At 71.4% G+C, this 46,482-nt stretch carries 44 protein-coding genes and 1 tRNA gene; 12 read left to right on the forward strand and 33 right to left on the reverse strand.

Translation table 11 applies throughout. The features are described from left to right. A partial coding sequence (locus PLL68_RS00835; RefSeq protein ID WP_324530736.1) for a PhzF family phenazine biosynthesis protein occupies positions 1 to 831 on the reverse strand: 831 nt, incomplete at its 3' end. Positions 832 to 936: 105 nt separating this feature from the next. Here PLL68_RS00835 and PLL68_RS00840 point away from each other — a divergent pair. Next, the gene (locus tag PLL68_RS00840) at positions 937 to 1,302 is read left to right on the forward strand and encodes a DUF2200 domain-containing protein (protein ID WP_324530738.1); all 366 of its coding nucleotides are present in this window, start codon (positions 937 to 939) and stop codon (positions 1,300 to 1,302) included. 26 nt (positions 1,303 to 1,328) lie between these two features. Here the strand turns inward: PLL68_RS00840 and PLL68_RS00845 are convergent, their stop codons facing one another. The 4 genes from PLL68_RS00845 to PLL68_RS00860 all read right to left on the reverse strand — a co-directional run bounded on the left by PLL68_RS00845 (position 1,329) and on the right by PLL68_RS00860 (position 5,854). Beyond that, positions 1,329 to 2,213, reverse strand: coding sequence for an ABC transporter permease (locus tag PLL68_RS00845; protein WP_324530740.1), 885 nt, complete (start codon positions 2,211 to 2,213; stop codon positions 1,329 to 1,331). Beyond that, positions 2,210 to 3,205: an ATP-binding cassette domain-containing protein gene (locus PLL68_RS00850; RefSeq protein WP_324530741.1), complete on the reverse strand. Its 996-nt coding sequence runs from the start codon at positions 3,203 to 3,205 to the stop codon at positions 2,210 to 2,212. The genes PLL68_RS00845 and PLL68_RS00850 overlap by 4 nt, the downstream gene beginning before the upstream one ends. Positions 3,206 to 3,312: 107 nt before the next feature. Beyond that, positions 3,313 to 4,668: a glutamate mutase L gene (locus PLL68_RS00855; RefSeq protein WP_324530742.1), complete on the reverse strand. Its 1,356-nt coding sequence runs from the start codon at positions 4,666 to 4,668 to the stop codon at positions 3,313 to 3,315. Positions 4,669 to 4,675: 7 nt separating this feature from the next. Then, entirely contained in the window at positions 4,676 to 5,854 is a 1,179-nt protein-coding gene (locus PLL68_RS00860; RefSeq protein ID WP_324530745.1) for a cystathionine gamma-synthase, read from the reverse strand. 167 nt (positions 5,855 to 6,021) lie between these two features. Here PLL68_RS00860 and msrA point away from each other — a divergent pair, with 167 nt between their 5' ends. Further along, the gene (gene msrA / locus PLL68_RS00865; RefSeq protein ID WP_324530747.1) at positions 6,022 to 6,717 is read left to right on the forward strand and encodes a peptide-methionine (S)-S-oxide reductase MsrA; all 696 of its coding nucleotides are present in this window, start codon (positions 6,022 to 6,024) and stop codon (positions 6,715 to 6,717) included. Between the two features lie 122 nt (positions 6,718 to 6,839). After that, positions 6,840 to 7,214 carry a hypothetical protein gene (locus PLL68_RS00870; RefSeq protein ID WP_324530749.1) on the forward strand — a complete coding sequence of 125 codons (375 nt, stop codon included), beginning with the start codon at positions 6,840 to 6,842 and terminating at the stop codon, positions 7,212 to 7,214. A gap of 64 nt (positions 7,215 to 7,278) precedes the next feature. Here the strand turns inward: PLL68_RS00870 and PLL68_RS00875 are convergent, their stop codons facing one another. From PLL68_RS00875 to PLL68_RS00890, 4 genes are read right to left on the reverse strand one after another with little or no spacing between them, the layout of a single operon-like run. Then, positions 7,279 to 8,046, reverse strand: coding sequence for a class I SAM-dependent methyltransferase (locus PLL68_RS00875; RefSeq protein ID WP_324530751.1), 768 nt, complete (start codon positions 8,044 to 8,046; stop codon positions 7,279 to 7,281). A 60-nt stretch (positions 8,047 to 8,106) separates the two neighbouring features. Beyond that, positions 8,107 to 10,146, reverse strand: coding sequence for an oxidoreductase (locus PLL68_RS00880; RefSeq protein WP_324530753.1), 2,040 nt, complete (start codon positions 10,144 to 10,146; stop codon positions 8,107 to 8,109). Between the two features lie 15 nt (positions 10,147 to 10,161). Further along, positions 10,162 to 10,653 (reverse strand): DnaJ family domain-containing protein, encoded by a 492-nt coding sequence (locus PLL68_RS00885; RefSeq protein ID WP_324530755.1) that lies wholly within the window; start codon positions 10,651 to 10,653, stop codon positions 10,162 to 10,164. A 17-nt stretch (positions 10,654 to 10,670) separates the two neighbouring features. After that, positions 10,671 to 12,047, reverse strand: a complete 1,377-nt coding sequence (locus PLL68_RS00890) for a cystathionine beta-synthase (RefSeq protein ID WP_324530757.1) — start codon at positions 12,045 to 12,047, stop codon at positions 10,671 to 10,673. 171 nt (positions 12,048 to 12,218) lie between these two features. On the opposite strand from PLL68_RS00890, the gene PLL68_RS00895 reads away from it, so the two are divergent. Continuing rightward, positions 12,219 to 13,043, forward strand: a complete 825-nt coding sequence (locus PLL68_RS00895; RefSeq protein WP_324530758.1) for a class I SAM-dependent methyltransferase — start codon at positions 12,219 to 12,221, stop codon at positions 13,041 to 13,043. A 45-nt stretch (positions 13,044 to 13,088) separates the two neighbouring features. Continuing rightward, a complete protein-coding gene (locus tag PLL68_RS00900) occupies positions 13,089 to 14,225 on the forward strand; it encodes an SGNH/GDSL hydrolase family protein (RefSeq protein WP_324530760.1) in 1,137 nt (378 codons plus the stop codon). Positions 14,226 to 14,245: 20 nt separating this feature from the next. On the opposite strand, the gene PLL68_RS00905 is transcribed toward PLL68_RS00900, so the two are convergent. Further along, the gene (locus tag PLL68_RS00905) at positions 14,246 to 14,641 is read right to left on the reverse strand and encodes a RidA family protein (RefSeq protein WP_324530762.1); all 396 of its coding nucleotides are present in this window, start codon (positions 14,639 to 14,641) and stop codon (positions 14,246 to 14,248) included. Positions 14,642 to 14,827: 186 nt separating this feature from the next. Between PLL68_RS00905 and PLL68_RS00910 the strand changes: the two genes are divergently transcribed. After that, positions 14,828 to 16,051 carry an acetyl-CoA C-acetyltransferase gene (locus PLL68_RS00910; protein ID WP_324530764.1) on the forward strand — a complete coding sequence of 408 codons (1,224 nt, stop codon included), beginning with the start codon at positions 14,828 to 14,830 and terminating at the stop codon, positions 16,049 to 16,051. A gap of 82 nt (positions 16,052 to 16,133) precedes the next feature. Here the strand turns inward: PLL68_RS00910 and PLL68_RS00915 are convergent, their stop codons facing one another. From PLL68_RS00915 to PLL68_RS00965, 11 genes are all read right to left on the reverse strand, one after another. Continuing rightward, positions 16,134 to 16,535, reverse strand: a complete 402-nt coding sequence (locus PLL68_RS00915) for a hypothetical protein (protein WP_324530766.1) — start codon at positions 16,533 to 16,535, stop codon at positions 16,134 to 16,136. 50 nt (positions 16,536 to 16,585) lie between these two features. Next, positions 16,586 to 17,431 (reverse strand): Bax inhibitor-1/YccA family protein, encoded by an 846-nt coding sequence (locus tag PLL68_RS00920; RefSeq protein ID WP_502910580.1) that lies wholly within the window; start codon positions 17,429 to 17,431, stop codon positions 16,586 to 16,588. Positions 17,432 to 17,556: 125 nt separating this feature from the next. Continuing rightward, a tRNA-Leu gene (locus PLL68_RS00925) sits at positions 17,557 to 17,634 on the reverse strand. 47 nt (positions 17,635 to 17,681) lie between these two features. Next, positions 17,682 to 18,779, reverse strand: a complete 1,098-nt coding sequence (locus tag PLL68_RS00930) for an HAAS signaling domain-containing protein (protein ID WP_324530770.1) — start codon at positions 18,777 to 18,779, stop codon at positions 17,682 to 17,684. Beyond that, on the reverse strand, positions 18,776 to 19,108 hold the full coding sequence (locus PLL68_RS00935) for a PadR family transcriptional regulator (protein ID WP_324530772.1): 333 nt from the start codon (positions 19,106 to 19,108) through the stop codon (positions 18,776 to 18,778). The genes PLL68_RS00930 and PLL68_RS00935 overlap by 4 nt, the downstream gene beginning before the upstream one ends. A 204-nt stretch (positions 19,109 to 19,312) precedes the next feature. Then, positions 19,313 to 20,272 (reverse strand): Ppx/GppA phosphatase family protein, encoded by a 960-nt coding sequence (locus PLL68_RS00940; protein WP_324530774.1) that lies wholly within the window; start codon positions 20,270 to 20,272, stop codon positions 19,313 to 19,315. Then, positions 20,269 to 20,817, reverse strand: coding sequence for a DUF501 domain-containing protein (locus tag PLL68_RS00945; RefSeq protein WP_324530775.1), 549 nt, complete (start codon positions 20,815 to 20,817; stop codon positions 20,269 to 20,271). Before PLL68_RS00945 ends, PLL68_RS00940 begins: the two co-directional genes overlap by 4 nt. Beyond that, entirely contained in the window at positions 20,814 to 21,245 is a 432-nt protein-coding gene (locus tag PLL68_RS00950; protein ID WP_324530776.1) for an FtsB family cell division protein, read from the reverse strand. Before PLL68_RS00950 ends, PLL68_RS00945 begins: the two co-directional genes overlap by 4 nt. Before the next feature lie 119 nt (positions 21,246 to 21,364). Then, on the reverse strand, positions 21,365 to 22,657 hold the full coding sequence (gene eno / locus PLL68_RS00955; protein ID WP_324530778.1) for a phosphopyruvate hydratase: 1,293 nt from the start codon (positions 22,655 to 22,657) through the stop codon (positions 21,365 to 21,367). A 114-nt stretch (positions 22,658 to 22,771) separates the two neighbouring features. After that, a complete protein-coding gene (locus PLL68_RS00960; protein ID WP_324530780.1) occupies positions 22,772 to 23,707 on the reverse strand; it encodes a pseudouridine-5'-phosphate glycosidase in 936 nt (311 codons plus the stop codon). Beyond that, positions 23,704 to 24,852 (reverse strand): PfkB family carbohydrate kinase, encoded by a 1,149-nt coding sequence (locus PLL68_RS00965; RefSeq protein ID WP_324530782.1) that lies wholly within the window; start codon positions 24,850 to 24,852, stop codon positions 23,704 to 23,706. Before PLL68_RS00965 ends, PLL68_RS00960 begins: the two co-directional genes overlap by 4 nt. A 203-nt stretch (positions 24,853 to 25,055) precedes the next feature. Between PLL68_RS00965 and PLL68_RS00970 the strand changes: the two genes are divergently transcribed. Beyond that, the gene (locus PLL68_RS00970) at positions 25,056 to 25,982 is read left to right on the forward strand and encodes a hypothetical protein (RefSeq protein WP_324530784.1); all 927 of its coding nucleotides are present in this window, start codon (positions 25,056 to 25,058) and stop codon (positions 25,980 to 25,982) included. A gap of 89 nt (positions 25,983 to 26,071) precedes the next feature. Here the strand turns inward: PLL68_RS00970 and PLL68_RS00975 are convergent, their stop codons facing one another. From PLL68_RS00975 to PLL68_RS00990, 4 genes are read right to left on the reverse strand one after another with little or no spacing between them, the layout of a single operon-like run. After that, positions 26,072 to 27,028: a MazG family protein gene (locus PLL68_RS00975; protein ID WP_324530786.1), complete on the reverse strand. Its 957-nt coding sequence runs from the start codon at positions 27,026 to 27,028 to the stop codon at positions 26,072 to 26,074. Next, positions 27,025 to 27,561: a hypothetical protein gene (locus PLL68_RS00980; RefSeq protein WP_324530787.1), complete on the reverse strand. Its 537-nt coding sequence runs from the start codon at positions 27,559 to 27,561 to the stop codon at positions 27,025 to 27,027. Before PLL68_RS00980 ends, PLL68_RS00975 begins: the two co-directional genes overlap by 4 nt. A gap of 27 nt (positions 27,562 to 27,588) precedes the next feature. Beyond that, positions 27,589 to 31,197 carry a transcription-repair coupling factor gene (gene mfd, locus PLL68_RS00985; protein ID WP_324530789.1) on the reverse strand — a complete coding sequence of 1,203 codons (3,609 nt, stop codon included), beginning with the start codon at positions 31,195 to 31,197 and terminating at the stop codon, positions 27,589 to 27,591. Positions 31,198 to 31,230: 33 nt separating this feature from the next. Beyond that, positions 31,231 to 31,779 carry a hypothetical protein gene (locus tag PLL68_RS00990; RefSeq protein WP_324530791.1) on the reverse strand — a complete coding sequence of 183 codons (549 nt, stop codon included), beginning with the start codon at positions 31,777 to 31,779 and terminating at the stop codon, positions 31,231 to 31,233. A 64-nt stretch (positions 31,780 to 31,843) separates the two neighbouring features. On the opposite strand from PLL68_RS00990, the gene PLL68_RS00995 reads away from it, so the two are divergent. Both PLL68_RS00995 and PLL68_RS01000 read left to right on the forward strand, forming a co-directional pair. Continuing rightward, entirely contained in the window at positions 31,844 to 32,764 is a 921-nt protein-coding gene (locus PLL68_RS00995; RefSeq protein ID WP_324530793.1) for a hypothetical protein, read from the forward strand. After that, positions 32,761 to 33,138 carry a GntR family transcriptional regulator gene (locus PLL68_RS01000; RefSeq protein WP_324530795.1) on the forward strand — a complete coding sequence of 126 codons (378 nt, stop codon included), beginning with the start codon at positions 32,761 to 32,763 and terminating at the stop codon, positions 33,136 to 33,138. Before PLL68_RS00995 ends, PLL68_RS01000 begins: the two co-directional genes overlap by 4 nt. A 21-nt stretch (positions 33,139 to 33,159) precedes the next feature. Here the strand turns inward: PLL68_RS01000 and pth are convergent, their stop codons facing one another. From pth to PLL68_RS01015, 3 genes are all read right to left on the reverse strand, one after another. Beyond that, positions 33,160 to 33,762, reverse strand: a complete 603-nt coding sequence (gene pth / locus PLL68_RS01005; RefSeq protein WP_324530797.1) for an aminoacyl-tRNA hydrolase — start codon at positions 33,760 to 33,762, stop codon at positions 33,160 to 33,162. 121 nt (positions 33,763 to 33,883) lie between these two features. Next, complete coding sequence (locus PLL68_RS01010) at positions 33,884 to 34,519, reverse strand: 50S ribosomal protein L25/general stress protein Ctc (RefSeq protein WP_324530799.1); 636 nt, start codon at positions 34,517 to 34,519, stop codon at positions 33,884 to 33,886. Positions 34,520 to 34,728: 209 nt separating this feature from the next. Then, positions 34,729 to 35,730, reverse strand: a complete 1,002-nt coding sequence (locus PLL68_RS01015) for an EamA family transporter (RefSeq protein WP_324530801.1) — start codon at positions 35,728 to 35,730, stop codon at positions 34,729 to 34,731. Positions 35,731 to 35,858: 128 nt separating this feature from the next. Here PLL68_RS01015 and PLL68_RS01020 point away from each other — a divergent pair, with 128 nt between their 5' ends. Next, complete coding sequence (locus PLL68_RS01020; protein ID WP_324530803.1) at positions 35,859 to 36,413, forward strand: CGNR zinc finger domain-containing protein; 555 nt, start codon at positions 35,859 to 35,861, stop codon at positions 36,411 to 36,413. A 10-nt stretch (positions 36,414 to 36,423) separates the two neighbouring features. On the opposite strand, the gene PLL68_RS01025 is transcribed toward PLL68_RS01020, so the two are convergent. Both PLL68_RS01025 and glmU read right to left on the reverse strand, forming a co-directional pair. After that, entirely contained in the window at positions 36,424 to 37,425 is a 1,002-nt protein-coding gene (locus PLL68_RS01025; protein WP_324530804.1) for a ribose-phosphate diphosphokinase, read from the reverse strand. Continuing rightward, complete coding sequence (gene glmU, locus PLL68_RS01030; RefSeq protein WP_324530806.1) at positions 37,422 to 38,903, reverse strand: bifunctional UDP-N-acetylglucosamine diphosphorylase/glucosamine-1-phosphate N-acetyltransferase GlmU; 1,482 nt, start codon at positions 38,901 to 38,903, stop codon at positions 37,422 to 37,424. Before glmU ends, PLL68_RS01025 begins: the two co-directional genes overlap by 4 nt. A 178-nt stretch (positions 38,904 to 39,081) precedes the next feature. Between glmU and PLL68_RS01035 the strand changes: the two genes are divergently transcribed. Together PLL68_RS01035 and PLL68_RS01040 are read left to right on the forward strand one after the other, a co-directional pair. Next, a complete protein-coding gene (locus PLL68_RS01035; protein ID WP_324530808.1) occupies positions 39,082 to 40,971 on the forward strand; it encodes a metallophosphoesterase in 1,890 nt (629 codons plus the stop codon). A gap of 130 nt (positions 40,972 to 41,101) precedes the next feature. Continuing rightward, entirely contained in the window at positions 41,102 to 42,508 is a 1,407-nt protein-coding gene (locus PLL68_RS01040) for an ATP-binding protein (RefSeq protein WP_324530811.1), read from the forward strand. A gap of 25 nt (positions 42,509 to 42,533) precedes the next feature. Here PLL68_RS01040 and ptsP read toward each other — a convergent pair whose 3' ends face one another. The 3 genes from ptsP to PLL68_RS01055 all read right to left on the reverse strand — a co-directional run. Continuing rightward, positions 42,534 to 44,216 (reverse strand): phosphoenolpyruvate--protein phosphotransferase, encoded by a 1,683-nt coding sequence (gene ptsP / locus PLL68_RS01045; protein WP_324530812.1) that lies wholly within the window; start codon positions 44,214 to 44,216, stop codon positions 42,534 to 42,536. A 5-nt stretch (positions 44,217 to 44,221) separates the two neighbouring features. Further along, positions 44,222 to 44,491 carry an HPr family phosphocarrier protein gene (locus PLL68_RS01050; protein ID WP_159903301.1) on the reverse strand — a complete coding sequence of 90 codons (270 nt, stop codon included), beginning with the start codon at positions 44,489 to 44,491 and terminating at the stop codon, positions 44,222 to 44,224. A 130-nt stretch (positions 44,492 to 44,621) separates the two neighbouring features. Beyond that, positions 44,622 to 46,482: fructose-specific PTS transporter subunit EIIC (locus PLL68_RS01055; RefSeq protein WP_324530816.1), on the reverse strand; the 1,861-nt coding region annotated here is incomplete at its 5' end.

Genomic DNA, 46,482 nt, shown 5'->3' on the forward strand with positions numbered 1-46,482 from the left:
GAGGTGCCCGGTGAAGATCGTGCGGGTGTCGCCGCCGACCCACACCTCACCGTCCGCGACGTCGACGTGCACCCGCCCCTCGCGATGGATGACGGTGCCCTGCGCGGCGACGTACGTCGGCGGCAGGTGGCCCGCCGGCACGAGCCACTGGGCGAGCCCGGCGTTCAGGCTGCCCGTCACCGGGTCCTCAGCGAACTCGCGCCCGTCGGAGTAGAACGCCCTGACCTCGGCGGCGACGCCGTCGGCACGTGACCCCTGCGGGTAGGTCGCCACCAGGCCGACCTTGATCCCGCGGCACCGACCGGCGTCGGGGTCCGCGGCGAGGACGGCGTCGGGAGATCGAAGCAGGATGCCGGCCCACCCGGGTCCGTTGTCGACCCACGCCATCTCCACGACGTCCTCGGGGTCCAGGCCCAGGGCGGAGACGAGGGCCTCCGCCTCGGTCTGTTCGACCGGCCCGGAGCGCATCAGTGGCGGGGCGGCGAAGGCCAGACGGTCGCCGCGCCGCACGGGCACGAGACCAGCGGCACACTGCTGCACCACGACTCCCTCGGTGGCGGGCACTCCCCCGGCTTCCAGCCAGGCGTGGGCGCTCCCGAGGGTGGGGTGCCCCGCAAAGGGCAGCTCACCCCCCGTGGTCCAGATCCGCACCGCGTAGTCGGCGGCCGGATCGGTGGGGGCCACGAGGAACGTGGTCTCCGACAGGTTGGTCCACCGCGCGATGTCGGCCATCTGCTCGTCGCTGAGGCCGTCCGCGTCGTGGAAGACGGCCAGGGCATTGCCCTTGAACGGCGCACCGGAGAAGACGTCGACGTAGCTCACGGAATCCATGGCGTCATGCAACCACGGCCCCGGGACGTCCGGCACTCTGGCTGCCAGAACGACCAAGTTGCCGGACGTAGCATGAAGGCTGGACGACAGCACAGGAGGGTGGACATGGCCGGTCATCGCATCTTCGCCACCCCGTTCTCGAGCATCTACCCCCACTACGTGGCCAAGGCCGAGCGCAAGGGGCAGCCGGTCGAGAACGTCGACACCGTGATCTGCTGGCTCACCGGGTACGACCGTGACGGGCTCAAGGCGGCACTGGCCGACGACCGTGACCTCGAGACCTTCTTCGCACAGGCCCCGGCGATGAACCCGAACGCCGAGCTCATCACCGGGACCATCTGCGGGTACAAGGTGCAGGAGATCGAGGACCCGCTGATGCAGCAGATCCGCTACATGGACCTGCTCGTCGACGAAGTGGGCCGCGGCAAGAAGATGAGCTCGATCCTGCGCGGGGGCCTAGCGACCCCCTAGGGCGGATCGACCGAACCCCTGGGCTCTCAGTCGGTCGTGCGCCGGTTGAAGGCCCGGATCGCCAGCGGTGCCAGGACCGCCGACAGGCCGACCGACCAGATGATCGTCGCGATAACGGGGTTCTGCATCGGCCAGGCGGCGTCCGCTGCGAGCGGGAGCCCGTCGTTGCCCCAGAGTTCACGCATCGCCTGGACGAGCGCGCTGATCGGGTTCCACTCGGCCAGGAAGCGCAGCCAGTCCGGCATCCCCTCGGGACGGGCGAAGGCGTTGCTGAGGAACGTGATCGGGAAGATCGTCGTGAACATCACGCCCTGCACGGCCTCGACCGACTTCAACGCCGAACCGGCGAGGATGCCGACCCAGATCATCGAGAACCCGAAGAGGATGAGCAGCAGGTAGCCGAGCAGACCCTTGGCGACACCGTTGTTGATGCCCCACCCGATGAACAGCCCCGTGACCGACATGACGACGATGCCGATCATCGAGTGGATGAGGCTGGACAGGCTGCGGGCGATGACCACCGAACCGCGCCCGATCGGAAGCGAACGGAAGCGGTCGACGATGCCCTTGGTGATGTCGGACGTCAGGCCGATGGCGACGATGAAGGAGCTGAAGGCCATCGTCTGCGCCATGATGCCGGGCAGCAGCCACTCCTTGTAGTCGACCCCCGGAATGTTGATCGACCCGCCGAAGACGAACGCGAAGAGCAGCACGAACATGACCGGCTGGATGGTCACGTCGGTGAGCATCTCGGGCTGGCGCTTGATGTGCGTGAGGTTGCGCCGGATGAGGGCGCTGATCTGCCGCCAGGCGGTGGCACCTCGCTCGTCGGGGTGCGTCGCCCGGAACTGGCCGGTGGGGCCGTTGCCCGTGGTGCCGCTCTGGGTGCCCGGGTTGGTGCTGGTGCTCATCGCTGCGCCTCCGTCGTGCTCTCGCCGACTGCGGCACCGTCGGTCTCGGTCTCGGTCTCGGCGCGGTGGCCGGTCAGGCTGAGGAAGACGTCGTCGAGGCTGGGCCGCTGGAGCCCGATGTCGTCGAGCTCGATGGCAGCCTCCTCCAGGCGTGCCGCGATGCGGGTCAGCGCGGACACCCCCTCGGCCGGGGCGGAGATGCGGCGCGAGTCGTGGTCGACGTGGATCTCACCGACGTACGCCCGCACCAGCTCAGCCGCGGCGTCGACCTCGGGGGCCCGGCTCACGGTGACGACGAGGCTGGCCTTGCCGGACTGGTCCTTCAGCTCCAGAGGGGTGCCCTCGGCGATGATCCGGCCGTGGTCGACGACGACGATGCGGTCGGCCAGCTGGTCGGCCTCGTCGAGGTACTGGGTGGTGAGGAACAGGGTCGTCCCGTCGCGCACGAGGTCGCGCAGCACACCCCAGAGCTCGACCCGGCTGCGCGGGTCGAGGCCGGTCGTCGGCTCGTCGAGGAAGAGCACCGGCGGGGTGGCGATGAGGCTGGCGGCGAGGTCGAGCCGGCGCCGCATGCCGCCCGAGTAGTCCTTGACGACCTTGTTGCCGGCCTCGGTCAGCGAGAACCGCTCGAGCAGCTCCTCGGTGGAGCGCTTCACGAGCGAGCGCTCCAGGCCGTAGAGGTCACCGATGAGGCGCAGGTTCTCGCGCCCGGTCAGCAGCTCGTCGACCGTGGCCGACTGGGCCGTCAGGCCCATCCGGTGCCGCACGGCATCCGGGTTCTTGGCGACGTCGAACCCGGCGACGTGTGCCGTGCCGCTGGTCGGGATCGAGAGCGTGGTCATCATCCGCACGGTCGTCGTCTTGCCTGCGCCGTTCGGCCCGAGCATGGAGAAGACCGTGCCCGCCGGCACGGAGAAGCTGACGCCGTCGACGGCGGTGAAGTCACCGAACTTCTTGACGAGGTCAACGGCCTCGATCGCCGGGGCGCTCACCGGTCACGCACCGGCTGAGAGGTGTGCAAAGTCATGTCACGGGAGGCTACGTGAGGCCACCGACACCCGTCACCAGGTTTTAGCGGAGACCGCCCCTCCGATCCCTCTTATCCCGGATGCCGTCCGGTCGCCACCGTCGCGGGCAGCACCTCCGCCGCGAGGACCGCAGCCGCCTCGGGGTGGTGGTCGGCGAGCAACCCCACCGCGAACAGCAGGTAGGCCGTGTCGACGCCCGCACGCGCTGCCACAGGCACCCGCCACCCCCCACCGTGGTCGCTCAGCACCTGCTCCAGCACCCGGTCCCCGACTCCCCCGGGCGCGTGCCGCAGCACCCCGCCGGACCCGACGAGCACGGTGACCTCCGCCAGCGGACGGGGCCGCTCCGACGGGTGGCCCGGCCGGCCGTGGCGCCGAACCGCCAGCACCGCGGCAGCGCTCGCGATCTCCTCCTCGGCCAGCCACTCCTGCGGCGAGCTCGCGAGGTGAGCGGTGTCGGCGGCCACGCGCGCGGCGTACTCGGCCGTTGCGCCATCGAGCGCCCGGCGTTCACGAGCGCAGGCCTCGACGACACCCTCGGCCGACCATCGCATGCCGAGGTCGGCCTCGACGGTGCGGGCGTGCCACAACGTGCCGACGACCTCGCGCTGGATGCTGGCGTCCTCGCCCTGCGGGGTGATCACCGAGTACACGTCGGTCGTCGCACCGCCGACGTCGACCACCAGGACGTCTCCCCCGACCACCTCGGCGAGCACCTCGACGCCGCGCAACACGGCATCCGGCGTCGGTGCCTGGACGAGCTCGGCGAAACCGCGACCACGGGACAGGCCCTTGCCGCCGATGACGTGGGTGAGGAAGGCCTCGCGGATGGCGGCGCGCGCCGACTCCGGCGCCACGACCCCGATGCGCGGCAACACGTTGTCTGCCACGACGAACCTCCGCCCCGTCGAGGTGAGCAGCGCCGCGACCTCGTCCGCGGCATCCGTGTTGCCCGCGACGACGACCGGCGCCGAGAGTCGGGCCTTGGCCAGCCGCTCCGCGTTGTGCAGCAGCACCCGGGCGTTGCCTCCGTCGGTGCCGCCGACGAGGAGGACGAGATCGGGGGATGCCGCCCGCAGCGCCTTGACGTCGTCGCCCGTCATCGCGCCGCTGGCGACGTGGACGACCTTGGCACCCGCGGAGAGCCCGACCCGCTGCCCGGCCTCGGCGGTCACCTCCCGCTCGTACCCCACGACGGCCAGCCGCAGGCCGCCCCCCGCGCTGGAGCAGGCGAGCACCTCGGTGGGCTCGCCGGACCCCGCCAAGTCGGCACGTACGGCATCCACCCCGTCCATGACGTCGGTGCTGACGGTGGTCGGGTGGCTGGCGGTGCCGAGGACGGCACCCGTCGTGGTGTCGACGAGCACCGCCTTGGTGAAGGTCGACCCGACGTCGACGCACAGGACGCGCGCGCTGGCGGAGGTCACAGCGGGCTCAGGTGAGGCGGTCGAGGGCCTGGCCGAGGTCGGCGATGAGGTCCTCGGCGTCCTCGATGCCGACGGAGAGCCGGATCAGGTCACCCGGCACCTCGAGCTCGGTGCCGGCGACCGAGGCGTGGGTCATCCGGCCCGGGTGCTCGATGAGCGACTCGACGCCACCGAGGGACTCGCCGAGGATCCACAGCTGGGTCTCGGCGCAGACCTTGGCCGCGACGTCCTCGCCACCCTTGACGCGGAAGGCGACCATGCCGCCGAAGCGGCGCATCTGGCGTGCAGCGACGTCGTGGTTGGGGTGGTCGGGCAGGCCCGGGTAGTGCACGGCGGTGACGCCGTCGTGGCCCTGGAGGAACGCCACGACCTTCTCGGCGTTGTCGCAGTGCCGCTCCATGCGCACGGCGAGGGTCTTCAGGCCGCGCAGCACGAGCCACGCGTCGAAGGGCCCGGCGACGGCGCCCATCGAGTTCTGGTGGAAGGCGATCCGCTCGCTGACCGACTCACTGTCGCGGGTCGTGGCGCCCGGGGCGACGACGACGGCGCCACCGACGACGTCGCTGTGGCCGCCGGCGTACTTGGTCGTGGAGTGCACGACGACGTCGGCGCCCAGGGCGATCGGGTTCTGCAGGTACGGGGAGGCGAAGGTGTTGTCGACGACGAGCAGTGCACCGGCCTCGTGGGCGACCGCCGCGATGGCCTCGATGTCGGCGATGCCGAGCAGCGGGTTGGTCGGCGTCTCGACCCACACCATGCGGGTCTGCGGGCGGATGGCGGCGCGCACCGACTCGACGTCGGCGACGGTCGCGATCGAGTGCTCGACACCCCACGGGCGGGCGACCTTGTTGAACAGGCGGTAGGTGCCGCCGTACGCGTCGGACGGCACGACGACGTGGTCGCCGGGGGCGAGGAGTGCGCGCAGCACGGTGTCCTCACCGGCGAGGCCGCTGGCGAAGGCGAACCCGCGCTCGCCACCTTCGAGGGCGGCGATGCACTCCTCGAGGGCGGTGCGGGTCGGGTTGGCGGAGCGGCTGTACTCGTAGCCGCCGCGCAGGCCGCCGACGCCGTCCTGCTTGTAGGTGCTCACCTGGTGGATGGGAGGGACGACGGCCCCGGTCGTGGGGTCGGGCTCCTGCCCGGCATGGATGGCGCGCGAGGAGAAGCCGAGGTGCTCGAAGGTCATGGCGCCCAGCGTATGCCGTTGCGTGGGCTTCCCCGGCCCACCCCGCCTTCTCCCGAATGTGGGTGAAGATCGTCGGCTGGGCGCCACTTTTCACCCACATTCGACCCGGTGATGACCCCGGGCGTGGCCCGGGGATGACTCGGGCCGGTTCGCGCGTTGGTAGGAGCATGATCTTCGGTTCACGCGCCAAGACGACCCTGCCCACCGCCGACGAGGCCCTTCCGGGCCGCGAGCACCGCACCTTCACGGTGCCGACGACCCATGAAGTGCTCGGAAGCCCGCTCGAGGGCCCTTGGCCTGACGGCACCGAGGTTCTGTACGTGGCGATGGGCTGCTTCTGGGGGGTCGAGCGGATCTTCTGGAAGCTGCCCGGGGTCGTGACGACCGCAGCCGGCTACATGGGTGGGTACACGCCGAATCCGACCTACGAGGAGACCTGCACCGGCCGCACCGGCCACGCCGAGGCCGTGCTCGTCGCCTACGACCCGACGGTGACGACGCCAGAGCTGCTGCTCAAGGCGTTCTGGGAGAACCACGACCCGACCCAGGGCAACCGTCAGGGCAACGACATCGGCACTGCGTACCGGTCAGCGATCTACTGGTCGACCCCCGGCCAGGAGGCAGCGGCGCGGGCGACCAAGGACGCGTTCCAGGACGTGCTGACCCGAGCAGGGCGAGGGCAGATCACGACGACGCTGGCGCCCGCCTCGGTGGCCGGCCCGTTCTGGTACGCCGAGGACTACCACCAGCAGTACCTGCACAAGAACCCGAACGGGTACTGCAACCACGGGCCCAACGGACTGACCTGCCCCGTGGGGATCGCCAACCTGCCGGCCCAGACGGACGTCCTGCCCCCGGCCTGAGCAGCCGGACGTCCGGCTCACGCTGCACGACGGGGCTCCCTCCCGGGGTCGGAGGTGTCGTGCACGTCACGTCCGTGGCCGACCCTGCGCGCGTACCGTGGAGGGTGAGGGAGGTGGTCACGATGTCCGCCACTTCGGTCACGACGCAGGATCGGCAGCATGCAGCCGACAGGTCCCGCGCCCGCTCTCTCACCCTCGCCGCCTACGTGGTCAACCTCGGCTACCTGGTGTGGTTCTGGGTGATGTTCATCGGCGGCTACTGGGTCGCCTCGTGGTTCGGCATCGACCCCGTCGAGGAGTCGATCACCGACCAGGGCGTCCTCGGCTGGCTGGCCGCGTTCGGACTGGGCGTGGTCTCCGCGGTGCCCAGCCTGGTCGGTGCGTTCCTGGCCGTCCGGGCCAAGCGCGCCGGCGCCGGGACAGCCGCCACCGTGGCACTGGTGATCAACATCCTGGTGCCGATCGGGTGGATCGCCCTCCAGATGCTCATGGCGTGACGAGGCACGGGTGCCGTGTCACGGCGCCCGTGGCCTGACGGGGCACACGAGGCATACGAGGCGGTCACCCGCGGGTGGCGACCCAGAGTTCCTCGGCCGGCCAGCGGCCAGCCCACCGCTGGGAGACGATCTCGTAGAACTCGTGGTCCGACCCGTCGTCGGGCGCGTAGATCTCGTGCAGTGCCTCGATGACGAAGCCCGACGCCCGCAGCAACCGCACCCAGTCGCCGTGCGAGGGGTGGAACTCGACCCCGCCTCCCTCCCAGTGCACCCGGTAGGCCTCGCGGTGACCGCGCAGGAGCGTCTCCCCAGCGACCCCCTCGTCGTCGGGCACGCACAGGGCTGACAGGTGGCTGTTGGTGAGGAAGACCAGTCGCCCTCCCGGGCGCAGCAGCCGAGCCGCCTCGGGGAGCCAGCGCTGCGGGTCGCACCAGGCGCCGACTCCGTGTTCGCTCACGACGACGTCTGCACAGCCGTCGGCCAGGGGCAGTCGCTCGCCATCAGCCTGAACGAGTGGGAACTCCGGGCCGAGGTCGACCTGCAACCTGCGGGCCGTCGCCAGCTGCTCGGACGACAGGTCGACAGCCACGGGGCGCGCCCCCGCCCGCGCCAACCATGCCGAGACGTACGCCGTGCCGCACCCGAGCTCGACGACGTCGAGGCCACGCACGTCCCCGAGCACCCCGAGCTCTCGCTCGGGCACCGCGAAGAGCCCCCACACGGGTTCCGGGCGCACCCACTGGTCGTGTGCCGCGGCATCCGTGAATCGCTCGTTCACCACCGCCCACACCGCACGATTCAGCGCGATCTCGGCGTCTCGGACCTCGCTCACGGGCACAGGCTAGACCCGCGCGCGCCGACCGAGGCCCCACTCACGGCGAAGCGTTCGCTCTCAGATGGCGGCGGCGACCTCAGTGCCCTGTCGGATGGCGCGCTTGGCGTCGAGCTCGGAGGCGACGTCCGCGCCACCGATGACGTGGGTGACCAGGCCGCGGGCGTGCAGGTCGTCGGCGATGGTGCGCACCGACTCCTGGCCCGCGCAGATGACGACGCTGTCGACGGCATACGTGCGACGTTCGGTGGCGCCCTCGGGGCCGGTGCCGACGCTCACGTGCAGCCCGTCGTCGTCGATGAGGTCGTAGGACACCACGCCCGTGACGTGCTCGACCCCCTTGGCCTTCAGCGCGGCGCGGTGCACCCACCCCGAGGTCTTGCCCAGGCCCTTGCCGATCGAGCTCGCCTTGCGCTGGAGCAGGACGACGTGACGAGGGCTGGCCTCCGGTCGGGGCTTGGTCAGGCCGCCGCGGGTCTGCGCCGGGTCACCCACGCCCCACTCGGCCCGCCACGCCTCGAGATCGAGCGTCGCCGACTCCGAGGTCGTGAGGTACTCGCTGACGTCGACCCCGATCCCTCCCGCACCGATGACCGCCACCCGCTGACCCGCGACGCGCTCGCCACGCACCAGTTCGGCATACGTCATGACCATCGGGTGGTCGATGCCGGGGATCGACGGCATCCGCGGCTCGACACCCGTCGCCACGACCACCTCGTCGAAACCGGCATCCGCCAGCTCGTCGGCGTCGACCTTGCGCCCGAGGTGCACCTTCACGCCGCCGAGGTCGAGCTGCCGGGTGAAGTAGCGGATCGTCTCGGCGAACTCCTCCTTGCCGGGGATGCGCATGGCGATGTCGAACTGCCCGCCGACGTGGTCACGGGCCTCGAAGAGCTCGACGGTGTGGCCACGGTCTGCCAACGTCGTCGCCGCGGCCAGACCGGCCGGGCCCGCCCCGACGACGGCGACCTTCTTGCGCGTCCGGGTCGGGCCGAGGACGAGCTCGGTCTCGTAGCCGGCCCGGGGGTTGACCAGGCAGGTGGCGCGCTTGTTGACGAAGGTGTGGTCCAGGCAGGCCTGGTTGCAGGCGATGCACGTGTTGATCTCGTCAGCCCGTGCCTCGGCAGCCTTGCGCACCCACTGCGGGTCGGCGAGGAAGGGCCGCGCGAGCGACACGAGGTCGGCGCCACCACCTGCGAGCACCGACTCGGCCACCTCGGGCATGTTGATCCGGTTGGTCGCAACCACCGGCACGCTCACGTGCTCCTTGAGGCGCCCGGCGTACTCGGCGAAGGCCGCGCGAGGCACCGACGTGACGATGGTCGGGACCCGGGCCTCGTGCCACCCGATACCGAGGTTGAGGATGCTCGCCCCGGCAGCCTCGACCTCGCGGGCCAGGGCAGTCACCTCGTCCCAGGTCTGGCCCTCCTCGACGAGGTCGAGCACGGAGATGCGGTAGATGACGATGAAGTCCGGCCCGGCGGCCTCGCGCACGGCGCGCACGGTCTCGACCGCGAACCGGCGGCGCTTCTCGGGGGTGCCTCCCCAGGCGTCCGTGCGGTGGTTGGTCCGGGGCGCGAGGAACTGGTTGATGAGGTAGCCCTCGGACCCCATGATCTCGACGCCGTCGTAACCGGCCTCACGCGCCAGGCGGGCCGCACGGGCGAACCCGCGGATCTGCCGCCGCACTCCGCGGTCGCTGAGCGCTCGGGGCTTGAACTTGCTGATGGGGCTCTTCACCGCCGACGGCGCGACGCACCACGGGGTGTAGGCGTAGCGGCCGGCGTGCAGGATCTGCAGGGCGATGCGGCCACCCTCCGCGTGCACGGCATCCGTCACCTGACGGTGCTGGCGGGCCTCACGGCGGGTCGTCATCTTCGAGGCGAGGGGGTAGAACGTGCCCTCGATGCTCGGGGCGAACCCCCCGGTGACGATGAGGGCGGCTCCCCCACGGGCGCGCTCGGCGAAGTAGGCGGCGAGCTTGGGGAAGTCGCGGGCGTGGTCCTCCAGACCGGTGTGCATCGAGCCCATGACGACCCGGTTGGGGAGCGTGACGTGCCCGAGGTCGAGGGGGGCCAACAGGTGGGGGTACTCGCTCATGTCACTGCTCTCGTCTCACTCGGGCCGGGGTCGGCGCCACCACCGGTGCCGGGGTCGAGCCGCTTGCGATGTTACCGGCGGGTCAACCTCTGCGGGTTGTGAGGCTGCTCGCAGGTCACGCCACTGCCGCACCAGGTCCTCGACATCCACCGTGGGGGCGAGCAGTTGGGGCATGCCGGGCTCGGGGGGCCGCAGCCGTTCGTGACGCACGCGCCGGTTGAAGTCCTCGAGCACCTCGCGCACCGAGTCCTCGGTGCGCAGCTCGACGAGCGACTGCGGGAAGGATGCGGCCTCCTTGCGCAGCTGGAGCGGCGCCGGCAGCGCCACGGAGAGGTCGAGCCCCTCCCGCTCGGCGTAGCGCCGCACCCACCACATCAAGTCGTCACGATCGCCGAAGTCCGGAAGCGGCTTGCCGGCACCGGGCAGGTTGTCGAACTCGCCGCGCTCCTGCGCCTCGCGGATCGCCTTCTCGACCGGGCTCTCCCACGCAGGGCGACCGGGCTCCATCGACGACCCTCGAAGCGTCAGTCGGACAGGAAGGAGAGCAGGTCAGCCCGGGTGAGCACACCGACGGGCTTGCCGTCCTCGACGACCAGCACGGCATCGGAGTTCTCGAGCTCGTGACGAGCTGTGGTGACCGGCTCACCGGCGCCGACGAGCGGCAGACCGGGGCTCATGTGCTTGGCGACCGGATCGGCCAGGTGCGCCTGACCGGTGAACAGCGCCTCGAGCAGGGCCCGCTCGGACACCGACCCCGCCACCTCACCGGACATCACCGGGGGCTCGGCGTTGACCACCGGCATCTGCGACACGTGGTACTCGCGCAGGATCTCGATGGCGTCGCGCAGGGTCTCGGTCGGGTGCGTGTGCACCAGGGCCGGCAGGTCGCGGCTCTTGCCCCGTAGGACGTCCCCGACGGTGCGCTCAGCACCCGTGCGCATGAACCCGTAGGAGGCCATCCAGTCGTCGTTGAAGATCTTGGACAGGTAGCCGCGGCCCGAGTCCGGCAGCAGGACGACGACGACGGCATCCGCCGGCAGGTCCTTCGCGACGCGCAGGGCGGCGACGACCGCCATCCCGCAGGAGCCGCCGACGAGCAGGCCCTCCTCGCGGGCCAGCCGGCGAGTCATCTCGAAGGACTCGGCGTCGGTGACCGCGACGACCTCGTCGACCTGGGCCGGGTCGTAGGCCGAGGGCCAGAAGTCCTCGCCGACACCTTCGACGAGATAGGGGCGACCGGTGCCACCGCTGTAGACCGACCCCTCCGGGTCGGCCGCCACGACGCGCACCCGCCCGCCCTCACGATCGGCCGAGACCTCACGCAGGTAGCGACCCGCACCCGAGATCGTTCCGCCCGTGCCCGCCCCGGTGACGAAGTGGGTGATGCGACCGTCGGTGTCGGCCCAGATCTCCGGGCCGGTGCTCGCGTAGTGCGAGAGCGGGCCGTTGGGGTTGGAGTACTGGTCAGGCTTCCAGGCCCCCGTCGTCTCACGGACGAGCCGGTCGGACGTGGAGTAGTAGGAGTCGGGGTGCTCCGGGGGCACCGAGGTGGGGCAGACGACTACCTGGGCGCCATAGGCCTTGAGCACGTTGCGCTTGTCCTCGGAGACCTTGTCCGGGCACACGAAGATGCAGGAGTACCCCTTGCGCTGCGCCACCAGTGCCAGCCCCACGCCGGTGTTGCCCGACGTCGGCTCGACGATGACCCCACCGGGCTTCAGGGCGCCGGAGGCCTCGGCCGCCTCGACCATCGCGAGCGCGATGCGGTCCTTCACGGACCCGCCCGGGTTGAGGTACTCGACCTTGCCCAGCACCGTGGCGGCGATGGCGTCGGTGACCGAGTTCAGCTTGACGAGGGGCGTGTTGCCCACGAGGTCCAGGATGTGCTCCGCATACTTCACCGGTTCATCCTCCCATGCGGCACGGGCGCCCTCGCGCATCCGGAGCGTGCCCGAACGTGGGTGAAGATCGTCGGCTGGGCAACAGTTTTCACCCACGTTCGCGGATGCCGTGCGGCGGGTTCGCGGATGCCGTGCGGCAGGTTCGCGGATGCCGTGAGCGACCATGGGGCCATGGACGACTACCTCGCCGTCAACCGCGCCAACTGGGACGAACGGGCTGCGGTGCACGCTGCCAGTGCCGACTACGGTTTCGAGCGGTTCATCAGCGACCCCACACACCTCAGCGACGTGGTGCGCTTCGACCAGGCCCTGCTCGGCGACGTGAGCGGGCTGCGCGGCATCCACCTGCAGTGCCACATCGGCACCGACACGTTGTCGCTGGCCCGGCTCGGGGCCGAGATGGCCGGCCTCGACCTCTCCCCCGCCTCGCTGGACCAGGCACGCCACCTCGCCTCGGCCTGCGGAGCCGAGATCGACTACGTCGAGGCCGACACCTACTCCGCACCTGCGGCGCTCGCCGGGCGGCGGTTCGACCTGGTCTACACGGGGATCGGGGCGCTGTGCTGGCTCCCGGACATCGACCGCTGGGCCGGGGTCGTCGACGACCTGCTGGAGCCGGGCGGGCAGCTCTTCGTGCGCGAAGGCCACCCGATGCTCTGGGCGTTCGACGACATGAACCCCGACGTCCTCACCCTCGGGTACGCGTACTTCGAGACGCCCGAGCCCTTCGACATCGAGGAGGAGGGAACCTATGTCGAGAGCGACCACCGGTTCGTCAACACCAAGCAGCTGTCCTGGAACCACGGCATCGGCGACACCATGACCGCCCTGCTGCGACGAGGGTTCGAGGTCACCGGCTTCGTCGAGCACCGCAGCGTGCCGTGGGAGGCCCTGCCCGGGCGGATGGTGCGCGATGCCCCCCACGACGAGTGGCGTCTCACGAACCACCCCGAGCGGATGCCGCTCACCTATACGCTGCAGGCCCGCAAGCGCTGAGCGTCAGACGCTCAGCACCGAGGACCAGAGAGGGGGTGACGTCGCATGGGACGAGCACGCAGAGCCCGCAAGATCGCCGCCACCGCGGCCTACGGCGGCGGTGGGATCGCCGCGGCAGGCGCCGCCCTCGGCGCGGCAGGCTGGGGGCTGATCAAGGCCGAGGCCGCGCTGGCCCGCCGGGTCATCGGCAGCCCCTTCGACTCCTCCCCCGATGACAACGGCGTGTACGGCTCCGGCGCGGGCCGCCCCTTCGAGATCGTCGTGCTCGGAGACAGCTCGGCAGCAGGTCTCGGTGCCGACGCCCCGCACGAGACCGTCGGTGCGATCATCGCCAACGGCGTCGCCGCCCTCACCGGGCGCCGGGTGCAGCTGACCAACCGCTCCGTCGTCGGGGCCGAGTCCAGCGACCTCGAGCGGCAGCTGGCCAACGCCCTCGAGGAGGTGCTGCGCCCGGACGTCGTCGTCATCATGATCGGCGCGAACGACGTGACCCATCGCATCGAGCGATCGGCCTCGGTGCGCGCCCTCGAGCAGACCGTTCGGCGCATCCGCGCCCTGGGGAGCGAGGTCGTCGTCGGCACCTGCCCCGACCTCGGCACCATCCAACCGATCGCCCAGCCACTGCGGGCCCTGATGAAGCACTGGTCGCGAGACCTCGCCGCCGCGCAGACCGTCGCGGTCGTCGAGGCCGGCGGTCGCACGGTGTCCCTCGCCGACCTGCTCGGCCCGGAGTTCGAGGGCTCCCCCCACGAGATGTTCAGCAAGGACCGCTTCCACCCCTCTCCCGCGGGCTACGCCCGCGTCGCCTCGGCGATGCTGCCGACGGTGTGCGCCGCCCTGGGCGTGTGGGGTGTCGACACGGTGGACCGCGCCCCCGAGCGACGGCGCGGGGAGGGGGTCGGGCCGGTCGCCGTGGCCGCCGGCCAGGCCGTCAAGGAGCCGGGCACCGAGGTCGCCCCCACCGAGATCGCCGGGCAGTCGCGCGGACCCCGAGGCCGCTGGGCGGTGCTGCTGCGCCGACGCCGCGACGCCGTCCCACCACCGCAGGACCCGGTCGAGGAGAGCCCGATCGAGGCGAGCGTCACCACCGACGGCAGTGACGCGGTGGCCGAGGGCGAGCCATCGGCATCCGACCTCGGTGCACCAACCTCGGACTCCCCGGCGAGTCCCGGCAGCGCCTGACGCCGGGACCCTGGATCAGCTCAGTCCGTGACGATGGCGTCGAGTTCGATCTCGACCTTCCAGCGGGGGTCGAGCAGCCCGGCCACGACGACCATCGTGCTGGCCGGGCGGATGTCGCCGAAGATCTCACCGTGGGCCGAGGAGATCGCCGCGACGACGTCCGCATCCGCATCGGTGATGTAGTGCCGGGTGCGCACGACGTGTTCCGGGCGCCCACCAAGCTCGGCGAGAGCCCCGAGGGCGATCTCCCAGCAGCGGCGGGCCTGCGAACCCGCGTCGACGCTGACGTGCCCGTCGGCGTTGATCGGTGCGGTGCCCGAGACCGCGATGTGCTGACCGACGCGGACGGCGCGGGAGAACCCGACGCTGCCCTCGTACGGCGACCCTGATGATGCTCGGCTACGCGTGGTGTCCATACCTGCATCATGGCCCTGCCGGCAGCCGTTCGCCGCGTGATGGTGACCACGGGGACACCTCGGGCGGGAACCTCCCGGCTACCCTTGCGGCATCCACTGAGCAAGCGCTTAGTGGATGCCGTTCGCCGGACGCCCCCGCGCGTCTCCCGTCCCGACGCCTGCGCGTCCCACCCCCAAGGAGCCCTCGTGACCGAGGCCGTCATCGTCGCCACCGCCCGCACCCCCATCGGCCGGGCGTTCAAGGGTTCGCTGAAGGACATCCGCCCCGACGACCTGTCGGCACAGGTGGTGCACGGTTTGCTGGCGAAGCTTCCGGGTCTCGACCCGAGCACCATCGACGACCTCTACTGGGGCTGCGCCGACCCGAGTGGACGGCACGGGTCGAACATGGCGCGGGTCATCGCGGTGCTCGCGGGCATGGACCACCTGCCGGCCGCGACGATCAACCGCTTCTGCGCGAGCTCGACCCAGACGATGCGGATGGCCTTCCACGCGATCAAGGCCGGCGAGGGCGACACGTTCTTGGTCGGCGGGGTCGAGTGCGTCTCGCAGTACACCTCGTTCGCGGGTGCGGGTGGCAGCGACGCCGACACCCAGAACCCCCTGTTCGCCGATTCTGCTGCGCGCTCGGCCGAGATGGCGGCGTCCAACGCGACCTGGACCGACCCGCGTGAGGCCGGGATGCTGCCCGACATCTACCTCTCAATGGGGCAGACGGCGGAGAACGTCGCGACCGCGCGCGGGGTGTCGCGGGCACGCCAGGACGAGTGGGGTGTGCTGAGCCAGAACCGGGCCGAGCAGGCGATCGCCGACGGGTTCTTCGCCCGCGAGATCCTGCCGGTGACGATGCCCGACGGCACGGTGGTCTCGACCGACGACGGGCCGCGGGCCGGGGTGACGCTGGAGGCCGTGTCGGGGCTGAAGCCGGTGTTCCGCGAGGAGGGCACCGTCACGGCGGGCAACTGCTGCCCGCTGAACGACGGGGCCTCCGGGGTTGTCGTGATGAGCGATGTCCGGGCGCGTGAGCTGGGGCTGACGCCGCTCGCGCGGATCGTGTCGACCGGGGTGTCGGGGCTCTCGCCGGAGATCATGGGCCTCGGACCGGTCGAGGCGTCGCGTCAGGCGCTGGCCCGGGCGGGCATGAGCATCGGTGACATGGACCTCTACGAGATCAACGAGGCGTTCGCGGCGCAGGTGCTGCCCAGCGCCGACGACCTGGGCATGGACCCCGAGCGGCTCAACGTGCACGGCGGCGCCATCGCCCTGGGTCACCCGTTCGGGTCGACCGGCACACGCATCATGACCACGCTCATCAACGGGTTGCAGACGCGCGACGGCCAGTTCGGCCTGGAGACGATGTGCGTCGGCGGCGGCCAGGGCATGGCGATCATCGTCGAGCGCCTGAGCTGACCCGGTATCTCCTCGCCGTGAGTGCGGAAGTGGCTGTCATGGCAACCACTTCCGCACTCATCGCGCGTCAGGCGAGGGCGCGTCAGGCGAGGGCGCGCCGGGCTGCGGTCAGCAGGTCGGGTATGCCGTCGCCGTTGCCCTGCGCGTAGGCGTCCCAGACGAGCACGCTGAGCTGGTCGACCACGACGGCCGGCCCGAGGTCCGGCACCTCCGCGACTTCTTGCGCTCCAGCCACCTCCGGCGGTGGGCGCTCAGGTGGCTGGAGTGCAAGAAGTCGCGGGAAGGTGCGGGGGGCGAGGTCGGCGAGAAGGTGGCGGAGCACCGGCATCCGCTGCTCTGCCGCGGCGATCGGGAGTTCGGCCCACCGTCGGCGGATGCGGTCGAGCTCGGTGCGCGCCTGCGGCGCGACGACGTCGCCGGATGCCGCCCGCCCGGCATCCGCTCCCGGGTCGCCTGACGTGCCGCCCGGGTGCACAGACGGCACCGCCGGGGCAGGTGAACCTGCCCCGGCGGGTGCGTGTGAGAGGTGCTCGGTCACTCGCGCAGGCGAGCGAACAGGCGCAGGAACTCGATGTAGAGCCACACCAGGGTGACGATCAGCCCGTGGGCCAGGAGCCACGAGTACTTCGCCGGTGCGCCGGTGCGGATGGCCTGCTCGATGGAGTCGAAGTCCAGGGCGAGGGTGAAGGAGGCCAGGCCGACGGCGAACAGCGAGATGCCGATGCCGAGGGGACCGGAGCCACCGAAACCAAACGCCGTGTTCGTGACCATCGCGAAGATGAAGTTCACGACGGCGAAGATCGCGTAGCCGAAGATCATCATCGTCATGATGCGGCGGAACTTGGCCGTCACCTTGATCAGGCCGAACTTGTAGGCCAGGAACATGCCGGCGAAGGTCGACAGGGTCGCGAGGACGGCTTGGCCGACGATGCCGGGGTAGGCCTCATTGAAGTACTGGCTCACAGCCCCCATGAACAGACCCTCGACCACGGCGTACGCCAGGATCAGCGGAACGCTGAGGGCCTTCTTGAAGGCGATGACGAGACCGAGCACGAGCGTGCCGATCATGCCGCCCAGCCACAGCATCATCCCCAGGCCGGGGTTCGCCGCAGCGACGGTCCAGCCGACGGCGCCGGTCACGAGGACGATGGCGAAGAGGCCGAGCGTCTTCATGATGACGTCGTCCATGGTGACGCGTCGGGTGTCGACCGGGCCTGCGGACGGCCCGTTGTACATGTCCTGAAGTTGCTGGGGAGTCATCTCCGCCATGTTCGGCTGGGCCGACATGGGTGACGGGGATGAGTAACCCTGGCCCCCGAAGCCGGCGTAGCCGCTCTGGGCATCCTTTTCGATGCGATTGAAGGCCGGATTGCTGGCCATCGTTCCTCCGTGATGGTCATGGCGGTGGCAGTCACCGCACGTGTCATCAGGATAAGCGTGCGGGAGTGGCCTCGTGTTCCCTCGCCACACGCCTGTGGACGACCGGGCAGCGGCGATGACAGTGCTGGTGCCCCCGACGGGGGTCGAACCCGCACCTGTGGCGATTTTAAGTCGCCTGCCTCTGCCAGTTGGGCCACGGGGGCGACGCCACTGTAGCCGCCACCCCGTTCCGACCAGGGTGGTGGCGAGGTCAGGGAGTTGGCGACGGCGTCACTGTCGGCGACGGGCTCGAGCTGGCGATCTGCGAGGTGGTCGGACTCGGAGTCGGTGAAGACGTCGGGCTGACCGCGGTGGAGGGCGCCACCCCGGGAACCGGCGCGAGGACGAGCGGCGGTGTCCACGGCATCCGGGGATCAGCCCAGGCATCGTGGCCCGCCCACCGCAACGGAAAGACGTCCCGGGCCACGTCCGGCATGCCGTCGTCCGGCCGTGTCGGGATGCCCTCGAAGGTTCCGTCGAACAGCAGGTTCGTGTCGATGACGACCGTTCGACCGGCTTGGTCGAACAGCCGCACGCCGTCGAGGCGGTTACCTGACGCGTCGTAGGCGAAGAGGTTGCGCACCTCCTCGCCGTTCGCGGTGATCGATTCCGGGTATGGCGCATAGCCCTCGCTCATGTACTCGTTGTCCGACCCGAGGTAGCTCTGTGTGTACGTCGACACCATCGGCAACACCGCAAGGGCTGCGATGACGTTGGCGACAGCGAGCGACGTCCACACTGCCGGGCGCAGGGGCTCACGACGCCGCAACGTCAGGCCCAACCAGAAGGAGAGGACTGCGCCGAGCATCGGCAGCAGAACCGTACGGCCGGTGCCTGTCCACATGGACAGCAACCAGCCCAGGGCGGCACCGCGCGCGAGCCACCACGTCGGGCGGAGCTCGCGCAGCCACGGCCAACGAACGAGGATGCCGTCGCCCCTGGCGCCAAGCGACGTCACCATGGTCTCGACGAGACCCGGACCGGTGGCGCCAGCGCCGACGACGGGCGCCCGGGGGGCGAGGCCGGCCGCTGCCCGCAACTCGGCGGCGTAGGCCTCGGGCTCCCCGAGCAGCACCCCGAGCCGCTCGCCAGTCTCGGCAGCGCGCTCGTCCAGGTCCGCCTCCATACCGGCAGTGAGATCCTCGACCTCATCGCTGGGCAGGTCCGAGAGCCAGCTGCGCACCGCGGTGACGTACGCGCGCACGTCGGCCGCGCGAGCCTGCGCCGACTCGGCACCGGCGGGCAGCACCTGAGTTGCTGCGGCGGAGCCCCCGTTGGTTGTCCCACCCATGGCTTCCGTGTCGTTCATGACTGCACTCCTGCCTGCTCGAGCAAACCGTCCATCGTCGCGGCGAACGCCGCCCAGGTCTTGCCCTCGGTCTCCAGCAGGTGCCGGCCCTGGGCGTTGATGCCGTAGTACTTGCGGTGCGGGCCCTCGTCGGAGGGCACGACGTACGAGGTCAGCGCGCCAGCCGAGTAGAGGCGGCGCAGCGTGCCGTAGACCGACGCGTCGCCCACCTCGTCGAGCCCTGCCGAGCGCAACCGGCGCACGACGTCGTAGCCGTAGCCGTCCTCCCGGGCGACGACCGCGAGCACGGCGAGGTCGAGCACCCCCTTGACCAGCTGTGTGCCCTCCATGGCACCCCTCCTTTGCGCACATCCCGATGATGCAGTTCGCACACTACCGCGGATTGCGTATTAGTGCGCACCGCGAACTACCACCGGCGCGTCGCCTTCCACGATGTGACCTATTGGTCGATTCGCGTACGGCGCCCGCCGGCGCCGGGTTAGACGTCACGGGCGCAGGGTTGGACGTCAGGGGCGGACGTCAGGGAGTTCGCGTCAGGAGGAGACGAGCGACAGGGTGACCCCGTCGAGGATGTCGTGCTCCGAGGTCACGACGACCGCCTCGGGCGAGCGCGCCAGCACCCGGTCGAGCACCTCGAGCCACACGAGGGCCCCTCCCCCGATGACGTCGACCCGCCCAGGGTGCATGAAGCCGAGCCCCGCCCGCTGCTCCCTGCTCATCGCGAGCAACGAGCGGCACGCCTCGCGGTGCACGTCCGCCGGGATGCGAGCCAGGTGGGAGGCCTCCGGGTCGTACCTCGTCAGACCGAGCGCGTGCGCGGTGATCGTCGTGATGCTCCCGGCCAGCCCGACGACGGCCCCGACCCCGTCGAGGCGCACCTCGCGTTCAGCGACGTCGAGCGCGGCACGCACGTCGGCCCGGGCGGCCGCCACCTGATCAGCCGTCGGCGGGTCGTCGTGCAGGTGACGCTCGGTCATCCGCACGCTGCCGATGTCCATCGAGTACGCCGCCTCGACGTGGGCCGTCCCTCGCACGAGCTCGGTCGAGCCGCCCCCGAGGTCGACGACCGCATAGGGCCCCGGCACGGCAGCGGCCCGAAGGCCACCGGTCGCGCCGGTGAACGACAACTCGGCCTCCACGATGCCCTCCACCACCTCCGGCACGACATCGAGATCACCGAACGCGGCCCGCACCCCCTCGACGAACACCCCTGCGTTGCGCGCGTCCCGCGAGGCCGACGTCGCGACGAAGCGCACCGCCGTGACCCCGTGCTCACGGCACAACGCGGCGTACTCGCGGGTCATCGCCAAGGTCCGCTCCATCGCGTCGGGCGCGATCACCCCCGTGCGATCGATGCCCTGCCCGAGCCGCACGACCTCCATCCGGCGCACCCGATCAACGAGCGCCCCACCGGCATCCACGTCGGCGATGAGCAACCTGATCGAGTTCGTCCCGCAGTCGATCCCCGCGACCCGAGTCGGGGCCCCGCTCACGCCGAGGCCTCCCCCTGGGCCGCGGCAGACCCGGGTGCGTCGGCCGAACACGGATGCCGTTGCCACCACTGCGGGAGCATCGCCAGCGCTTCGTCCCCCAGCGGGTTGACGCCCGGCCCCGCCCCGAGCGAGTGGGCGACCAGGACGTGCAGGCACTTGACCCGGGTCGGCATCCCACCGGCGGAGATGCCGGCGACCTCAGGCACGTCACCGAGCTGGGCCCGCCGCTCGAGGTAGTCGACATGGGCCGCGGCATACGCCGCGCGCAGGGCCTCGTCGTGCTCGAGCCGCTCCGACATCTCGCGCATGACCCCCTGGCTCTCCAGGGTCGACAGGGCACCGGTCAGCTTCGGGCAGGTGGCGTAGAACGACGTGGGGAACGGCGTGCCGTCGGGCAGTCGCGGCTCGGTGCGCACGACATCCGGCTCGCCACAGGGGCACCGGTGAGCGACCTCGGCGACGCCGCGGACCTCGCGCCCGAGCTGCCGGGTCACGGCTTCCAGGTCGGCCGGATCGACGGGCGGCAGGTCGTGGCCTGCGCTCATCGGCGGGCTCCCGGCGCGTCCGCGGTGCGTGCGGACTCCCAGACACCCTGGTACCAGGGCAGCTCCTCGTCCGACGAGGCAATGGCGGCCAACGGGTCACGGTTGCCGGCGTCGGGCTCCGGGTCGAGCACCGTGTACGACTTCTCGCCGGGCTTGACGAACTTCAGCCGTTGCCGGGCCTGCTGCTCGACGTAGGCGGGGTCACGCCAGCGCTCGCGCTCGGCCTGGAGCGCCGCGACGTCCTGCTCCTGGGCGGCAACCTTGTCGCGCAGCGCCGCGATGTCGCCGCGCTGCCCGATGTAGGCGGTGACCGTCGACCCGAGCAGGATGACGAGCAGGCCCAGCACGGCGGTCAGGGCCAGTGCACGACGGGCCCGGCGGTCACCCGTGACCCCGCCGAGCAGCCGACGCCACCCCGTGACGGGCACCGCCGCGGGAGGCGCCGACGAGCCCGCTGGACGGGTGGACGCCGACGGGCGCCCCCCGGCCGGACGTCGCGGTGGTCGCGACGCCGGACCGCGGGAGCGCCCGGTGGCCATACGAGTACTCAGCCCTGCTGGCGGCGGGCAAAGCGCGGGAAGGCCTCGGCGCCGGCGTAGACCGCGGCGTCGTCCAACTCTTCCTCGATGCGCAGGAGCTGGTTGTACTTGGCGACGCGCTCGGAACGGGCCGGCGCGCCGGTCTTGATCTGGCCGCAGTTGGTGGCGACGGCGAGGTCGGCGATCGTCGTGTCCTCGGTCTCGCCGGAGCGGTGGCTCATCATGCAGCGGTACCCGTTGCGCTGGGCCAGCGACACGGCATCCAACGTCTCCGTGAGCGAGCCGATCTGGTTGACCTTGACGAGCAGGGCGTTGGCGGTGCCGGTCTCGATGCCGCGGGCCAGGCGCTCGGGGTTGGTGACGAACAGGTCGTCGCCGACGAGCTGGACGTCGTTGCCCATGCGGTCGGTCATGGCCTTCCAGCCGTCCCAGTCGGACTCGTCCAGCGGGTCCTCGATGGACACGAGCGGGTAGTCGCGCACGAGCTCGGCGTAGTAGTCGATCATCTCGGCCGAGGTCTTCGAGCCGCCCTCGAAGGAGTAGACACCACCGTCGTGGAACTCCGAGGCGGCGACGTCGAGCGCCAGGGCGATCTGCTCGCCCGGGGTGTAGCCGGCCTTCTCGATGGCGACGAGGATGAGGTCGAGCGCGGCCCGGTTGGACGGCAGGTTGGGCGCGAAGCCACCCTCGTCGCCGAGGCCCGTGGCCAGGCCCTGCTCCTTGAGCACGCCCTTGAGCGCGTGGTAGACCTCGGCCCCCCAGCGCAGCGCCTCACGGAAGCTGTCGGCGCCGATCGGCGCGATCATGAACTCCTGGATGTCGACGTTGGAGTCGGCGTGGCTGCCACCGTTGAGGATGTTCATCATCGGCACGGGCAGGACGTGGGCGTTCGGCCCACCGACGTAGCGGAACAGCGGCAGGTCGGCGGAGTCGGCGGCCGCGCGGGCCACGGCCAGCGAGACACCGAGGATGGCGTTGGCGCCGAGCTTCTCCTTGTTGGCGCTGCCGTCGGCGGCGAGCATCTCGGCGTCGATGAGGCGCTGCTCGCTGGCCTCGAAGCCGAGCAGCTTGGGGCCGAGGTCGTCGATGACGGCGTCGACGGCCTTGAGCACACCCTTGCCGAGGTAGCGGTCCTTGTCCCCGTCACGGCGCTCGGAGGCCTCGAAGGCCCCCGTCGATGCGCCGCTGGGAACAGCCGCCCTCGCGAGGGTGCCGTCGTCGAGGGCAACCTCGACCTCAACCGTGGGGTTGCCGCGCGAGTCGAGGATCTCGCGGGCGCCTACTGCCTCGATGCTGGCCACGCCGGACTCCTGAAAGTTGTTCTGGATGGGATCGGGTCCGAGCCTAGTCCTCGTCACCGACCTGCGCTGGGCGCGACCCGCTTCGTGGGCAGACCCGTCCCCGGGCCCGGGCGGTCAGCGTGCCGCGTAGGCCACGGCGATGGCGGTGCCGACCACGGCGTTGTTGCGCACGAGGGCGAGGTTGGTCTCCAGGGAACGACCATCGGACAGCTCGACGAGCCGGCCCAGGAGGTAGGGCGTGATGTCCTTGCCGGTCACGCCCAGCGCGTCGGCGTCGGCCAGGGCCCGGGCGATGACGGAGTCGATGTCCTCGTGCGCCATCTCGCTCTCGGCGGGCACCGGGTTGGCGATCGAGATGCCACTGCCGAGGCCGAGGCCCCAGGTGGCCTCCATGAGGGCGGCGATCTCCTGCGGGGTGTCCAGGCGCATGGGCGTTCGCAGGCCGCTCGTGCGGGAGAAGAACGAGGGGAAGTCGTCCGTGCCGTAGCCGACGACGGGCACGCCGAGGGTCTCGAGCACCTCGAGGGTGCGGCCGATGTCGAGGATCGACTTGACCCCGGCCGAGATCACCGCGACCTCGGTGCGTGACAGCTCGGTGAGGTCGGCGGACACGTCCATCGAGCTCTCGGCCCCCTGGTGCACACCCCCGAGCCCACCGGTGACGAAGACCCGGATGCCGGCGAGCCCCGCGATCCGCATCGTGCTCGCCACCGTGGTCGCGCCGTGGGTTCCGGTGGCCACGACGTAGGGCAGGTCGCGCACGCTGACCTTGCGGATGTCGTCGCGCGAGCCGAGTATCTCGAGCTCGTCGGTGGACAGGCCCACGGTCGGGGTGCCGTTCAGCACGGCGATCGTGGCGGGCACGGCTCCACCGTCCCGAACGATCTGCTCGACCTCGCGCGCCATCGCGACGTTGGCCGGGTACGGCATCCCGTGGCTGATGATCGTCGACTCCAGCGCGACGACGGGGGTGCCGTCGGCGAGCGCCTGCGCGACCTCCGGGTCGAGCTTGAGCAGGGGGTGCGGGGTGGTCGACGTGCTGGTGGTCATCGGTGGAGCTCCTTGGTGGACGGCTGGGACGGGGTCAGGTGGGCCGCGACGAGCGCGGGAGTGAGGTCGTCGCGCACGGTGTCGGGCGAGGCGCAGGTGAGCGCGGCGAGCACCTGGCCGTGGCGGGCTGCCTCGACGACGTCGGCGCCGTCGAGCAGGGCGTTGACGAAGCCGGCGGTCATCGAGTCGCCCGCACCGGTGACGTCGGCGACGTCGGTCGGCGGGGCATCGACGAGGACGACGCGGGGGGTGGATGCCGTGGCGATCGAGAGCAGGCTGCCGGCGGTTCCGCGGCGCACCCACACGTGGCTCACCCCGCGCTCGTGGAGGAGGGCTGCCGCCACTCGCACGGCATCCACGTCCGGCTCGACGGGAGCACCGACGAGGGCGGAGAGCTCGTCGACGTTGGGCGTGACGGTGTGCACGGGGATCGTGCCGTCGAGCACGGGTGCGACCGCCGTGGCCTTGGCGACGCTCACCGGGTCGAGGATGCTGAGCACCCCCGCCTCGGCGGCCGCGTTGAGCAGCCACCGCACCACGGACTCGGACAGGTTGGCGTCGACGACGAGTGCGTCGGCACCGGTGAGCAGGCCCGGAACGGACGCGAGGTCGGCAACCGCGAGCTCGTCGGTGGCGCGCATGTCGGCCACCGCGATGTGCAGGTCCCCGCTGTCGGCGAGCACCGCGACGTAGGTGCCGGTGGGGTGGGGGGAGCGCACGAGGTGGCCGCAGTCGACACCGGCGGCGGTGGTGCGATCGGCGACGGCCTCACCGGCCGGGTCGTCGCCGACGGGGGCGACGAGCACGGTGGGACGGCCGAGGCGGGCGAGGTTCTCGGCGATGTTGCGACCCACCCCGCCGACCGTCGAGGACGACGTGCCCGGGTTGCTCGTGCCGAGGACCGGGGCACCGGCGGTGCGCACCTTGGTGTCGAGGACGGCTCCGCCGACGACGAGCACCGTGTCGGCCTCGGGGCGCAGCAGGTAGCCGCGGCCGCGGACGACCCCCTTCTTCATGAGGTTGGACAGGTGCACCGAGACCGCGGCCCGGGTGGAGCCGATGCGCTCGGCCAGGGCTGCGGCGTCGAGCATGGGGTCGGCACGCAGCAGGGTGACGATCTCGTGTTCGCGAACAGTCAGTTTCACGTTGGAACTCTAAAGGAACCTTGGGTCTCCAAGCAAGGGGTGCGCCCTGCTCGAGGTAGCCGGCCATCGAGTGAGCGCGACATGCCGTGTTCGGTGAACGCCGACGGCATGCTGCGCTCACTCGCCTTTGGATCTTCTGGGCCCGAACGGGCCCCTGTGGATAAGTTCCCGGGCTGGCGACGCGCACCATGCAGGGTGGGGCCATGGAGGGTCTGGGGCTGCCGTCGGAGTTGACCTCCCGCCCCTTCACCGTTGCCCAGGGGCGGGAGGCCGGACTGCGGCTGCGCACCCTGCGCTCGCCCCGGCTGCACGTCCCGACACACGGCGTGCGCATGATCTCGACGCCGGCCACGGTGCACGAACGGGCAGCGGCCTTCGCGCTCGGCCTTCCGGACGATGCCGCCTTCTCCCACGTCAGCGCCGCCCAGCTGCTGGGCCTGCCCCTACCCACGGCGCTGGAGGCCCAGGAGGTGCTCGACGTCATGCGGCCCACGTCCCGGGCACAAGTTCGTCGCGATGGATGCCGCGGCCATCGAGGGCTTGAACGACGCGAGGTGATCGACGTGCAGGGCCTGCGCGTGGTCGCTCCCGCAGACACCTGGTGCGACATGGGCGAACTGACCTCACCGGCGCTGGCGATCGATGACCTCGTGGTCATGGGCGACGCGGCGGTCAACCGACTCGAGCCCGAGGGAATCGCCACGCTCCGGTCAGCGCTCGACGCGAGGACACGCCCACGAGGTCGGGCGCGACTCATGGCAGCGGGGGGCCTGATCAGGGTGGGCTCGCGGTCGCCGATGGAGTCCCGGACCCGGCTGATGTTCCATCGGGCGGGATTCCCCGAACCCGAGCTCAACGCCGAGGTCCTCGACTGCCACGGCGGGTGGCTGCTCGACGGGGACTTCGTCTGGCGTCGTCAGCGAGTCATCGGTGAGTACCAGGGTGCTGATCACGCATCGCGCAAGCGCCGCAGCGCGGACAGCATGCGCTCGGGCCTTGCCACGGACGAGGACTACCAGGTGATCGAGATCAACGCCGAGGACGTCTACGGACGAGCCCGGCGCTGCACGTTGCTGCGTCGTTTCGCCCGGGCAATGGACATCGACCCCGCAACGCTGACCATCGAGTGAGCGCGACATGCCGTGTTCGGTGAACGCCGACGGCGTGTCGCGCTCACTCGATCAGCACAGCCGGGACCTCGCGCGGGCCGGCGGCAGCCTCAGCGCTGCAGCCCCTCCAGGGCAGCCCGCACCTCGGACTCAGCCGCGGCGAGAGCCGCGCGGGCACGCTCGACGCGCGCCACGGCATCCGGGTCGGGGGTCAATCCGCGGCGGCGGACCCGGGCGAGCACCTTGTCCGCCGCGAGCCCCCCGGGCAACGACGTCGGGATGCCGTGCAGCAGGTCGGCGCGGTAGTCATCTCCCCCAGCCCCCGCCTTCTCGACGGCCTTGATGCTCTCCCAGGCGGCCTCGACCTCGGCCGGGGTGGACGCATCCCCATCCGCGAAGACGTGGGGATGCCGGCGGACGAGCTTGTCGACGAGAAGCCCGGCCACGGTGTCGATGTCGAACGCGCTCTCCGCCGCCTCCTCGGCGACCCGGGCGTGGAAGACCACCTGGAGGAGGATGTCGCCGAGCTCCTCCGCGAGGTGACCGCGGTCGCCGCCAGCGATGGCGTCGAGCACCTCGTGGGCCTCCTCCACGAGGTAGGGCGCCAGGCTCTCGTGGGTCTGCTCGGCGTCCCAGGGGCAGCCGCCGGGTGAGCGCAACCGGTCCATGGTGGCGACGACGTCGAGCAGGCGCCCGCCCTGGACGTCCCACGACCCGACGACGAGTTCGACCTCGGGCGGGGTCGCGAGCCGTGAGACCTCGGCCGCCACGGCATCCGCCAGACCCGGGTCACCGTCAGCACTCCCGAGCCACACGACCGACACGGCACCGGCGAGGTCGACCAGACGCCGCGCCAGCTCGGGCGGCGACGCGTCACCGACCTGCTCGACGGTGAACCCTGCCTCCTCGACGGCCTGGGCCACCGGCTCGTCGAACGAGCGGGCCAGCCGAACCGCATAGCCCTGGACGACCTGCCAGGCACCGTGCGAGAGCAGGCCCGGAGCCACCCGGGGAGAGGTGACGAGCATCCCGAGGCGCCCGCTGGGCGCGCCGGGCACAGCGCTCACGGCGCGGGGATTTCCTCGGCCTTGATCCACTCCGGGGCCGTCAGCTGGATGGACGCGGTCTCCGGCGCGAAGGTCCCGTACCGCGGGTTGACCTCGACGTCGAGGGCCCCCATCGCCTCGGTGATCGCCGCGCCGTCGGCCTCGGTGATCTGACCGGACTGCTGGGCGGCGGTGATGGCGGAGGCCAAGCGGATCACCTGAAGCGTCTCGCCACTCGGGTTGGCCACCCCACGGCCCTGCGCCTCACGGGTCGCGAGGGTGTCGGAGACGACGATGCCCTTGTCCCGGAGGACGTCCAGAACCACCGGCGCCTGCACGAGCGCGGTCAGTGCACCGCTCGGCGTGAGGGGCTCCTGGAGCAGCGCCGGCTCCATGGAGTTGATCTGGGCCATGGCGACCTGGAGCTGGCCCTCGGTGATGACGTTCCCGTCGACGACGGCCGCGGTCTCGGCCCGGTTGACCGAGCAGCCGGCGCTCATGAGCGCGGCGCCGAGCGCGAGCACCGCGAGGGAGCGGCGAACGGAGAGAGTCACGAGCTGTCCTTTCGAGAGCGGGCCCCGCTACACACGGGAGGCGGCCACCGCGGCGGCCTGAGCCACATTGTCCATGACGACCGACGAGATGACCTCACCAGCCCACGACAACACCTCGCGATCACGCACCGGACGCCCGCCGACGCGGGCCGTCATCGGCTTCGGGACGAGGATGGTGCCGAGCGCGGGCTTGATGATCGACCCGGGGTGCAGGCGCATGAGGCGCAGTTCCTGGCTCTCGCGGAGCTCGACCGGGCCGAAGCGCACGTGGTTGCCCTGCACGCTGATGTCGGCGATGCCCGCGGCCCGGGCCACGGTGCGCAGCCGGGCCACCTCGAGCAGGTTGACCACGGCCTGGGGCGGCGTGCCGTAGCGGTCGACGAGCTCGGCCTCGATCTCGGCGAGCTCGGCCGCATCGACGACGGCGGCGAGCTTCTTGTACATCTCCAGGCGCAACCGCTCGTGCGGCACGTAGTCGTGCGGCAGGTGCGCGTCGACGGGCAGCTCGATCTTGATCTCGGTCGGGGTCTCGTCGCTCTCACCGCGGAAGCTGGCGACGGCCTCACCGACGAGCCGGACGTACAGGTCGAAGCCCACTCCGGCGATGTGCCCCGACTGCTCGCCGCCGAGCAGGTTGCCGGCGCCGCGGATCTCGAGGTCCTTCATCGCCACCCGCATGCCCGAGCCGAGGTCGGTGTTGCTCGCGATCGTCTGGAGCCGGTCGAGCGCGGTCTCGCTGAGCGGCACCTCCGGCGGGTAGAGGAAGTACGAGTAGGCGCGCTCGCGCCCACGCCCGACGCGGCCGCGCAGCTGGTGCAGCTGCGAGAGGCCGAGGCGGTCGGCGCGCTCGACGATGAGGGTGTTCGCGTTGGAGATGTCCAGCCCGGTCTCGACGATCGTCGTGCAGACGAGGACGTCGAAGCGCTTCTCCCAGAAGTCGACGACGACCTGCTCGAGCTGGTGCTCGCCCATCTTCCCGTGGGCGACGGCGACCCGAGCCTCGGGCACCAGCTCGCGCAGCCGTGCGGCGGCCTTGTCGATCGTCGACACCTTGTTGTGCACGAGGAAGACCTGCCCCTCGCGCATCAGCTCGCGACGGATCGCGGCGGTCACGGTCTTCTCGTCGTACGCCCCGACGTAGGTGAGGACGGGGTGGCGTTCCTCGGGCGGCGTCGCGAGCGTCGACATCTCCCGGATGCCGGTCACGGCCATCTCCAGCGTGCGCGGGATCGGTGTCGCGGACATCGCGAGCACGTCGACCGAGGTGCGCAGCGCCTTGAGCTGTTCCTTGTGCTCGACACCGAAGCGCTGCTCCTCGTCGATGACGACGAGGCCGAGGTCCTTGAACTGCACCTCCTTCGACAGCAGCCGGTGGGTGCCGATGACGAGGTCGACCGAGCCGTCGGCCAGCCCGGCGAGCACCGCCTTGGCCTCCTTGTCGGTCTGGAAGCGCGACAGCGCCTTCACGACGACCGGGAACCCGGCATACCGCTCGGCGAAGGTGTTGGCGTGCTGCTGCACGAGCAGGGTCGTCGGGCACAGGATGGCGACCTGCTTGCCGTCCTGCACGGCCTTGAACGCGGCCCGCACGGCGATCTCGGTCTTGCCGTAGCCGACGTCGCCGCACACGAGCCGGTCCATCGGCACCGAGCGCTCCATGTCGGCCTTGACCTCGTCGATGGTGCTCAGCTGGTCGGGCGTCTCGATGTGGGCGAAGGCGTCCTCGAGCTCGCGCTGCCACGGGGTGTCGGGCGAGAACGCGTGCCCGGTCGTCGCCATCCGCGCGGAGTACAGCCGGATGAGCTCGGCCGCGATCTGCTTGACGTAGCGCTTGGCGCGGCTCTTGGTCTGCTGCCAGTCCGAGCCACCCATCTTGCTCAGGGTCGGCTGCTCACCGCCGACGTACCGGGTGACCTGGTCGAGCTGGTCGGTCGGCACGTAGAGCCGATCCCCGGGCTGCCCCCGCTTCGAGGGTGCGTACTCGAGGACGAGGTACTCGCGGGTCGCGGTCGCCACGGTGCGTTGGACCATCTCGACGAACTTGCCGACACCGTGCTGCTCGTGGACGACGAAGTCGCCCGGCTGGAGCGCGAGGGGGTCGACCTGGTTGCGGCGACGCGACGGCATCCGCCGCATGTCCTTGGTGGAGGTTCCCGAGCCACCCGCCGACCCGGTGAGGTCGGACTCGGTGATGACGGCGAGGCGCTCCGCCGGCACGAGGAACCCCGGGCCCGCGGCCCCCGTGGTCACCGTCACGACGCCGGATGCCGGCTGGGCGCCACCGCTGCCGGCGTCACCGCCCGCACTGACCAGGCGGCTGGGCACGTCGTGCTCGGCGAACACCTCGGCGACCCGCTTGGCCAGGCCCGGCCCCTCGGTGGCGACGAGGACCGACCAGTTGTCGGCCACCAGGGCGCGCAGGTGGGTCACGGCAGCGTCGGTGTCACCGCGGAAGGTGGGCGAGACCTCGAGGCCGAGGTCGAGCACGTCGCCGTCCTCGTCGCCGGCGAACGGGGTGAGGTCGAGCCAGCGCACCCCGAGGTCGCGGGCCTGGGCTCGCAGTTCGGCCAGGGTCCGGAACGACGCCGTGCCGAGCACGGACTGCAGGTCGATCGGCACGACGTTGCCGCTCGCGGCGTTGGCCCAGCCGGCCTCGAGGAACTCCTGGCTGGTCGAGGTGAGGTCGTGGGCGCGGGTGCGGACCCGCTCGGGGTCACAGGTGACGAGCAGCGACCCCTGGGGCAGCACGTCGAGCAGCGTCTCCATGCCGTCGACGAGGGCCGGGGACAGCGACTCCATGCCCTCGACGGCGATGCCGTGGGCGAGCTTCTCGAGCAGGTCGACGGCGCCGGGCAGCCGGTCTGCCAGCGCGGCCGCCCGCTCGCGCACGGTGTCGGTGAGAAGCAGCTCGCGGCACGGCGGTGCCCACAACCCGTGCTCGGCCACCTCGAGCGAGCGCTGGTCGGCGACCTTGAACCAGCGGATCTCCTCGACCGTGTCGCCCCAGAACTCCAGGCGCAGCGGGTGCTCCTCGGTCGGCGGGAAGACGTCGAGGATGCCACCGCGCACCGCGAACTCACCGCGCCGCTCCACGAGGTCGGTGCGGGCGTAGGCGGCTGCCGCGAGGTCCTCGACGACCTGCTCGAGGGGGCGCTCGTCACCGGCCTGGAGCGCGACGGGGCGCAGGTCACCCAGACCCTTGGCGATCGGCTGCAGGACCGCCCGGACGGGGGCGACGACGACGGCGAGGTGGCCGTGGGAGGCGTCCCCGGCATCCGGGTGGGCCAGGCGACGCAGCACGGACAGGCGCTGGCCGACGGTGTCACTGCGCGGGCTGAGCCGCTCGTGCGGCAGGGTCTCCCAGCTGGGGAAGAGGCCGACACGACCCGAGCCCAGGCTGGCCTCGAGCGCGGCCTGGAGGTCTTCGGCCTCGCGGCCGGTCGCGGTGACCGCGAGCACCGGGGTGGTGGTGGCTCGGTCTGACGCGGCGGCCGCGAGCGCAGCGATGAGCGCCGATCGGGCGCCGGGCGGAGCGGTGGCGGTGACCTCGGCGCCGGGGACGCTCAGGGCCTCCTGCAGCCGTTGGGTACCGGGCAGTGCAGCGACATGGGAGCGCAGGGCGGACAGCGAGGACATCGCCGCACACTGTAGTCGCGCCTACCGACAGCCTCAGTCCAGCGAGCCGGGAAGGCAGACGTTGAAGGCGACCACACCGACCGCATCGGTGTCCCACGTGCGCGCGACGGACCCCCACGGACGCTGGGTGCGGACCGTGAGGCGTGGTTGCTGACCATCGCCGGCGACCGACCCGGTGTCGAACACCTCCTGCCACTCCTCGTCGGTCCGGACAGAGCAGTCGACGGTGAGCGACACGTTCAGGGTGCCGTGCCCCCCGGGGCCGAGGCGGTCAGGAACGAGCACCGCATCGGTGACCGTCAGGCCGCGCTCGTGCGTGTCGACCGAGACCACCTGCTCGGGCCAGACCCCCCAGTTGTCCACCTCGACGCTGACCTCGGCCAGTGCCGTGTTGCGGTTGGCACTGCCCCCACTGCTCCCTGCGAGAGACAGACCCGGCCGGGCGACGCCGAGCGCGAAGGCCAGGGCGAGCAGGGTGGCCCCGGCCACAAGACCCACGCCGACCCGGCGAATGAGGTGCTGTTCCCGCCGATCGACGTCCCCGACCGCCGCCATCGAGCGGTTCCACACGTTGGTGTCCATGCGATCAATGTATCAATACTTCGACACATTGACACAAGGGGTTGGAGCCAGCCATGCTGTCCCCATGTTCGGACCGGGAGCCCTCGTCCTCGCCGCCTTCGTCGTGCTGGTCGGCGTCGTCGCCGTCGTGGTGGCAACGCACGTGTCGAGGAGCCCGCTGAAGCCCGGCACGGTCGACCGGTTCGCGCGCAGGCAACGGCTGACGATCACCGACGCCAACGCGACCCACGTGGTCGCTGCCCTGCTGGTGACCCACCGCTGGCGGCGAGCCGGGCTCGTGTGGGGGCTGGCGATGGGGGTGCTGTGGTCCCTGCGATCGTCCGCCCTGACCCTGCACCTCATCGCCGGACTGCTCGGCTGGTTCGCCGGTGCGGTGATCGCCGAGTGGCGCATCGGGCGACTGGACACACCGGGAGCACGGCGGGCCGCAACCCTGGAGCGGCGCACCGTGACCCGCTACCTCACCGTCGAGGCCCTCGCCCTGGCGGGCATCACCACGGCCGCGCTGGTGGCCCTGCTGCTCGCCTCCGGCGCTCGCACCGGGACCAGCGGCACCTGGTGGGGGTGGGTGGCCTACACGGGAGCCCTGGTCGTCATCTGTGCACTCACCGCGGGGGCCGTGATGCGGCGTCCGAGCGGCTTCGTCGACGCCGACGTGCGCGATGCCGACGACGCGCTGCGCACGCACGCGCTGGGGGTGCTCGTCGGCTCGGCCATCGCCGCGTCCTACCCCGCGCTGACGGGATTCGCCCTGCTCGCAGCCCACCCCGACGGCGCCCCTCCCTCGACGACCGCGCCCTGGACGCTCCTGATCATGGTCGCGGCCCTGCTCAGCGGTGCGTGGGTCGCCGTGTGGGCGCCCTCCGCCCGCGGCCGGCGGCTCTCGACGGGCACGGTCGAGGCCACGCAGCCCGTCCACGCCGTCCCTGCCGCCCATTTCGACCACTCCGCCCCCTCCGGCCCTTCGGAGCCACCACCGTCATGATCATCGACGTCGACCCGTCGGGAGCGGTGCCCGTCTACGAACAGGTGCGCACCCAGCTCGCCGAGATGATCGTCACGGGCGCCCTGCCGCAGGGCTTTCGCCTGCCGACCATCCGCCAGCTCGCTGCCGACCTCGCCCTGGCACCGGGAACCATCGCCCGCGTCTACCGCGAGCTCGAGGCGGAAGGGCTCGTCGTGTCACGGGTGCGGCACGGCACCGTGGTCGCGGCCGTGCCGGAACGCCACCTCTCCGATCCCACCACGGCCGTCGCCGCCGCCGCACGCACCTATGCCGGTGCCAGTCGGCGGCTCAACCTCAGCCTCGACGACGCCGTCGCGGCCCTGAGGGAGCAGTGGGCCCAGCTCAGCGGCTGACCCCCGCCGTCACGCAGCCGGTCAGCGCGGTGCGTGGACCTTCTGCTGCGCGTCGAGCAGGCCGAGCGTGACGAGGGACTCCACGGCATCCGCGGCGTCGTCGAGGAGGAAGGGCAGCTGCTTGCGCTGGGTCGGCGAGAAGTCACGCAGGACGTAGTCGGCGGCATCCATGCGCCCCGGCGGGCGGCCGATGCCGACCCGCACCCGGTGGTAGTCCTTGGTACCGAGCGAGTTGCTGATCGAGCGCAGCCCGTTGTGGCCACCTTCACCGCCACCGCGCTTGAGGCGGATCGTGCCCTCGTCGAGGTCGAGCTCGTCGTGCACGACGACGACCCGCTCGGGCGTGACGGAGAAGAAGCGCACCAGCGCCGAGACCGGCCCACCGGACTCGTTCATGTAGCAGTTCGGCACGGCGATCACGGCCGACGGGCCGGGCACTCCCCCGGGGCCGGTGCCCAGGCGCACCTGCGCGGCGACGGCGCGGGCCTTGTGGGTGCGCAGGCTGCTGCTGGTGCGCCGGGCCAGTTCGTCGATCACCATGGCACCGACGTTGTGCCGGTTGCCGGCGTACGTGGGGCCGGGGTTGCCGAGCCCGACGACGAGCCAGGGTCCGCTGTCGCTCATCGCGCCAGTATGCCTTTCGGTGGGATGCCGCCCGGTCGGGATGCCGTCCGGTGCGGACGACGTCGGGGCCCGGTCCGTGCGGACCGGGCCCCGACGTCAGTCAAGTCAGAGTGAGCCAGGCTCAGGCGTCGCTGTCGGAGGCAGCAGCCTCGTCGGACTCCTCGCGCTCGATGCCGGCCTCGGCCTCGGCGTCGGCGAGCTCGGCCTCGAGGGCCTCCTCGGAGACCTGCGCGGTGACGTTGACGACGAGGGTCTCGGCGTCGGTGATGAGCGTGGCGCCCTTGGGCAGCTCGACCTGGCCCGCGAGGATCTGCGTGCCGGCCTCGAGGCCCTCGACCGAGATGGTGATGCCCTCGGGGATGTGGGTGGCCTCGACCTCGAGCTCGAGGCTCGTGCTGTCGGTGGTGACCATGGTGTCGGGAGCAGCGTCACCCTCGATGTGGACCGGGATGTCGACGGTGACCTTCTCGCCCTTGCGCACGACGACCAGGTCGATGTGCTCGATGACCGGCTTGATCGGGTCGCGCTGCACGTCCTTGGCCAGGGCGAGCTGCTCCTTGCCGTCGAGGACGATGGTGAGCAGGGCGTTGCTCGTCTTGAGCGCCTTCATCGTCTCGTGGGCAGCGAGGGTGATGTGCACCGGGTCGGCACCGTGGCCGTACATGACGGCGGGGATCTTGTGGTCGCGGCGGATCTTGCGAGCCGCGCCCTTGCCGAACTGGGTGCGGGTCTCGGCGTTCAGGGTGAGGTCGGACATGGTGGCGCTCCTTGAGCTGTGGGGAGGACGGCGGGCGAGTGGTCCTCGACGCGGGACGTGGCACCGATCTGTGATGAGCGCGCGTTCGTCCGCGGATCCGAACGGGATCTGCGTCCGCCAGCGTCGATCACGGATTCGTCGACCGCTCTCGCGGCCTGCCGGACACCAGTGGCCGGTACGACGTCCCTCGCCGAGGCAACCCCGCGAGTCTAGGCGACGGGCGAGTGAACCTCGAAATCGGGTCGGGCGGGCTCGTCGCGCCCGCCCGGCGTGCCGTCGTGCGTCGTGGTGTGGGATGCCGCCCGCGCCTCGTCGCGCTCGCCGAGCCGAACCGCGACCACACCGGAGAGCAGGACCAGGCCGCCCACGAGCTGGATCAGGCCGGGCAGCTCACCGAGCAGGACCCAGGCGAAGGCCACGGCGAAGATCACCTCGGTGAGGCCGACGAACGAGGCGAGCGTCGAGCCCAGGTGGCGGGCCCCGAGGATGCCGAGGACGTACGCGAGCGCCGCCGCGATGAGCACGAGCTCGGCGAACGCCACCCAGGCCGGTGCGCTGGCCCCGGCGATGACGACGGTCGAGGCACCCGCCTCCATGGGCAGCACCCCGATCAGGCCTGCGAGAGCGAGGACGACGGCACCGGAGGTGAGGCCGACGCCGGCGAAGGCGACGGCCGGCAGCGCCGTCGGCCGACCCGCGAGGACGTAGTGGCCGGCCAGCCCGACGGCGGCGAGCAGGCCCCACAGCACACCGACGAGGCTGGGCGTGCTCTGCCCGGTGACGTCGAGCACGAGCGCGAGCCCGGCGAGCGCCAGCACGATGCCGACCCCGGTCAGCCGGTGGGGCGCACGCCGCGTCAGGGCCCAGACCCAGAGGACGACGATGATGATGCCGAGGTACTCGATGAGCAAGGCCACGCCGACCGGCATCCGGGAGACCGCCTGGAAGTACCCGAGCTGGGCGGCGGCGACGGCCAGGGTGCCGTAGAACGCCGCGAGCGGCAGCTCGCTGCGCAGGGTTCCCCATCGCCCGCGCATGCTCCACAGCCCGAAGGGCGCCAGGACGAGAGCCGCGCCGGCGATGCGGATGAGCACCACCGCGCCGGGGCTCCAGCCAGCGGTCATCAGGGACTTGGCGAAGGGCCCGGACGTGCCGAACGCCGCGCAGGACGCGAGCATCGCGATCAGACCCAGACCGACGTGCCGCCGCATCGCCTCGACCATGACATTCCTCGATTTCTCGTGACAGCGCCCTGCCGGCGCGGGTTCGCGGCGGATGTGTCAGGAGCAAAGTAGGCTGTTGCCGATGACGTTAGCTGCCGCAATTGTCAGGAGTCAAGATGATTTTCACCTATGACACGGACATGACGCTCATGCACGCTGCGGCCCTGGTCAACACCGGCCCCGCCCTGGGCAGCGAGCACCGCGAGGACCTGCCCGACGTCGCAGCGCTCGTCGAGTGGATGCACGGATGGCAGTGGACCGGTCGCCACCCGAGCACCGAGGCCGAGGCGGACGCCGTGCGGCGGCTGCGCCCGAGGATCCGGCAGATCTGGGGGCTGCCCGAGGACGACCTCGTCGATGCGACCAACGCGTTGCTGCGCGAAGGCCGCGCACTCCCCCAGCTCGTGCGCCACGGCGACTTCGACTGGCACATCCACGCCACCCCGGACGACGCGCCGATCGCCGACCGGATCGCCGTCGAGGTCGGCATGGCCCTGGTCGACGTCATCCGCGCCGGGGCGATCGACCGGCTCAAGGTGTGCGCCGGGGACGACTGCGACGACCTCATCATCGACCTCAGCAAGAACCGCTCACGCAAGTTCTGCGACGGCACGTGCGGGACACGGGCCAACGTGGCGGCCTATCGCGCACGCAAGGCCGCCGACACCTGATGTAGCAGGCTCAGGCGCGGCCGCCGAACAGGCTGGTCACCGACCCGTCCTCGAAGACCTCCTTGACCGCTGCGCTGATGAGCGGCGCGATGGAGAGCACGGTGATGCCGTCGATCTGCTTCTCGGGCGGGATCGGCAGCGTGTTCGTGACGATCACCTCGACCGCCGAGCAGTCACGCAGTCGCTCCACCGCCGGGTCGCTGAGGATCGCGTGCGTCGCCGCGATGATGACGGCCTTGGCCCCGTCGGCCTTCAGCGCGTCGGCGGCCTTCGCGATCGTGCCGCCGGTGTCGATCATGTCGTCGACGAGCACGCACACCCGGTCGCGCACGTCACCGACGACCCGGTTGGCGACCATCTCGTTCGGCCGGTTGATGTCGCGCGTCTTGTGGATGAACGCCAGCGGAGCACCGCCGAGACGCTTGGACCACTGCTCCGCGACCTTGATGCGACCGGCATCCGGCGACACCACCGCGAGGTCCTGGTCGCCGTACTTCGTGGCGACGTACTCACTGAGGATCGGGATGGCCATCAGGTGGTCGACCGGCCCGTCGAAGAACCCCTGGATCTGGTCGGTGTGCAGGTCGACGCAGATGAGCCGGTCAGCCCCGGCGGTCTTGAACATGTCGGCGATGAGGCGCGCGCTGATCGGCTCGCGACCACGGTGCTTCTTGTCCTGGCGCGCGTATCCGTAGAACGGCATCACGACCGTGATCCGCTTGGCACTGGCCCGCTTGAGCGCGTCGACCATGAGCAGGTGCTCCATGATGCACTCGTTGATGGGGTTCGTGTGGCTCTGGATGACGAAGGCGTCCGACCCGCGCACCGACTCCTCGAAGCGCACGTAGATCTCGCCGTTGGCGAAGTCGTAGGCGCTCGTCGGCACGAGCTCGGTGCCGAGCTGCGCGGCGACCTCCTGCGCCAGCTCGGGGTTGGCCCGCCCCGAGAAGAGCATGAGCTGCTTCTTGGGGCGCTTGCGGATGTTGGCCGACGGCGGTCGGTTGCTGCTCATTGCTGGTCACCTTCCGCGGTGGTCGTCGCAGGGCTCGGATGCCGTTCGCCCGCCTTCTGGGCCGCGGCGGCTGCCACCGCGGTCGCCGTTCCATGCCTGGCTCGGGCCACCCAGCCGCTCACGTTGCGCTGCTGGCCCCGGGCCACGGCGATCTCGCCCGGCTCGACGTCCTGGGTCAGGGTGGACCCGGCAGCGACGTAGGCACCGTCGGCGACGTCGACCGGGCCGATGACGACCGAGTTCGACCCGACGAAGGAGTGGCTGCCGATGACCGAGTGGTGCTTGGCCACCCCGTCGTAGTTGGCGAAGATCGTGCCGGCACCGATGTTGGCGCCGGCCCCGATGGTGACGTCGCCCGCGTACGTGAGGTGGGGCACCTTGGCACCCTCACCGATGTCGGCGTTCTTGGTCTCGACGAACCCGCCGATCTTGCCCCGGGCGCCGAGGCGGGTGCCCGGGCGCAGGAAGGAGTAGGGCCCGACCGTGGCCCCGTCGCCGATGACCGCGAGGTTCGTGACGGCCCGGGTGACGCTGGCCCCGGCACCGACCTCGGTGTCGGTGAGGGTGCAGTCGGGCCCGATCACGGCATCCGGGCCGATGCTCGTGGCCCCGAGGAGCTGGCTGCCGGGCAGGATCGTCGCGTCCTGGCCGATGCTGACGTCGACGTCGATCCACGTCGTCGCGGGGTCGACGATCGTCACTCCGGCCCGCATGTGCCGCTCGCACACGCGGCGGTTGAGCTCACGGCCGAGCTCGGCGAGCTGGACGCGGTCGTTCACGCCCTCGGTCTGGAGCCGGTCACCGATGACGTGGGCCCGCACCGGGCGGCCGGCATCGCGCGCGATGGAGATGACGTCGGTCAGGTACTTCTCACCCTGGGCGTTGTCCGTGCCGACCTGGGCGAGCGCGGCGCGCAGCACCTGGGCGTCGAACGCGTAGATCCCGGAGTTGATCTCGGTGAGGGCCAGCTCGTCGGCGGTGGCGTCCTTGTGCTCGACGATGCGCTCGACCCGGCCCTGCGCATCGCGCACCACCCGGCCGTACCCGGTGGGGTCGTCGAGGTGCGCCGTGACGACCGACACCGCGCTGCCCGACTCCTGGTGCGACACCGTGAGCTGGACGAGGGTGTCGCCGGTGAGCAGCGGAACGTCGCCGTACGTGACGAGGATCGTGCCCGACAGGTCTGCCGGCAGCGCCTCGAGGCCGCACTCGACGGCGCGGCCGGTGCCCTTGACGTCGTCCTGGTCGGCGATGACGAGCCCGGCATCCAGGGCGGTGCACTGCTCGACGACGCGGTCGCGCTCGTGGCGGACCACCACGCCGACGTGCTCGGCCCCGGTCTCCCGGGCGGCCCGGATCGCGTGGCCGACCAGCGTCAGGCCACCGATGCGGTGCAGCACCTTGGGTGTCGAGGACTTCATCCGGGTGCCCTCACCCGCGGCGAGGACGATGACAGCAGCCGGGCGGGGGGTGCTCACGCGAGGGAACTCCAGATGAGAAGCGAGGTGCCACGGGACGACGTCATGCTACCCGCGCCGCCACCACCGCACGGCACGACACCGCCGCCCCGGCTCGTGGTGCCACCGTGAACACACCGCATCCGCCATGATGGGAACGGCCCGGCGATGCCGCCGCGAGGCCGGAGAGGAACACCCGATGCCGTCGACCACGCCGCAGCACCAGAACCGATGGGGCCATCGAGCCCGTCTTGGTCGTGTCGGCACGGCGCTGGTGCTCGCCCTCACGGTCGTCGGGGTCGCCGTGGCACCGTCCGCCGCGGCACCGTCCGTCGCGGCACCGTCCGTCGCGGCACCGTCCGTCGCGGCAGTGCCAGGTACAACCGCTCCCCAGGCACCCGCGCCCGCGGCACCGGGCCCCACCACGCCGTCGGTCTCCTCCACGGCACACGTGCAGAACCTGGGCTGGCTGCCACCCGTGAGCGACGGCGCCACCGCGGGCACCACCGGACGGTCCCTGGACCTGCAGGCGTTGCGCCTGAGCACCACCGCCCCCGACACCGTCATCCGCTACCGCGCCCACGTCGCGACCATCGGCTGGCAGGCCTGGCGCAGCTCCTCCGAGACCGCCGGCACCACCGGCCGCTCCCTCGCCGTGGAGGCCCTGCAAGTGACCCTCACCGGGGCTGGCGCCGCCCGACACGGGATCGAGTACCGGGCGCACGTCGCCGGCCTGGGCTGGCAACCCTGGCGAACCGAGGGAGCCGTGGCCGGCACCACCGGCCAGGGCCGCAGCATCGAGGCCGTCCAGGTACGGCTCACGACGCGACCCTCGGCCACGGTCACGGCACACGTGCAGAACCTGGGCTGGCTGCCACCCGTGAGCGACGGCGCCACCGCGGGCACCACCGGACGGTCCCTGGACCTGCAGGCGTTGCGCCTGAGCACCACCGCCCCCGACACCGTCATCCGCTACCGCGCCCACGTCGCGACCATCGGCTGGCAGGCCTGGCGCAGCTCCTCCGAGACCGCCGGCACCACCGGCCGCTCCCTCGCCGTGGAGGCCCTGCAAGTGACCCTCACCGGGGCTGGCGCCGCCCGACACGGGATCGAGTACCGGGCGCACGTCGCCGGCCTGGGCTGGCAACCCTGGCGAACCGAGGGAGCCGTGGCCGGCACCACCGGCCAGGGCCGCAGCATCGAGGCCGTCCAGGTACGGCTCATGCCGAAGGTCCGCCTGGCCGTGACGGCGGACACCGGGATGGACCGGGCAGCGGCGGGGGTCTTCGCCGGCATGGGCGCTCGCAGGGCCGATCTCAACCTCATCGTCGGCGACCTGTCCTACCAGTCGGTCGGTCGCGAACCGGCCTACTGCTCCTTCGTGAACTCCCGGGTCCCGGGCCCCACCCTGGTCGTGGCCGGGAACCACGAGGACACGCTGACCCGTAACGGGACCATCGAGAACTTCGCCAGGTGCCTTCCCGACCGGGTCGGGGTCACGGGAACGTACGGCAAGGACTACTGGGTCGACTCCGGCCCGGTACGCGCGATCCTCATCAGTCCGGCCATCGCGCTGTCGACCGGCACCAGGACCTACCGGTCCGGGTCACCCGAGGCCGCGTGGCTGACGAGCGTGATCCGGCAGGCCAGGGCGGACGGGCAGTGGGTGGTCGTCGGGATGCACAAGCCGTGCCTCACCGTCGGTACCCATGGCTGCGAATCCTCCCGGGACCTCACCGACCTCATGGTCCGCGAGCGTGTGGACCTCGTGCTCTCCGGGCACGACCACAACTACAGCCGCAGCCACCAGCTCACCGGCACCACCCGGACCCCGGTCGTCGTCGACCGCGACGGGCAGTACCTCAAGGGGGCAGGCACGGTCCTCGCCGTCGTCGGCAACGGTGGCCACGAGGCCCGACCCGTCCGGGCGAAGACCGACATCTGGGCCGCAGCCAACGGCACGAACAGCCCCGGTGGCTTCGTCTACGGCTTCGCGAGCATCGACGCCACGGCGGCGCAGCTCACCTACAGCCTGGTGCGCACCTCGGGCGGGCAGCTGACCGACACGTTCACCGTCTCCAGGCCGTAGGAGGCAGGTGCGGGTCGGGCGTCCTGCGGCGGTCCAATGGACCGCGCGTACCTGCCCGGATCCACCATGATGTGAGCGGCACGATGCCCGGGCGCACCGTCCCGGGCCGGGACCAGCGGAGGAGCACACGATGACAACGGCAGCAGGGGCTGTGGCCTCGTCCCGCGACGGGCGCACCTTTCGTCTGGAGCCGGGAGAAGGGTCGACCTTCTTCCCCGGTGACGTGGTCGTCGCCTCCACCGACACCGGCGACCTCGTCCTGGGGCAGGTGCTGACCGAGCCGTCGGTCGACGACGGCTCGGCAGCGGCGGGGTCCGGGGTCGTCCTCGGGACGCTGGCCCCCGACGGCCGGCTCCAGCGGTCCGAGCGCCCGAGCTTCTCCAGCCCGGTCTCACCGGCATCCGCTGAACAGCTGGCCGGGCTGCAGGCCAGCACCGGGGCGGACCTGGCCGTGGGTCGGTGGACCACGGCCAGCCCCGGGACCACAGCCAACCTGCGTACCGCGGGGTTCAACCGCCACACGTTCCTGTGCGGGCAGAGCGGATCCGGCAAGACGTACGCGCTCGGGGTGCTCCTCGAGCGGCTCATGCTGACGACCGACCTGCGGATGGTGATCGTCGACCCCAACGCCGACTTCGTCCGGCTCGGCGAGACCAAGCCGGAGACGCCACAGGCGGATGCCGCCCGCATCGGTCAGCGGGGCGTGCGGGTGCTGCGCTCGGACGCCAACCGCAACGGCGACGCCCTGCCGCTCCGCCTGCGCTTTCGCACCATGGCCCGCCAGGCCCAGGCGGCCGTGCTCCAGCTCGACCCGGTGCGCGACGAGGACCTGTACAACGCTTTCGTGCGGTTGCTCGCCGACGCGGGCGAGGCTCGCGACCTCGGGCAGCTGCTCGTGCGGATGCAGGCGGGTGATGCCGCTGACCGGCGCCTGCTGCAGCGCATCCAGAACCTCGGGATGACCGAGTGGGAGGCCTGGGCTGGTGAGCAGCCCTCCGCTGCCGACGTGGCGACCAACGGCACCGGGGTGAGCGTGCTCGACCTCGGCGGGTTCGACGACCCTGCCGAGCCGCTGTCGATCTGCCTCGAGGTGCTCGATCGGCTGTGGAGCGAGCGCGAGAGCCGGGTGCCGACCCTGCTCGTCATCGACGAGGCCCACAACCTGTGCCGGGCCGATCCGAGCAACCCGGTGGCGCAGCTCGTGCTGGAACGGCTCATCCAGATCGCGGCGGAAGGGCGCAAGTACGGCCTGTGGCTGCTGCTGTCCTCACAGCGGCCGTCGAAGATCCACCCGCAGATCCTCAGTCAGTGCGACAAGCTCATGCTCATGCGGATGAACAGCCCTGACGACATCGTCGAGCTCGGGCGCACGTTCGGCTTCGCCCCGCAGGCGATGCTGCACGCCTCGACCGGGTTCGTGCAGGGTGAGGCGCTGCTCGCGGGTGGGTTCGCCCCGGTGTCCATGCTGGCCCGGATGCGCGAACGGCTGACCTACGAGGGTGGCAGCGACGTCGCGGTGCCCCTCATCCAGCGCTGACCGCAACCGTCGCCCAGAAGAGGTGTCAGAGCAGGTCGGTCAGCTCGTCACGGGCCAGCTCGCGCACGGCCTCGAGGGCCTCACGCGCCGTGGCCGCCGCGCGGGCTGCCGCGGCGATGCCCTGGCACTCTGGCAGGCTGTGCAGCGACAGCGCCAGCCGCACGACCGGCACCTTGCTCGGGGCCATCGACAGGCTCGACACGCCGAGGCCGGTGAGCACGAGGGCGAGCAACGGGTCACCTGCTGACTCGCCGCACACCCCCATCGGCCGACCCGTGCTGGCGGCACCCTCACAGGCGGCCGCCACGACGTCGAGCACCGCTGGCTGCCAGGGGTCGAGCAGGTCGGACAGCTCACCCTGCATCCGGTCGGCGGCCATCGTGTACTGCGCCAGGTCGTTGGTGCCGATGCTGCCGAACTCGACCTCGGCCAGCACGTGCGCCGAACGCAGGGCCGCCGCCGGGACCTCGATCATGACGCCGCCCTTGGGCAGCCCGTTCTCGCGGACCCGCCGGGCGAACCAGGCGGCCTCCTCGACGGTGGCGACCATGGGAGCCATGACGCGCACGTCGGCCCCGGTCACCTTCGCCGCGATCGACAACGCCTCGAGCTGGGCGTCGAGCAGCTCGGGGCGCTCGGCCGACAACCGCAGTCCGCGTCGACCCAGGGCCGGGTTCTCCTCCGGGCCGAGGTCGGCGAAGGCCAACGGCTTGTCCGCTCCCGCGTCGAGGGTGCGCACGACGACCCGGCGGTCGCCGAACGGCGCCATGACCTTGCGGTAGATCTCGGTCTGCTCCTCGACGGTAGGCGCCTTGTCGGCCGAGAGGAAGACGAACTCGGTGCGGAACAGCCCGACCCCTTCGAGGTCGAGCGCCCCGGCCTCCTCGGCGTCCTTGACCCCGCCGATGTTGGCGAGCAGCGCGACGTGGTGCCCGTCGCGCGTGGTGCCCGGGCCACTGGTGCCGGCCAGGGCCGCAGCGCGCTTGTCGCGACGCTGCTTCTGCTCCTCGACGATCGAGGGGTCGGGGTTGATCGTGACCTCACCCGAGTCGCCGTCCAGGGCCACGAACGTCCCGGCGGGGATGCCGGTCGCGCCCTTGAGCTGGACGACGGCCGGGATGCCCATCTGGGCCGCGAGGATCGCCGTGTGGCTCGTTCGCCCCCCCTCCTGGGTGACGATGCCGACGACGAGGGCTCGGTCGAGGGTCGCCGTCTCCGCGGGAGCGAGGTCCTCGGCGACGATGACGCTCGGTTCGGTGAAGTCGGGGACCCCCGGGGCAGGGACCCCGAGCACCGCCGCGACCGCTCGGGAGCCGACGTCGCGCAGGTCGGTGACCCGCTCGGCGAAGTACCCCCCGAGCGCCTCGAACTGGGCGCAGTACTCCTCGACGGCGTTGGCGATGGCGTTCGCCCGCCCGCGGCCGGCATCGAGCTGCTTGCCGGCGGCCTTGACCAGACCCTTGTCACGGGCGATGAGCGCCGTGGCCTTGAGGATCTGCTGGGCGGTGTCGTCGGCGTGCCTGGCCTTGCCCTCGAGGGCGACCGCGACGGACTCGAAGGCCGCCTTGACGTCGGTGAGCGCCGCCTCGCGGTCCTGCGCCGGCGGCTCGTCGGCCGGCGGCCGGACGGGGGGCGAGACCTGCACCACCGGTCCGTACGCGGACCCCGGGCTGACGCCGATGCCCTGCCGGGTCTCCGTCGCGGTCACCTCGGTCACTCCGCGTCGAGGTCGCGCGAGAGGAGGGCCACGAGGGTGTCGAGGGCCTCGTCGGCCCCGTCGCCCTCAGCGGTCAGCACGATCTCCTCGCCGTGCTTGGCGCCGAGCGCCATGACACCGAGGATGCTCGTGGCGTCGACTGCGTCCTCACCGGGGCGGCCGATCTCGATGTCGAGCCCGGTCTCCCCCGCGGCCTCGACGAACAGGGCGGCCGGGCGGGCGTGCAGGCCGACTGACGAGGCGATGGTGACAGTGCGCTGTGCCATGAGGGTGCTCCTTTGTGAACGGGTGGTGCGGTGGACGGATGCCGCGTGGCTCGGTGCCACGTGGCCGGTCAGGTGGGTGACGGTGGAACAGCTGTTCGGTGGGGCTGACGGGCAGCCCCACCGAAGACTGTCAGACGGTGGCGACTGCCTCGACCTCAGCCAGCTTGGTGTCGCGGGACTTCAGGAAGATGACGATCGACGCCATGACGACGACACCGATGGCGAGCGCCACGAGGAAGAGCAGCACCTGGCTGACGCTGCCCATGATCGGGAGCACCCAGATGCCGCCGTGCGGGGCCCGGATACCGACGCTGAAGGCCATGGCCAGCGCCCCGGTGATGGCCGAACCGACGACCGAGGAGGCCATGATGCGGATCGGGTCAGCAGCCGCGAACGGGATCGCGCCCTCGGAGATGAACGACGCACCGAGCAGCCAGGCCGCCTTGCCGTTCTCACGCTCGGGCTCCGAGAACAGGCCCGGCCGCACGGTGGTGGCCAGGGCCATGGCGAGCGGGGCGACCATGCCTGCGGCCATGACCGCCGCCATGATCTTCAGCTCGGGAGAGTCGGCCGCGGCACCCGCACCGGCGAGGCCCGCGGTGGCGAAGGCGTAGGCCACCTTGTTGACCGGACCACCGAGGTCGAAGCCCATCATCGCTCCGAGGATCGCGCCGAGCAGGATGGCGCTGGTGCCGCTGAGGCCGGACAGCGCGTCGCTGAGGGCCTCGGTGAGGGCGACGATCGGGCGACCGAGCAGGGTGATGAACAGGCCTGCCGTGATGAGCGTCGAGAGCAGCGGGATGACGACGACGGGCATGATCCCGCGCACCCCCTTGTGGACCTTCCAGCCGGAGATCCAGCGGGCGACGAGACCACCGACGATGCCGGTGACGAGGCCGCCGAGGAAGCCGGCGCCCATGGTCGCCGCGATCGAGCCGCCGACGATGCCGGGCACGAGGCCGGGACGGTCGGCGATGGCGAAGGCGATGAAGCCCGACAGGATCGGCACGAGGAACCCGAACGCCGCGGCGCCGATGACGAACAGCAGCGCCGCCCAGGACGTGCCGCTGAAGACGTTGAAGTTCTGGGTGATGTTGAACTCGCCCTCAGCCGTGAGGCCGTACTTGACGATCTCGATCGCGCCCTGCTCCCCGATCGCGAGCTGGGCGAGCATGAAGCCCAGGGCGATGAGGATGCCGCCCGCGGCGACGAACGGGATCATGTACGACACACCGGTCATCAGCCACTGGCGGACGCGCGTGCCGAGGCCGGCCTCCGAGTCGACCTTGCTGGCGAGCCCGCCACCACCGGATGCCGCGGGGCCGGCTGCCGCTGCCGCAGCGGCCAGGCTCGGGTCGGCCTTCCACTGCTCGGCCAGGGCGACGGCCTGCGCGACGAGCGCGGGGCCGTCGGAGATGCCCTTCTTGACCCCGACGTCGACGGTCGGCTTGCCGGCGAAGCGACCGGCGTCCTTGACGGGGAGATCGTGGGCGAAGATCACGGCGTCGGCGGCGGCGATCTCGGCCGCGGACAGCGGGGTGGACCCGGCAGAACCCTGGGTCTCGACCTTCATGGTGTGCCCAGCGGCCTTCGCCGCGTTCTCCAGACCCTCGGCCGCCATGTAGGTGTGGGCGATACCGGTCGGGCACGAGGTGACCCCGACGAGGTTCATCGAGCGGGGTGCGTCCGCGACGACAGCGGCGGCCGGGGCTGCAACGGCGGGCGGGGCAGCGGCATCCGAGCTCGTGGCGGCAGCCGTGGCCGCGGGGGCGGAGGCGGCCGTGGCGGCGGCGACCTCGGCTGTGCCGGTTCCCTGGGGTGCGCTGTCGAGGGAGACCTCGGCCTCGACGATGCGCACCACCTCGGCCTCGGTCGTGGCGGCGGCCAGGGCGGCCTTGAAGTCCTTCTTCATCAGCGCCCGGGCGAGCTTGGGCAACATCTGCATGTGGGCGTCACCGCCGCCGGCCGGCGCCGCGATGAGGAAGACGAGG

Source organism: Ornithinibacter sp. (assembly GCF_035443565.1).
Classification (GTDB): domain Bacteria; phylum Actinomycetota; class Actinomycetes; order Actinomycetales; family Dermatophilaceae; genus Fodinibacter.

Excerpts from the sequence above, each read along its gene's own strand:
- PLL68_RS00895 (WP_324530758.1), top strand. The coding sequence starts at position 12,219 with ATGGACGACTACCTCGCCGTCAACCGCGCCAACTGGGACGAACGGGCT.
- PLL68_RS00945 (WP_324530775.1), bottom strand. The coding sequence starts at position 20,817 with ATGAGCGCAGGCCACGACCTGCCGCCCGTCGATCCGGCCGACCTGGAA.
- PLL68_RS01020 (WP_324530803.1), top strand. The coding sequence starts at position 35,859 with ATGATTTTCACCTATGACACGGACATGACGCTCATGCACGCTGCGGCC.
- PLL68_RS01015 (WP_324530801.1), bottom strand. The coding sequence starts at position 35,730 with ATGCGGCGGCACGTCGGTCTGGGTCTGATCGCGATGCTCGCGTCCTGC.
- PLL68_RS01025 (WP_324530804.1), bottom strand. The coding sequence starts at position 37,425 with ATGAGCAGCAACCGACCGCCGTCGGCCAACATCCGCAAGCGCCCCAAG.
- PLL68_RS01010 (WP_324530799.1), bottom strand. The coding sequence starts at position 34,519 with ATGTCCGACCTCACCCTGAACGCCGAGACCCGCACCCAGTTCGGCAAG.
- PLL68_RS00930 (WP_324530770.1), bottom strand. The coding sequence starts at position 18,779 with ATGAACGACACGGAAGCCATGGGTGGGACAACCAACGGGGGCTCCGCC.
- PLL68_RS00905 (WP_324530762.1), bottom strand. The coding sequence starts at position 14,641 with ATGGACACCACGCGTAGCCGAGCATCATCAGGGTCGCCGTACGAGGGC.
- msrA (WP_324530747.1), top strand. The coding sequence starts at position 6,022 with ATGATCTTCGGTTCACGCGCCAAGACGACCCTGCCCACCGCCGACGAG.
- PLL68_RS01000 (WP_324530795.1), top strand. The coding sequence starts at position 32,761 with ATGATCATCGACGTCGACCCGTCGGGAGCGGTGCCCGTCTACGAACAG.
- PLL68_RS00970 (WP_324530784.1), top strand. The coding sequence starts at position 25,056 with ATGGAGGGTCTGGGGCTGCCGTCGGAGTTGACCTCCCGCCCCTTCACC.
- PLL68_RS00995 (WP_324530793.1), top strand. The coding sequence starts at position 31,844 with ATGTTCGGACCGGGAGCCCTCGTCCTCGCCGCCTTCGTCGTGCTGGTC.
- PLL68_RS01035 (WP_324530808.1), top strand. The coding sequence starts at position 39,082 with ATGCCGTCGACCACGCCGCAGCACCAGAACCGATGGGGCCATCGAGCC.
- PLL68_RS01050 (WP_159903301.1), bottom strand. The coding sequence starts at position 44,491 with ATGGCACAGCGCACTGTCACCATCGCCTCGTCAGTCGGCCTGCACGCC.
- PLL68_RS00840 (WP_324530738.1), top strand. The coding sequence starts at position 937 with ATGGCCGGTCATCGCATCTTCGCCACCCCGTTCTCGAGCATCTACCCC.
- PLL68_RS00880 (WP_324530753.1), bottom strand. The coding sequence starts at position 10,146 with ATGAGCGAGTACCCCCACCTGTTGGCCCCCCTCGACCTCGGGCACGTC.
- PLL68_RS00920 (WP_502910580.1), bottom strand. The coding sequence starts at position 17,431 with ATGGCCAGCAATCCGGCCTTCAATCGCATCGAAAAGGATGCCCAGAGC.
- PLL68_RS00885 (WP_324530755.1), bottom strand. The coding sequence starts at position 10,653 with ATGGAGCCCGGTCGCCCTGCGTGGGAGAGCCCGGTCGAGAAGGCGATC.
- PLL68_RS00900 (WP_324530760.1), top strand. The coding sequence starts at position 13,089 with ATGGGACGAGCACGCAGAGCCCGCAAGATCGCCGCCACCGCGGCCTAC.
- mfd (WP_324530789.1), bottom strand. The coding sequence starts at position 31,197 with ATGTCCTCGCTGTCCGCCCTGCGCTCCCATGTCGCTGCACTGCCCGGT.
- PLL68_RS00870 (WP_324530749.1), top strand. The coding sequence starts at position 6,840 with ATGTCCGCCACTTCGGTCACGACGCAGGATCGGCAGCATGCAGCCGAC.
- PLL68_RS00960 (WP_324530780.1), bottom strand. The coding sequence starts at position 23,707 with ATGACCACCAGCACGTCGACCACCCCGCACCCCCTGCTCAAGCTCGAC.
- pth (WP_324530797.1), bottom strand. The coding sequence starts at position 33,762 with ATGAGCGACAGCGGACCCTGGCTCGTCGTCGGGCTCGGCAACCCCGGC.
- PLL68_RS00860 (WP_324530745.1), bottom strand. The coding sequence starts at position 5,854 with ATGACCTTCGAGCACCTCGGCTTCTCCTCGCGCGCCATCCATGCCGGG.
- PLL68_RS01040 (WP_324530811.1), top strand. The coding sequence starts at position 41,102 with ATGACAACGGCAGCAGGGGCTGTGGCCTCGTCCCGCGACGGGCGCACC.
- PLL68_RS00935 (WP_324530772.1), bottom strand. The coding sequence starts at position 19,108 with ATGGAGGGCACACAGCTGGTCAAGGGGGTGCTCGACCTCGCCGTGCTC.
- PLL68_RS00990 (WP_324530791.1), bottom strand. The coding sequence starts at position 31,779 with ATGGACACCAACGTGTGGAACCGCTCGATGGCGGCGGTCGGGGACGTC.
- PLL68_RS00845 (WP_324530740.1), bottom strand. The coding sequence starts at position 2,213 with ATGAGCACCAGCACCAACCCGGGCACCCAGAGCGGCACCACGGGCAAC.